This is a genomic window from Enterococcus hirae ATCC 9790 (assembly GCF_000271405.2).
Classification (GTDB): Bacteria; Bacillota; Bacilli; order Lactobacillales; family Enterococcaceae; genus Enterococcus_B; species Enterococcus_B hirae.
In genome coordinates, this window is sequence record NC_018081.1 from 702,844 (window position 1) to 760,514 (window position 57,671).

Here is a 57,671-nt window from a genome sequence, read left to right on the forward strand (position 1 = left end):
GCTTGGAGTGTATTTTCTAAATACAAGCTTCCGTTATAGATTGGAACAATCACGCTAATTCTCTTCAATTTTCTTACTCCTTTCCACTGAAGATCCGATCGAGCCAAGTGGATAATTGATAGTTTTTGTAAAGTTGATCATTTAGTAAATGGTAGTCTGTCTCAATAAAACGTTGTGGAATAACTGGCTTTTTTCGGTCAACTACGCAAATGTTATCAGGATGGTAAAAATCATAATTTTTCACTTCTGGATTTGTTGTAATCAGTTTTCTTCTCATTCCATGTGTCTCAATCGTACGCATCGTGAGACCTGATTGATTTGCTAGCTCTAGATCCAAAATAATTTTGCTCTCTTTAACCACTTCATTAACGATTGTTTGCGGAAGTGGTTGATAGATGAATTCTTCTTTTTTGGCTGTTGCGAGTGTCTTAGTTCCATATTTGTAATAATAAAAATGCCAGATAGAAGGAAGATATAGTTTGAAATAGTAGCTATATTGTTTTTTCTCACAAAGTTCTTTTACTTGATTGATAAATGAGTAACGCATGCTATGACCGAATCCCACAAAAGAAAAAAGATAGGTTGGCTCTTTTTTGTTTTTCTCATCGGAATTTATGTAGAATAATGGCAAAAAATTTAATTCTGCGTATTTCTTGCAGTCTTTCGCATCAAAACTATATAAATAATTAAAATAATCAAAGTATCTAGTCACTTGTGAAAATGTAGCAATTGAATCCCACAAATAGGCTAATTTAGGGATCGGTCCAACAATATCGGTCACCTCTTTGATGAACTTTTCAGGAAACAGTACTGGATTGATAACGAAAAAGTAATCATAATTTTCTTGTCCTATCGCTAATAAAATTTGCTTCAGATAACTCTCTCTTAAGGTATTGAACTTTGTAGAAAGTTTCATTTTTAGGTGTGAGTCCGAAGGGATCGCATTATAATACGTCACTTTTGCGCCTTTTCTTTCTAATTCTTCGATGATCAGCTGTGGATAATCGTAAAATTTCCATGCAATAAACAATATTTTTTATCCTTTAAGCGTTTGTCCATACTATGCCTTCTCTCAATTTTCTCCGTTGTACTGTTTTGTAATCTCTCGAATCATTTGATTTAATGAATAATTTTTTTGATAGATCGCTATTATTTGTTGTTTGTCACAGCTATGCTCTGCATTTAGGATTGCTCGTGCAAATGAGTGAGGACTATCTGTATTTAATAAGCAACCACCTGTTTGTTCAATAATTTCTTCTACTCCTGTCACCTTTTTGCCAATAATCGGAACACCAGCGCGAATCGCTTCGATCAAAGAATAAGGCAACCCTTCATATCTCGAAGTGATCAAATAATGATCATACCCTGCAACGATTCGTTCACTATCCGTTCTTTCTCCTAATAAATGGACATTTCCCGTCAAATCGTGCTTGATTAAAAATGCTTTGACTTCTTTGAATAGTGGTCCATCCCCTGCCCAGACAAAATGATAATTAGGGTCTTGTTGAATGACTTCTTTTGCTACTTCCATAAATAAAAAAGGGTCTTTTTGAAAAGAAAGACGTGCGTTGTTACCAATAACAATATTCGATTCCTTCAACCCTAGAGATTCTTTGATCGTTTTTTTAGAAGGAAAGTCGATTGCAGGCAATCCATTGCGGATGACTATAAATTTGGATGGGTTATCAAGGTGTAATTTTATACCTGCCATTCGTTCTTCTTCAGATACATTAAACGTCTTCTTCGTTGCATACCTACTTAGCATCTTCTCTATCCAAATAAATAGTGTCTTCTTAGATTGCTTAAATTCCGAAGATAAGAAAGAATACGCATGTGGTGTATAAAAAACTTGCTCAATACGATTTCTTTTAGCAGCTATTCGCCCTAGCGCACCGGCTTTCGAACTATGACAATGCACAATATCCGGTTGAATTTCTTTCATTTGTTGTTTCAAGAAGCGGTAAGTAACATAATCATTTTTCACATCGACATTTCTAGTAAAGGTAGGACAGGGAATAAAGGTAGCTCGATCTTTTAACTGCATATATTGATCAGAAAAACAGTGATCCATTTTTTTTGTTCCATGAATAAAGTAAAGATCAAATTCTTCTTGGTCTAATTGTTCAATCAATTGAACGATATGTTTTCTTAAGCCGCCTTCCATTGATTCACTCAAGAGCAAAACTTTTTTTTTCATTTCCCTATCAACACGCTCCTTCAGGACGCAAAATAACAAAAAATGTACGATAGATGATTTTGAAATCAATATAAATACTTCGCTTTTCGATATATTCTAAATCTAGCATCACCATTTCAGAAAAACCGATATTGCTACGCCCGTTAATTTGCCATAAACCGGTACAACCTGGTTTGACCAATAGTCTTTGCTCATCATATTTCGTATATTGCGAAACCTCTCTTTGTAAAGATGGACGAGGACCAACTAAACTCATTTCACCTTTCAAAACATTCCATAGTTGTGGTAATTCATCTAAGCTTGTTTTACGAATGAATCGTCCAAATTTTGTTACACGTGGGTCATCTTTCATCTTGAACATCGCCCCTTCTACTTCATTCTTGCTCAGTAGCGTTGGGAGCTTTTTTTCTGCATCGACACACATCGAACGAAATTTATACATTTTGAATAACTGCTTATTTTTGCCTACTCGGTATTGGGAAAAAATGATTGGTTTTCCCGGCTCTTCCAGATATATCCTAAGAGCAATCCAAAGTAAGAGAGGTGATAAAACCACAAGGCCAATAAAGCTAAAAACAATATCAATGATTCTTTTAGAAAGTTCATATAATTTTTTGCGTTTCAGCTTCACACGATAAAATTGGACTCTCGAGCCAAAGCCCTCTTGAAATTTTTTCGTAACCTCGATATTTTCACTCATCCCATTGCCACCTTTCTTTATCGAATGGATCAAATCAACGAAAGAAACTAAATCGACGATGTTTCACTCTTTGATAAGTAAACGGCTCAATTTTGTTTTCGTATAGGATATCCATCGGCATTTTCTTTAATGATTTAACTTTTTCATTACCATAATCTTTTTGAATAATGTGATATGCTTCTTTTAAATAAAAATTCCTTTTTTCTAAACTATGGGCATCGGAAGCAATCATTTGAACCATATTTAATTGAATCATTGTTTTGGCAGTCTTTTGGATTTTTCGTCCAAACAAACCGACGATACTTGGTGCCGTTCCTTGAGCTAGCGCCCCCATATCTAAGAAAGGCAACAGTTTATTCGGATCATTAATGAATATCCTATTTCTTTCTGGGTGGACGATGATTGGTATATAGCCTTTAGCAATTAATTCAAAAAAGAGCTTTGTTGCATAAAGGGGAACGTCATTCGTCGGGAACTCTATTAGTAGAAACTGTTTTTGCTGCCCAAAACCAATAATTTCTCTTTTTTCTAAATCTTCTATCAACGTACCAGTAATACGATTTTCTTGACCTACGAGCAATTTCAGCTCAATATTGTTACGATCAAATTCAGTTTGTAATTTTGCTACTTCATTGGCTACATTCGTAGCGGGATTCAAAAATCGCCCATTCTTATGATGGGGGGTACACATCAAATGTGTGATTCCTTGTTCTCTGGCTTTCAACGCCATTTTGAGACTTTCATCGATGGTTTTCGGCCCATCGTCAACTCCTGGTAAAATATGACAATGTAAATCGATCATTTTTGAGCCCTACCTTTATTGATAACGACCTTTCTTTTTATCTCACTGATTACATACATTCCAATAGCCATAACCACAGCAAGTATCCCTGCATATATAAATGTTTGGACGAAAGACAATAAGTACCCCCGTACAAAGTAATAAACACTTTCCGTTAAAATACCGATACGATCAATCACACCACTAAAATAGATCCATGTGGGTAATAATAGGAGTGTTCCGCCAGCGCCTAAAAACATCAAGGCGACAAATCGGAATTTTTGATGTGACCAATGAATGGTATGGAGTAATAGCAGAAGTAGGCAAACCAAGATCACACCATTTCCAATAATCAATTGATTCAGCAACGGCTTAAATTGCTTCACTTTATTCACATAGTTAGCTAAAAATGGAATTTCTAACGATTTTTCGGTTGCTTCGATCGAAGAATCCACTAGCCTATTGATTACTTGTTCTTTGTCTTTCGTTACTTGTATGTTTTTTGTTTGAATATAGTGATTTAAATGTTGTTGGATTTTCTCTTTGATTTCTTCTTCTCCAGATAAATCGTATGTTTTCCTCATATAAAGGCTAGTTACATACTTTTTGACATTAGTTTGGACAAATGATAACGAGACAATCTCTTTTAACTGATTCGCCGGGACATTGCTACCTCTTCCAATATCTTGAATTTTCTCGTTAATTTCTTGTTGAACTAATTTTGTATATCGAGAATTTTCCATTTGCTTGCTCATGAAATTAGGATTTGCTAAGGTTACTCTGATACAAAGCAAAGACAAAAAGCAAAGACATGCAACCGAGCAAATATAGGTCAAAAATAAGCGTGCTGTTTTCTTTCTTAAACCTTTCTTCATGCCGACTATCCTTTGTTTATTTATTTTCATTGATCATCGGTCCTGCATGTAATTTTGCAGTTACAAATAATCGTTGATCCGTTAAGCCAATGCTGTCGATCGGATAACAGGTATATAGTATTAATTTGGCATTATTTCTTTGACGAATCTCCTGCTTTATCTGAGTATCATGTTTATTGGCTACTCTTACTTCTTCTACCTCATATTGATAGCTACCGTAATTCGTTTGGATTGTTATAATCTCTTGCGCTTTGATGTTAATTAACTTGCCAAATGAATCACTATTATGCCCAGCAATCAATGTAGTTCCTATTTCTCCTGGAAAAGTGGAACCCATATATTGTCCCGCGCCTTTTCTTAAAATAGTTGCTGAATCGCCAAAATATAATGGTGTTTTTAATTGGATCGAAGGGACAGATATCTCTCCATACAATTGACCATAATGAGGAAATTGAATTTTACTAGAAGAAATCTCGCTTTCTCCATTCGTAGAAAGTTGTTTGATAGCTTCTTTATGATTGTTCTCTTTAAATGTGGGTGCCTCTGCAAGTAACAATGTCTGGATAGAGGAGGTGACAAAGTGAATGACTGGTTTGCCAATCACATAAATCAAAGAATAATTGATGACCAAAAAAAGAAACGCCAACAGACATCCGTTAACTATTCGATTTAGCCCTCCCTTGATTCCTCTCTTACTCACTTCTACGTGCCACCCAATATGCGCCTCCAGCCAACATCAATACAGCACCTAAAGCCACATAGCTCGTGGTATAATCTGCACCGGTTTGTTTGATTTCATCTTCTGTAGAATAAATAGGAGTACCTGAAGGATCGACAACCGAAACGCCATCTCGATAAAAAGTCACTCTCAGATTTAAAATTTCTCCAATTTTTAAGACAATCGTTTTTAATTGCTCAATCACTGGACGTGGTAAAGCTTTGATCAGATTTTTTAGTGAATGGATCGAACGAACATCGACATTTTGTGAATTATCTAAGATCAATTGACGTGCTTCTCTTAAGTAATTTGCTACCTTTAACGCATTTTCATCTGACACCTGATGGACCTTCAGATAATTTTCTGCTTTTGTGATATCTGTAATATCAAAATCATATTTTTTCCCTTTCACCGTTACACCGGTATAAAGCTCATTTAAAATATCTCTTTCTGCGTTGGTGATTGCCCCTTGTGTTTCAGCATGAACTGCTGTCGGCAACAATAAGCAGATAACTGACACCAATGTAAACAATATCCCTTTAAAATTTTTCATGATCTCTCCGCCTTTCATTAATAAATCCTGTAAATTTAGGATTAACTATGTCTTTTATTCTACTGAGAACCCTCACTTGATTTTTTTTGTTTTTTAGCCTTCAAACGAATTACTTAAAAAATAAAAAATGATTTGTATACATAAAAAGAGTTTGAGACAAAAAATTTTTGTCTCAAACTCTTTCATAATTATAAAAGGAAATAAATGAGAGACCTCAGTGACAGCCTCTTACGACAAATGATTTTTTTTCAAAACTTAGGGTCTTCTTTGAAAAAGTTCTTTTGTTTTGTCATTCGTGTACTTTGATGCTTTTCTCTTTAGCAAAGAGTTTCATTTGGAACATGATAGCAGATCACGATCCATAGTAGTAATAGCCTTGATTTTCATCCTCTTTAGAAGCATTGTAAACTACTCCTAAAATATTGGCATTTACTAATTCCAGTAGATGTTTAGCTATTCGAAAATTCGCTTTTTTTGTTAACTTTTCACTGACTACCATAATCGTTCCATCCACTTTTGAAGACAATATTTGTGCATCTGTCACGGCAGTCAAGGGAGGGGTATCGAATATGATCATGTCATAGGTTGCTTCCAACTCCTCAATCACTTCTTCTAAGCGAGAAGAACCTAACAATTCAGCCGGATTAGGAGGTTTCGGTCCACTTGTCATAACAGAAAGATTTTTTTCAAAACTTTCTTGTATACATTCTTTAGCCTTGATGTTTGTACCTAATAATGTGCTAAGACCTACATGTTTCTCTAAAGAAAAAATTTTGTCTAGGGTTGGCTTCCGCATATCTGCATCTATGATCAATACTTTTTGCCCTAGATTTGCGTAAACCACTGCTAAATTAGCTGCTGTAGTTGATTTACCTTCACCTACACCTGGCGAAGTAACCACTAATGTTTGCACTTTTTTACCATAAGGAAAACTATATTGGATATTGGTCCGAATCGTTCGATAGCGTTCTGTAATCGGTGAAGTTTTATCCATGATTGTAATTAAATTTTTTCTGACTGTGGCATTTCTTCCTCTTCTTGTCTTTCTCATTGATTACACCCTTACTTCTTTTTTCGATTTTTTTTCTCATTGTCATCCATATAAGGGATACTTCCCAGTACCACCATATTAAATTCATTTTGAATCGTCTCACTATCACTGATTGTTCGATCCATGAATTCTAATATCATAATGATCATCAAACCAATAAATAAACCAATAAGCAATCCTTTGGCCAAAACTATTTTTTTATGTGGCTCTGTTGGTGTTGCACTAAGCGTAGCTTTTGAAATAATCGAAATGCGATCTACATTGAGTAATTTTTTTGCATTCTTCTGAAATTTTTCGGCTGTAACGTTAGCAATGTATTGGGCAAGTTTTGGATCAGGATCCGTTGCGACAATCGAAAACATTTGAGAATTTTCCTTTTGTTTGATACTTATAAGGTTTCGTAATTGCTCAATTGTTAAATGGACACCAAAATTTTTCGCTAAGTCTTGAGACACCTCATCCATTATCAAGTCTCCAGTAATAATGTCTTTATAGGTGGTAATCATTTGCAAGTTGCTGTTGACATCATTAATGTCTGCCGTTTCGTTTTTAGGTAAAGTAACGATTAATTGGGCTTGTGATTCATACTTTGGGACTAAGACAAATGCAATCAAAAGCATGGACATAATTAAACCTAATAAAGCAGAAATCACAATCGCAAATTTTCTTTTTTTTATGATACGCCAAAATTTCTCTATGTTTACTGTTTGCTCCATCCTTATCTCTGATTCTCCTAAATAAAATTATTTATAAACTATTTTTGCTCGTTAATTGACGATGTTCACTTTGAAAGAAAATAATACTTTTTTTATCTTTCTTAGTTGCTATCAATTATCTAAGGGATACTACAGTCAACTATTGACTTAATCAATCTTACTGAAATTAGTTTTTTCATTATCCGTTACATATTTGATGACTGTATATTGATTGAATGAATCTGGTTTTTCAAATGAAATCACTAGATCAAAATCAGACTCTTTACCTTCATAACTATATTTCCCATAAATTTCTTTGACATTTTTATATTCTTGGCCTTTTCCTTTAACTGTCTTTAAATCAGCTGTTGATAATGTTTCTTTAATAAACTTCAATTTTTTTGGGTCCAATTTATTATTTTGGGTAATCGTTTTTTCAGCAATTTTTGTTAATTGCTTTACTTCTATATCTTGCTTATCGGCCCATGTCATTTCACTACTTGTCTGCGTTGGTTGACTGGAAGAAGCTGTACTATCAGTGCTAGTTGTATTAGTAGTTTTAGTTGATTTACCTGCCGAGCAGCCTGCCAATGCGAAGACAACCATACTTGCTAAAATTATTTTTTTCATTTGTTCATCTCTCCTTAAAATCATTTATCTCATTCTTCCTAAATTAGTACAAAAAAATTTAGTTGCTATATTAGTATAGTATTTTCGTTCATAATACTTTCCTAATTTTTTTATAGAACCCCACAAAAAAATTAATAATAAAAAAAATCCCTTTTAAAATTGCTTATAGAATAACTATAGTTACCTTTATTTATATTGGTTCCCCCAAAATTTAACGAACAAAAAATGGATATTTTGCGTTATAAAGTGATATTTACCAAGCGAAGGAAACTTCAAATGGAAGAGAATCAAATCTGTTTAGGAGAATTTAAAATGATTGAAGATTATATAGAAAAAGACATTATTAGAAAAGTAAAGTTAGTTGAATTTTTATTTGAATTAAAAGAACTGAACGTAAGCGAAACTGCAGAAAGATTGGGTGTGACATTCAACACAATCAAAGCGGATTTCCAAAAATTAGTCATTCGACTCGAAGATGATATCGACTATTATAAAATGACTAGTAGTCATCTACTGATATTTTTCAAACCATCTATTAGGCGCTATGATCTCATCAAACAAATTTACCAAGATTCTAATTTTTTAAGAGTTTGTTCCCGATATATCATGGGAGAAAATGATTATTTAACACTTGTGGATGAAGAGTTTTTATCTGTGACAAAAGTATTCAAAATAAAAAAAGATGTAGAGAACTATTTTGCAGAAGCACTCACCCCACTTACGAAGGAACCCGAAGAATCGCATGAGTTACAGTATCGCTTTTTGATCCTTTCAGTTTGGATGCGGTGTGACTATTTAGATACACAAATTGATCCCATAACAATGGAAAAAGCTGAAAAATATGCAGACAAACTACTTCATATCCTGTCTAATCGTTTAAATAAAACTCAATATACTTTCTTCAAATCCGCCATCTATCTTTCATTGGAACGGCGAAAAAGCAATCCAATTGTCTTTCCAAACGACACTATGAACATTTTTAAAGATGGTATCATTTTCAATATGTTTAGAGAGATTTTCATACAAATCGAGGAACCTTTAACAGATGAAGAGATAGCCTATCTAGCCCTTATTTACCGTACACTTCCTTACAATTCACCAAATTATTTCATGATCGAGATCGATTATCATTATGTAAGAAATCGCTTGATCACCAAGTTTAAAGAAATCGATTTATTGATCGAAATGTTTGAAAAAGAATTTGGTGTGAATTTATTTGGCAATATTTTGTTTGAAGTCCCCCTCTTTAACCTGCTATACACGTGTGCTTTGAACGTTGGTAATTTCTTAGTTACCAAACATATTTTCTTAAGTGCAGAGCAACTAGATTTATTAAATAAAGTCAAGTTTATTTTAAATAAATGGATTGAAGAACTTGATACTCCTATTCATCATATTCCTTATTTTCATCTGCAAGAATTTTGTCAGTTGACCTTTTTCATCTTGACCCATGGGAACCAATCAAAAATAGGTGTGGTCATCGTAGCAGAAAGTGAAACTTCGCATATCGTATTTCGGAATTCATTAGAAAAGAAAATGTCTACAAGTGATTTATTGATTGACACTACCCTTTATTATTCCATGGACGATGTGCCTAAATATATCAAAAAAACCGGTCATCTAATTATTTGTGAGCGAACGCTTTTGAATAAGGAAACCTTTAACACCGAGAATATTTTCCCAATCTCATTGAATTCCATCTCTAAGGATATCAATAAGATTGCGACACGTATCATGAACTTTGATTGATCTTCACTTGATACTGAAAAGAATTAGCAAGCAAGATCCAATTTGCTTGCTAATTCTTTTTTCTTTTCTATCACTAATAAAAAAGCTAGTTCAGTACCAATGATTTCACTCTGTTTGTTCGAATAAGCAATATTTCTTTTTTCCACTCAGTAAACTAGTTTGAACAAACTAAGAGCAAGGATGGGACAAAGATTATTTCTCTTCAAATCGCTACTATATAATCTTTATAATCTTTTGCTAATTCTTCTTCTGGCTCTTCGATGATATATCCTTGTTCCTTCAGCACTTTCTTAGTAACAACATAGTGTTTGACACCTGCTTCTACAATAACGACATTCGTTAAAATATTACTAATCTTCCCTGTAGCTAATTCCCCAGAGACAGCACAGGCCGAAACAGTGATTCCACGTTCTAATTTCATGATCATTTCTCCTAACTTCCTAAAATTACTTACTGTTATCATTATAAAAATTTACTTCTGCTCATTTTACAATTATTTTGGTAAAAATTTCTTCTAAGTTACTAAAAATGAAAAACATTCGTTCAAAGACCTTAAAGAATACTTTTTGCAATGAACTAGCAGAAAAAGAGAGCCGCTTTCCTCTTTTCTTAATTTATATTTTAGCAAAACATACAGATAACATTTTTTTATCTATTTCACCTCAGCCTATTTTTTTATCAATAAAATTAACTATCCATTCTTTTTCATTTTTAAACATACTGCTATATTCATACTAAAAACTTAAATGAATCTAGTTGAAAGATAGGATAGAAATAATACATTTCTTTAGCTTCCTTCGGTCAATGACTCTATTTAGTTGCACAAAGTATTAATTTTAACTATTTCTTCCTTTTTTTAGAACAGCCTCAATAATTGAAAAAAAATCAAAGTCAGTTGGAATTTTTTACTTTTATATCAAAAAGACGAACTTTAACAAAAAAACGCTCAAAGCGTTCTCTATGCTTTGAGCGTCTTTCATACCTTTTATTTAACAGGTACATTTACAGAAACAAGTTGTTTTCCATCGAAACTTAGACTTTCAATTGTAAAACTATTTGCTGAAGCTGGAATCTTATTACCAATATAAACTTCAAATTGGTTGCCTTCTTTTAATTTAAAGCCTGGTTTGTATTCCTTATTATCAACAGTTAATTTGATAGAACGGATATCTCCTTTGTAAGTCCCTGTTAGATACTCTGAATTACGTGTATATTCATTTGGAACTAATTCTGGTTGGGAAACTGAAACTTCTTGACTTACTAAGACATTTCCAGATTTATCTAGACCTTCTAATTTTATAGATTTTGAATCAGCCGTGATTTTATTACCAATATAAACTTCAAATTGGTTTTCACCAGTGATTTTAAAACCAGGATTGCTTTCTTGTCCATCTACTACTAATTTGAATTTCTTAATGCCGTCACCGTTGAATGTACCTCTCATATATTCATCGCCACGGACATATTCATTGATACTTAAAGTTGGGGATTGCACAGTGATTTCTTTTGAAGTCAATTGTTGTCCTGATTTATCTAATCCAATCAGCGTAAATGTCGTTGTTCCTACTGGTACTTTGTTACCAATATATACTTCAAATTTATTACCTTCAGTGATTTTAAATCCTGGGTAATTTTCTTGTCCATTAACTACTAATTTGAATTTTTTAATTGCTTGACCTGTGAACGTCCCTGTTAAATACTCATTGCCAGCTAGGTATTCATTTGGTTGTAACTCAGGATTTTGTACATTCACATCTTGAGAAACAATTTCTTGACCTGTTTTATCTATTCCCACTACTTTAATAGAATTAACATTTGCTGGTACTTTATTACCAACGTAAATCTCAAATTTACCGTCAGTTAATTTGAATCCTGGGAAGCTTTCTTGTCCATTAATAATCAATTTGAATTTTTTAACGCCTTCCCCTGCAACAGTACCTGTTAAGTATTCATTACCACGAATGTACTCATTAATTGTCAATTGCGGTGCTTCTACTGTTACATTTTGTTCGACAATTGTTTTGCCGGCTTTATCTAATGCTTCAAGCTTAATAACTTTTGAACTTCCAGTAATTTTACTTCCGATATAAACTTCAAATTTACCATTTTCTAATTTAAAGCCTGGTTCATATACTTTACCATCAACAGTTAGTCGGAATTTATTAATGCTGTTGCCTTGGTAAGAGCCTGTCATGTATTCACTACCTAAAACAAATTTATCGACAGACAATGATGGTGCTTGAACTTGTACTGTTTGAGAAGCAACTTGTGTGCCTGCTGGGTTAAATGCTTTTAATGTAAACTCAGTTGTTCCTTCTGGGACACGATTTCCTACATATACTTCAAGTTTTCCATTTTTTAATTTAAAACCAGGTTCATAGGTTTGTCCATTGACAATCAATTGGAATTTTTTGATGTTCCCAGTAATTGTACCCGTTACATATTGATCTCCTAATGTATATGGATTAAGTGTTAATGTTTGTTTCGATTTTTCTTCAAGTGCTTCTTGTGCTTTTTGGATTTTGGCTAATAATTCTGTTTTTGTTTCGCTTGCTTTTAAAGCATCCACTTTTGCTTTGGCTGCATTGATTTGCTCTTGCGTATTTTCTGGTTTTGGTGTATCTCCATTGAATAACGCATTTACTGCTTCTGTGGCTGCTTGTACTTTCGCAGCTTCTTCAGTTGCTTCATCCAATGCTTGTTGTGCAGCAGTGATTTTTGCTAGTAAAGCTGTTTTTACTGTCTCATTTGTTAATGCATCTACTTTTGCTTTGGCTGCGTTAATTTGTTCTTGTGTATTTTCTGGTTTTGGTGTATCACCATTAAATAACGCATTTACTGCTTCTGTGGCTGCATTTTCTTTTTCTACTTCTGCATTTAAAGCATTTTGAGCTGTCGTAATTTTTGCTAATAAAGCTGTTTTTGCATCACTATTTGCTAATGCATCCACTTTAGCTTTAGCTGCATCAATTTGTTCTTGTGTATTTTCTGGTTTTGGTGTATCTCCATTGAATAACGCATTTACTGCTTCTGTGGCTGCATTTACTTGTATTTCGTCTAAAGCATTCTGAGCTTTTGCAACCTTTGCAAGCAAGTCTTCTTTTGCTTGACTATATGGCAGAGCATTTACTAATGCTTTGGCAGCGTTAACCTGTTCACTTGTATTATTAGGTTTAGGTACTTGATTATCATTGAATAAGTTATTCACTGCTACCGTAGCTTTATTTATTTGATCTACTTCAGCGGATGCTTTATCTAGAAACGGTGTAAGGAAATTAGCCCAGTATGCTGAGATATAGCTACTACTAATATCTCTTGGAATATAATTATTCATTTCTTGACGAACATTATCAATTCTACTTTGAGTAACACCTGGAGCTAAGACACCACTCGTTGAATAAATTGAGTCAAGCAATGTACTGATTCTGTTTCTACTTGTGATTGCACTTTGTGGGACATCGGTGAATTTACGATAGTTACTTGTATTCCAACGAGCAATATCTCCCTTACCAGTAGCCACATTAATAGAAAAATTAGTTGATGTTCCTTCAGCTTGGAATGTCACTTGAACATTTATTGTATTTGAATATTGCGAAGTAGAAAACTTCACATTTTTCCCTTGAACATTAACCTTTATGTCATTCGCTGTTAATGTGGAACTAGGTTGTTTGAAGATTGAAAAAGTAATTTGAAAAGTAGCTCCTCGCACAGTATTTGGTAGTGTCCCAGAATAATTATTCGTCGGTGTTGATGGTAATACTTCTCCAATATTCCAATCAAAATTGGAAGGATTCACTGTTTTTCTTTCTGTAGCTGTTTGATTTTGTTTTTGAGTCAACGTGTTCTCGTTTGAAATAGCCTCCGAATTTTTTGTATTTTTTTCAGCAGTAGTTGCTGTTTGATTTTTTTCTGCTGCATAAACCAATGAGGTTCCTGCACTAGCTGCACTTGAAACAAGCACTAAGCCTGCAGCTGACGCAGCAAGTAGTTGTTTTCTAAGTTTTTTGCTTTTTGATAGATTTTTCTTTCCCATTTTACATTAAAACCTCCTATTAAATTGTCAATAAATTTTTATTGATAGACAAATTATAGGCGACCTCCAAAAAAATTTTTTTCACGTTTTTTCAATTTCAAGAATACTTATGTTAAAAAATAAAAATCTCCAATCGAATAAACGTCTATCCTTTTTCCTATAAAAAATGATTGCTCTCCTAAAGTTATCCACATCAAATATTGTTACATCAATGTCTTAACTCATTCCTAGCAAAATAAATTTCTTCTATCTTTTTTGAAATATAAAAAAAAATATCTGAGCCACTAATAATATGCTTAGGTCCTAAACAGAAATCTTTATTTGGATAGGAGAAAGGATGAAATACAATGAAAAAGAAAATAATTGTTACTTCAGCTACTGGTATCATGCTATTTTCAAATTTACTTTTACCAAGTGCCCAAGTACTAGCTACCCAAGAAAATCTCTCATCAACTAATACTCAAGTTATTCCTAAAGCCTCAACGCAAAGTTTTACATTAAAAGGCTACGATAATACAACTTTTGCTCAAATCAGTGTTGCTAACAGTAACCTTCACTTGCAAACCTTCGCTGTTCAACCACATTGGGGCTTCTATGGAGATACTTACGCAAGTTTACAAATTAAGCGTGGAACACAAGACGTCTACAAAAAAAGCTTTGTCGGCAACCAAAAATTGACAGCTGAACAAAAAGATATTCCTTTGCAGGATGGAGATATCGTAACAATCACTCATCGTGAAGCGAATGATACTCGTTTTGCTGTCAATGACCCATCATTAAAAGGTAATACTTCTGGCGATTACACTTATGTCGTTAAAAATGGCAAATTAAGCAATATTACTTTACAACTAGCAGAAGCGACAAAAGCAGTCAATGATTTATTCAATGGCGACACACCTAAACTGGGCATCACCCAAGAACAAGCAGATGCAGCAGCGGCTAAACTTAACGCACTACCAAATTATCTGCCCCAACTTGGGCAATTATGGAATAAGCTAGAAAAAGCTTACAATGCTATCAGTGTCCATGCTGAGACACAAGGTTTCACCCTAAAAGGTTACTATGATCGAACATTTGCTCAAATTAGTGTAGTGAATAGTACTCTTCACTTACAAACAATGGCCGTTGAACCACACTCAAGATTTTATAGTGATATTTACGCAAGTTTACAAGTTAAACGTAGAACACAAGTGGTTTATCAAAAGGACTTTGTCGGCAATCAAAAATTGACAGCTGAACAAAAAGATATTCCTTTGCAGGATGGAGATATCGTAACGATCACTCATCGTGAAGCGAATGATACTCGTTTTGTTGCTACAGATCCTTCTTTAAAGGGCAATACTGCCGGCAATTACACCTATTTTGTTAAAAATGGCAAATTAGAAAACATCACTTTGCAACTGGCAGAAGCAACGAAAGCTGTCAACGAGTTGTTCAATGGCGACACACCTAAACTGGGCATTACCCAAGAGCAAGCAGATGCAGCAGCAGCTAAACTTAATGCACTACCAGATTATCTAACTCAACGCGATCAGTTATGGAATAAGCTGGAAAAGGCCTACAATGCCATCAGTGTTCAAGCTGAAACACAAGGATTTACCTTAAAAGGTTATGATAATACAACCTTTGCTCAAATCAGTGTTGCTAGAAGTAACCTCCACTTACAAACCCTCGCTGTCCAACCACATTGGGGCTTCTATGGAGATACTTACGCAAGTTTACAAATTAAACGTGGGACACAAGTGGTTTATCAAAAAAACTTTGTCGGCAACCAAAAATTGACAGCCGAACAAAAAGATATTCCTTTACAAAATGGGGATATCGTAACGATCACACATCGTGAAGCGAATGATACTCGTTTTGTTGCTACAGATCCTTCTTTAAAGGGCAATACTGCCGGCAATTACACCTATCTTGTTAAAAATGGCAAATTAGAAAACCTCACTTCGCAACTGGCAGAAGCGACGAAAGCCGTCAATGATTTATTCGATGGCGAAACACCTAAAGCTGAAAATACACAAGAACAATTAAACACAGCTTTAGAAAAAATCAATGCTTTACCTAACGGATTAGCTGAACGAACAGCTTTACAAAAAAATATGACCAAGCTTATCTTGCATTAAAAACCTATAAAAAAACGATGTTCACCACAGCATATCCAGGAAATACTGCTGCTGCAGGAATTTTAATGGGGAAAGATCATGATCGTCAAGATTTAGGTATCCAATTAACAAAAGGTGCAAAAATTACCATTAGACAAACGAATCCAAAATTCACTTCAAAAATGACGTTGCGTTTATTAACCAATAATTCAAGTACTGAATCTGCTATTGATTTCACAACAAACAATGTCACACTAACTGCTAAAGCTTTAGCAGTACCATTTGTTTATACGCCATATAATCAAGAAAATGGGGAAAAACCACAATTAGAATTTACTGTAGAAGGACAAAAAATCCTATTACCTGTCTTTAGTAAAAATGGGGATATCGAAGCATTTAAAGATACTTGGAATCAAACAAAAGGTTATGGATTGATCAAAGGAAAGAGATTTCAAACTTTCTTACCTGAACAAAATCGCAATCAAGCTTTAAAAGTGGACCTCAACCGTCTAATTGATAAATATGATAATGATATTATCGGATCCTATAATGAATTATTAGGTTTATCTGACAATGACCCAAATCCATTGAACCGTTCTTCAGAACGTAGATATTTCTATAAAGCAGATGCTTCAGGTGCGGGTGCTCTTTATTATGGTGGCCTTTGGGCAGCACAAACTAGTACGTCTGGCGACGCTTGGTTAGGCGATGGTTGGGGAGTGCTTCATGAAACTGGTCACGGCTATCAAGGAAGCTTTATGAACAAAGGAATGGATGTCGGTGAAGTTTGGAATAATCTATATGGTGTAATTTATAATTACAAACACATGGGTAAAACTGCTGCCGATAAAAATTCTTGGCTTTATGATTATGGACACAAACAATCCATTGAAAATGCATTAAAGAATACAATCAATAGTGCTGATCCAAAATTCAATAGTCAAGATTTACGTAAAAAATTAGTCATTCTTTCAAACATCGTTGATAAAGCAGGAAATGAAGGCTTTACAAATTTCTATACAAACTACCGAAAATTTGCTAGTCAGTCAGGATTCAATGCCAATAACTATCCATTACCAGATTTGATCACAACTGAAATGGGTGCACCGAAGAAAGTGGACTTTTCTGCTGTCTTAAACGCTTGGGGCTTATCAGTATCAGAAAAAGCGAAAAAAGCAGCCGCAGATAATGGCTACCAACAAGTGGCTCATTTGGCACAAGTGGTTCCTGATAATCGATTAGATGCAGCGATTCAACAATTGACACAAAATAATCGTCTAAGTTCCGTTTTATCTTTAGTTACAAATGAAGAATTAAAACCATTGAATCTAACAAGCAACGTTACATTGAAGTTTAAAGACGGCAACTTGTTCGAAGGTATGAAATTGCGTATTTTAGATGGAAATAAACTTTATAAAGAAATTACTTTAGGTAGCGATCCAGTTACGATCAACAACATGCCAAATGGTGTATACTCTCTTGAATTGGGAACAGACACTGGTTATATCCAAAAACCATATCTTTTTGTGAAAGACAATGGTACAGTAACTATTTCATTAAATAACTATCTCAAAGAAGCCACAGAAGCTGTTGACCACTTATTCCAAGACAATGATCATTCGAAAATCAAGACAAATCTGATGCAAAAAGATATTGATCAAGCCAAGAAAAAAGTAACGGCTTTACCAAACAGTAGCCAAAAAGATAACTTATTGACACGATTAAATAATGCTTTTGATCAATTGCAAGAGTTTACTTTCAAAGGATTAGGAAACTTCCATTTTGCTTCCTTTGACGTAGCAAATGGCGTAGCAACCGTACGTACAATAGCTGGTACTCCGCATAGTTACTTCAATGATCGCTATGCAAGTATCACTATTTCACGTAATAATGAAACGCTCTATCAAAAAGAATACATTGGAGATCGTCATTATGATGCTAAAACGGATACGATCAATTTGAAGGAGGGCGACACAGTTACTGTGACACACCGAGAAGCAAATGCAACTCGTTTAGCCATCAATCATGAGAACTTGAAACACAATACAAGAGGAACATACCATTACGATGTACGTAACGGACAATTAGTTCTAAGAAAGTAAAAAATGTTATTAAAAATTCTATACTAACTATTTAACTGAAGCTGGAGCAACGATTGCGGCTCTTTGTCAATCATGAAGAGACTGGGACAAAACTTGTCTCAGTCTCTTCTAGTATTTCTAAATACGAATAAACGGTGAGATAAAACTAGTATCTTCGGAAAATTTGAGGAGCACCAAGCAGGTAACAATCAACATCAAAAACTAGTGTTTGTATTTCTTGTCAATTTTCGGAAATTCTTTCTTATTTCTTGATACTGAATAATTTTGTCTCAACCTCAAATTATAGAGTCACTATTGCCCCAGCCACTTTATTAAGGATGATTATTTTATGAAACGATCACGCAATCAAAAAATTGATCACTTGAGAGCATTAGCAATTTTGTGTATCATTCTTGCTCATACAGGATTACAAGGAATCCTGTTCAATTTGCGTTGTTTTGATGTGCCATTAATGGCCTTTTGTTTAGCTATTTCTTATTACTATAGCAGCAAGAATCTCTCCTATATTTCCTATGTCAAAAAAAGATTCACTCGTTTAATGGTTCCAACTTATATATTTCTGGCGTTATTATTTACATCACTTTTTTTCATTGCTCAGATTACCGATACTCCTTATCAATTTAATATTTTTTATATTTTGCACGCTTTTTTCATGGATACAGGTTATGGTTATGCTTGGATTATGCGAACGTTTTTTCTTGTATCTTTACTCATGCCCTTCCTGTATAAATTGAGCAAAAAATATCAGCACTTTGTGGAAATACTTGGTATTTTCACTTTATTATTAATCCTCCAAATCTTTTTAGTTTATTTGATTCCTTATGTTCCAAGCTCATGGCAAATCCTTTATACTCAACTCGTTCCTTTAGCTTTTGGCTATTGTCCGATTGCTTTACTAGGATTACTTGTTTTTCAATTAGACCGAAAAAAACTATTACACTTATCAATTGTTATCTTATGTTACTTAAGCATTAGTTTCTATCTCTACGGACTCCATGGATTAACTTACTTTAAATACCCACCACAGTTGCCTTTTATTTTATATGGCTGTTTCTGTGGCTGTTTCTTATGGTATATGTTAGCTAAATATGAAGGGAATTTCTTCGCCCCTATCAGTAATTATCTTTCTCTTCATTCACAAGAACTTTATTTTATTCATATTTTCTATATTTATATTTATGAGTTTTATTTACCAAAGGAAGGAAGTCTGTTAAACAATTGGTTCTTTAATTTTATCTATTTACTTTCTATGTCATTACTTACGTTGTTTTTGATCAATCAAGGCAAAAAGAAAGTAAAACAAATTAAGAACAAAACACGCCAAGTAGAATGTGACGAGTAACCGCAGAAGCAGGAAAGAAAAATCTCTCGCATCAACTTTCCCTACTGAAAGTCAGCTGTTTAAACGTCTTTTAGCCATTTTTTACATGCGAAAGAGCTTGGGCTGTTCGTTTTTGTCCCAAGCTCTTTTGATTTATTCTTCTTCTGCTTCAGGCAATTGATGAAATTTGATCAACTCATTCACAGCCACAGGTACGACTGATAAAAAGCCTACTAACAACCAATGGTTTAAGCTAACATGCACTAAGCCAAAGAGTTCTTGGGTAAACGGTAAAAGTGCAATGACCGTAGTGATGACCAATGAAAGTACCGCCATTTCCAATAACGATTTATTCGTTGCTAAGTTCACTTTGAAAATTGACTGACTGCTACGCACATTGAATACATGGAGGATTGACGAGTATGCTAACACTAAAAAGGCAACTGTCTGTCCAACTTCTTGTCCTGCATCGACCCAAGGGCTAATAGTATCGACATAGCTTCCCAAATAATAACCAAACAAAGTCACGATCGTAAATATAGTCGCATTGATCGCAATTTTTTGTAGTAATCCTCGAGCAAAAATCCCTTCATTCTTAGGAATCGGTGCTTCGTCCATGATCCCTTTTTCTGCTGGTTCACGCCCCAAAGCAAATCCAGGCAACCCATCAGCAACCACGTTGACAAACAACAATTGAACTGCTGTAAACGGTGCTCCCCAGCCCACTAGCATCGCAATCAACACAATAAAAATTTCTGAGACATTACAACTCAACAAAAAGTTGATCGCTTTACGAATGTTTTGATAGACGGAACGTCCTTGACTAACCGCATCGACGATCGTTGCAAAGTTGTCATCGGTCAAGATCATATCTGATGCACTCTGTGCCACGTCAGTTCCAGTGATTCCCATTGCACACCCTACGTCACTTGCCTTCAAGGCGGGAGCATCGTTGACGCCATCTCCAGTCATAGCCACCACGGCACCAGTTCGTTGCCATGATTTAACGATCCGGATCTTGTCTTCCGGCGTAACACGAGCATAAACAGAAAGGTCTTTGACACGCTCGTCTAATTCATCATCAGATAGTGCTTGTAGTTCTGAGCCCGACAGTGCTTCGGCTGGATTTGATAAAATCCCTAATTCTTTGGCTATGGCACTAGCCGTAACAACATGATCTCCTGTGATCATCACTGTTTTGATTCCTGCTTTTTTTGCTCGTTTGATTGCTCCTTTACTTTCAGGACGAGGCGGATCAATCATACCGATCAAACCAATCAAACGTAAATCTTTTTCTAATGCTTCTGAAGTGATTTCTTGCGGTTCTTCTTTATAGGTAGCATAACCTACCGCAATGACCCTTAAAGCTTTTTTCCCAAAGCTATCATTGACGATCGTGGCCTGTTCAATGTCTCCTGAAGTAAAACGCGAAGCTAGGACGTCAAAAGCGCCTTTCGTAATTGAAATGTATTTTTCACCCATTTGATGAACCGTTGTCATCATCTTACGGTCTGAATCAAAGGATAGTTCTGCCACTCTCGGGTACTTTTCTTCTAATTCCTCTTTTGTGTGATAATTTTCTTCAACCGCTCGTACGATCGCGGCTTCTGTAGGGTTTCCTTTGACAATCAATTCATCATTTTCTTTTTCGACCGTCACATCGGTACAAAGAGCAGCCATCTTCAAGATTTCCATCGCACTGTTGGTCATTGAGTCCTCTACATCAGTCACTTCATCTTCTTTGCTCCAAACTCGGCGGACACGCATTTTATTTTGTGTCAGCGTTCCCGTTTTATCTGAACAAATCACATTGGCTGTTCCTAAAGTCTCAACTGCGGGGAGCTGACGAATAATGGCATGTTTCTTCGCCATTTTTTGGACACCATATGCTAAAGTCAATGTAACGATAACTGTCAATGTTTCTGGCACCGCAGCGACGGCTAAAGAAATGGATGTCATAAACATTTCCAGTAAGGGTTCTCCTTGGAGTTCACCAATAATAAACACTAACGCTGCAGCAGCTAATGCGATAAAACTGATGCGTTTGCCTAGTTGATTCAATCGAATTTGTAATGGTGTTTTTTGAGCAGTGTTGTCATTTAAAAGTCCAGCAATCTTACCCATTTCGGTTTTCATCCCGATAGCGGTCACAATCGCTTTCCCACGACCAGCTGCGACTGTACACCCTTTAAACACCATATTGATTTGATCACCTAAGGCATCATCTTCTTGACTCACATAATCTGCATCTTTTTCGACCGCTTCACTTTCACCAGTCAGTGCCGATTCCTCTACTCTTAATTGCGAGGTTTCAACTAATCGAGCATCCGCCGCAATGGCTGAGCCAGATTCCAAGACCAGAACATCTCCCACAACTAGGTGTTCAGCATCCACTTTTTCAACTTTGCCATCTCGGATGACTGTGGCAGTTTGCTTGTTCATATCCTGAAGAGATTCCAACGCTTTTTCGGCATTTCCTTCTTGTACGATAGCTAATACTGAATTAATGATTACGATCGCAATGATCAACAGTCCTTCAAATAAATCCCCATGTTCGGTGGCAAAGGCAGTATAAAAAGAAATGACTGCTGCTACAAGTAAAATAATCGTAGTAAAATCAGATAAACTTCGTAAAAACTTTTTTGCCAATGACTCTTTAGGCGCTTCCTCAAATTTGTTTTTCCCTTGTTCTTGACTTCTTTTTTCTGCTTCTTGGGTCGTTAACCCCTGTTCAATTGTTGTTTTTGTTTCACTCTCCAATTCTTTCACTGTTTTCTTAAAATCATCCATCCTATTCCTCCTTTATTTTAAGCACACAAAAAAGGTACTTATTTTACTATACCACTGTTAAATTGCCTTATTCAACTATACCGCTTGTTGCTTCTCTAAAATAAGCATATCTCGTGAGCTTCTTTTTTGCAACCGCTAACAAAGTGTGCTATATTATAAGTGTAAGGAAGGAGGATACCATCAAATAAACAAAAGAATTTCTCGATAGATTAGTATAAGCAAACAAAGTTGTTAAAAGGTACAGGTTTCACCAATGAGGTCATGTGAAGTATAATCTTTTACAAATAGTGAATGCGTATGAGGCGTTAGATCATGCAGTATCTAAACCAGAAGTAACATGATACGTAAAAAAGAAGAACATGAATATCTGAAAACTGAATAGAATCAAGAGATGTTTCAACTGTTGAAGATGTAACAAAAACAAGATTTTTTGTTTATCAAGAAGAAATTCAACACGGTACTTTGCATGGGTCATGGAAAGTTACACTTATTTTGTTTATTTGATTCCTTCCGCATACGAAGAGCTGGGCTTATCGAGAGCCCAGCTTTTTTTGTCGCCTGAGTTTATTTATCTTCTGCAAGAAACGAATCCATGTCTCCTACACTTTTTAATTCCAACTAAAACAAAGAATAGAAAAAAATCAGTCAAAGAACCCATTTTTCTAGTTGAGGATTCTTTGACTGATAATTTATAATGGGCAATTACTGCCATTTTGTTTAATCGTATTGAAACAGCTTTTTTATCTTTATTTGACAAACATTGCATCGCCGAAACTAAAGAAGCGATAACGTTCATCAATAGCATGTTGGTAAGCTGCTAATGTTAATTCTCGTCCAGCAAAGGCACTCACTAACATGACTAATGTTGATTTTGGTAAATGGAAATTTGTTGAAAATGCCTCTACCACTTTAAACTGATAACCTGGTGTGATGAAAATATCTGTCCAACCACTATCTGCTTTGATTTCACCATCAAATTTGGTTCCAATCGTTTCAAGTGTACGGATCGAAGTCGTTCCTACGGCGATGATCTTGCCACCATTTTGACGGACTTGATTTAAGCGACTTGCTGCTTCTTCTGTTAGACGATAAAATTCACTGTGCATATGGTGTTCTTCAATCTTGTCCACACTGACCGGCCGGAATGTTCCTAAGCCTACGTGAAGTGTCAAATAGACGAGTTCTACCCCTTTTGCTTCGATTTCTGCTAACAATTCTTTGGTAAAATGTAATCCAGCTGTAGGAGCTGCTGCTGACCCGTTTTCTTTTGCATAAACAGTTTGGTAACGATCTGGATCCTCTAAACGTTCTTTGATATAAGGAGGTAAAGGCATTTCGCCCAATGATTCCAACGTTTCAAGAAAAATACCTTCGTATTCAAATTCAATGATTCTTCCGCCATGTTCTAATTCTTCTTTGACAACTGCTTGTAAGCGACCATCACCAAATGTAATTCGTGTACCTACTTTCGCTCGTTTTGCCGGTTTGATCAACGTTTCCCAAGTATCTCCTTCTGTATTTGTCAAAAGTAATACTTCCAGGTGTGCACCTGTTTCAGTTTTTTCACCATATAAACGAGCTGGCAACACACGTGTATTATTCATCACTAACGCATCTCCTGGATGCAATTCTTCTAAGATGTCATGGAAATGTTTATCCGACATTTCCCCAGTTGTACGATCTAAAACTAGTAACCGAGAATGGTCACGGTCTTTTAGTGGTGTTTGAGCGATCAACTCTTCTGGTAAATCAAAGTCAAAATCTTCTGTTGTTAACATATCGTCACTCACTTTCTATCTTCTGCCTTGTCATTCTAACATTTTTACTGTTACCTTGGCAAAACCCGCACTCGAAAAAAGAAGAAAGAGAAACGAACGAACAAACCGATTTCTTGCAAATAATCGTTTTATTTTTTTATAGATTTGATTGCATCATTGATATGATTGAGTTCAAAACGTTCAATTGTGCCTCCAAATTCCGTAGTGATTAAGTCATTCAATTTCTTTGCATCCATTTCTTTGACAATCGCTAAGACCCCTTCTTGTCCTTCTGGGATACAGTTAGCAATATAATGAAAAACATTTTTAGATTTTTTCTCTGCATGATGCGCTTGCCCAAAACCAATGACATCGCCAATCGCCCAGCCAAAGATCGCCCCTAATGGACCACCGAGAAAGCCAATGATAATACCTAAAATACTATCACGCCACTCATTCTTTTCGCCTGAAAGATTCTCAAAATCCATCACTGTAAATCCTCTTTCGTCAAACGCGCGTTGAGCTAACATCACTTGTTGAACCTCAACATCTGGCTTTAGATCATTTCTTTTAAGTTTATTGAACACTTCTAAGCAGTGAACATCTTCCGCCATGTTGATCACTATTAGTGTATTTTCCGGCTCTACTTCGATGTTTGGATCTAGAGCTAGATCTTCCATTTCATAAAAAGAAGAATAATCATTTAGATCACCTGAAGCAATTTTAGCCATCAACATTTCTGACTTATTGAGTTGATCGTCAGATACTTTTTGAAAGTTGCCCATTTGATCCTTGATTTCTTTATATTGATCTTCCGTCAAGACTTTTCCATTTTCAGTATTTCTATAATATTGTGCCATTGTCTTTTCAGCTCCTTCAAATAAATTGGATAAACATGTTCTACTAAAAAAATACATCAATTAAGTGACACTTTTTTATTTATTTTTTTTGTAATTATAAAATAAATAAATAAAAAAATGCCTGAGTTTCTCACTCAAGCATTTTTTGGTCTTTAACATTTATTTCTTCAAATGATAACTATACGTACTTATCACGATATTTTCTCGCCAAGATAAACGAAGTCTTAATCGTAAACTTGTTTGATTGTGTAAGATATTTTGCCAACGACGGTTTGGTACAAACTGTGGAATCAATACTGTCGTCGTATAGTTTTGTTTTGCGGCATTTTTACTTACCAGATCAACGTAGCGGATAATTGGATTTTCAATGGAACGATAAGAAGAATGAACAACTGAAAAACGGACATCAGGAAAATGTTTCTTGAAGTCTGCTTCAATTTCTTTTTCTTTTGCTATATCTTCATCCAATGACACGTGCATGGCCACCACATAATCCCCGATCGAACGAGCATAATTGATCGCACCGATGTTAACACGTGTGACATTTCCTACTAAAACCAGCACGGTATTTCCATCATAGTCATGTAACTTGGCGTCCGTTTCAAGTCGCAACTGTTCTGCTACCTTTTTGTAGTGATCATGAATGCGATAGAAAATATACATCACAATTGGCATGATGATAAAGAATGGCCAAATATCACCTAAGCGGTAAACGAACAAAATCGCAATGATCGCATAAGAGATAAACGCACCTGTGATATTTGCAATAGATTTTCCTAACCAGTTCTTTCCTTCTTTTTTCCATTTAACGACCATTCCTGTTTGTGATAGCGCAAAAGGAATAAATACACCGATCGAGTATAACGGAATCAAACGTTCCGTTGAACCATGGAAAATAAATAAGAGAATGATCGAACCAAAAGCTAATGTCATGATCCCATTTGAGTATCCTAAACGATCGCCACGATCTTGATACATATGTGGCATGAACTTATCTTTTGCCAAATTGTATGCTAATACTGGGAATGCAGAGAATCCAGTATTGGCAGCAACCGCCAAGATCAAAGCGGTAGCAAATTGTAATACATAATACAATGCGCCATGGCCAAAGACAGCTTTCCCAATCTGAGACAATACAGTAACTTCTTTTTCAGGCACGATCCCATACCAATAGTTGATGAACGTGATACCGACAAAGAAGAAGCCTAAGATCAAAGCCATCATTGTTAAAGTTGCTGCTGCATTTTTTGCTCGAGGTTTCTTGAAAAATGGTACGGCATTACTAATTGCTTCAACCCCTGTTAAAGAAGAAGAACCAGAAGAGAATGCTCGCAAAATCAATGCGATCGACACCCCTGGGATTGCAGCTCCAGGTAAGGCTGTTGCATGTAATGGTACGGCACCAGTAATGATATTAAACAGTCCGACCGCAATTAGCAACGTAATCACAATGATGAACGTGTAAACAGGGAATAGCAAGAAAGAAGCCGATTCCCTTAACCCGCGTAAATTCAGCATCATCAAGAGCAATACGATTGCAACTGAGATTGCTACTTGGTGACCATACAATGCGGGAATTGCCGAGGTAATCGCTTCGGCACCAGCTGACACGGAAACAGCTACCGTCAACATATAGTCGATCAACAAGGAACCTCCAGCGATCAACCCGGCATTTTTCCCAAGGTTTTCACTGCTGACGACGTAAGCCCCTCCGCCTTGAGGATACGCGTGAATGATTTGACGGTAAGAGAGAGTTAATGAAATCAATAGAATAATAACAAATGCTGCAATTGGCAGTGAATACCAAATGGCTGCAGTTGACAAGGCAACTAAAACAACCACAATCTGCTCTGTACCGTAAGCAATGGATGATAGGGCATCCGATGACAGCAATGCTAACGCGGCAAAACGAGTTAATTTATGCTCGTCGTTTTCAGCAGATTTCAACGGCTTACCTACTAACAACCTTTTTAAGTAGTCCAATTTTTTTACTCCTTTACACACATATTTACTTCAAAATTATTATTGTCAAAATTAAAAAAATTTATCTTAAACAAGATGTTATAGTACGCTCCCATAATATAAAAGTCAATAAACTTTCATAAAATTAATTGAAAAAAATTAGAAAAAAACAGTATTTTTTTCAATCGTACGTTAAATTAGCAAATGCCTTACATTTCAACGACTTTTTTCCTTTTCTGTCAAAAAATGTAACATCTCACTCATCGAGATTTTTCTTTCCTATTCAATAAAAACTTTTACTTTTCGTAGAACTTGAACAACCAGCACTTTCCAAAAAATAAGTAAACGGACTGTGATTTTTTCTAGCAATAATCAATCATTGTGGAATCAGCCATAACAAACTTTACTTTTCTATTTTCAATTTTTTCAATTAAACTCGTTGTTTCTACAAAAAGAAAAAAATAGCTCCTCTGATCACCTAAGCTCTGTTAATAAAATAAAGGCCTTGTCAGACGAAAATACATGACTATTTCTGTCTAACAAGGTCTTCTTTTTTCAAACTGGTTATTGCTTTAACTACTAGTGGAAAATATGACTCTGATGTGCTGCTTCTTTGAATTTGACCATTTTTTCTTGGACATAAGGCGCAACAGCCGTTCCAATAACACCAAAGCTAACGAATAGACCAATCATGATCCAAATCGCATTTGCAGCATTTGGCCAATAGATTCCTCCTGCTGATTCTCGTAATAGATTAACCGCATGAGTGAATGGCAAGAATGGATTGATCATTTGGAAGAACTTCCCTGATACTTGGATAGGATAGTTTCCACCTCCACCAGAAATCGATAGCACGAGGATAATGATCGCAAGTCCCTTTCCAACATTATCAAATAGCGCCGCTAAAACATACACGATCATCATAAAGGCTAGCGAGATCAAAACGGCAAAGGACACGCTGTAAACTGAATTATGGACATCTACACCTAATAAAAAGATATTTCCTAAAGTAACGATCAAACTTTGTGCGATAGCCATCGTTAAGAACGTGAGCATTCGAGCAACAAATTGTTCTCGTTTTGTAAAATTGTTTCTTTCTTTTTTACCGAGATAATAATCGGTTGTCGCTACACTTGAGAGTAAGACAGCTCCCACCCACAAGCAAAGTGCTGTATAAAATGGCGTACTTGCCGATCCGTTGTTTGCAATTGGATACATCGTATTGGTTTTTAATTCTACTGGTTGCGTAAAGAAGTCACTCTCTTTCGTGGCATCTAGTTTCAATAATTTGATCACTTCTCCTAGATCAACTTCTTTTTCTCCTTTACGAATAGCATCTGCTGCTTTTTGGATACCTGTCTTGATGTTTGGCCAATCGTTATTGATCAAATCAGCTGCTGCATTTACTGCCGTTTCGACTTGTGGCATTTTTTCATTTGCTGTCGTCATCGTACTTGTGATTTCATTTTTGATCGTTGGCCAGTCATTTTGGATAAAGTTAGCAGCTGTACTCAATTTGTTGGCTAACACTGGCAAATCATTATTATACAGATCGGCTCCTTTATTGATCCCATTGACGATCGTTTCCATATTACCATTCAACATGGTGTTTGCATCATGGATCTCTTGTCCGATCGCTGGCATTTCTTTTTGGTACTTCTCTAATATCGCCACTGCATTGGTCACTGTTGCTTTTGTTGAATTTAACAGCGAATCAAAATCGATTTGGTCAGCCTTGCTTAACGCACCTTGAGCTGTTTCAATCGTACTGATGACTTGATTTAATAGTGAATCAACGGTTGAACTGACTTGGTTCACATCGATTCCAGAAATCAAGTTATTGACATTTTTAGCAGCAGTTTGAATTTGCCCTAAGATATTTCTTACGTTATCGATATTTCCTTCTTGAATGGCTTGTTTCAACGCTGGTAGGCGATTTTGTAAGCCGCTTAAAACTGGTTTGATACTATTTAATGTATCAATTATTTTTTGAAGTTTGGTATTACCCGTTTGATTCTGTAACTGTGTCAAAAAGGTAATCAACTGATCAATCGCTTGTTGCTGTGCTGGTAAACTATTGTAGAGATTATCCAATAATTTGAGTAAGTTTCCCTTCTCTTCTTCCGTCAATTGATTATCTGCAATTGCCTGATCGACACTCGCTGTGAATGAATCAATAGACGTTGCTACCTGACTAATCGATTGTATCGTTGTATTCACACTTGTTGTGATACCTGGTAATGCGTCTTTTAATTGCTCTGCACCTGATTTTGTTTGAGTAGCTAGATCTTTTGCTTGTGTTTCTAATTTCTTCACGTCAGGTAAGATTTCTTGGACTTGTTGAATGATCGACAACCCTTGTTTCGCTTCAGTGATTCCTTGATCCATCGTTTCTTGGATCGATGAAAAATCCTGATCGATCTCAGCAATTTGTCGACCTGCATTTTGGATTTCCGGTATTTTTTGTTGTAAATCTAAAATGATTTTCGCTTGCTCTTGGAGCTGTGGCATTTTATCATTCAGTGCAACCACTTTTTGTCCCATTTCATCGACTTGTGGGAGATAGTCCACAAATTCATTGGCTTTGTTTAACTTTTCTTTAATAGAAGGTAGTTGTTTTTGTAAATCGAGTACTTGTTGCGTATAGCCATCGATCGTATCAAGGTTCTCATCCGTTGAAAGTATCATTGATTTGACCTTATTGATACTTACTAGATTCGAATCAATGTCATAACCGATCTCGTTAAAGACCTTCAATAACGTTGAACTAGCTGTCTTAATAAATTCATCCGTAATCTGTGTTTGGATCGCAGAAGCTCCTTTATCGGTGATCTTAGGAGCGATCGCATTGATTTTCTCATTCACCGTGTATTCGATTTTTGGCTTTCTGATCTCTCCACTCGTAAAACTTAACAAGTCTTCTGAGAAATCCTTCGGTAAGTAGATTCCTGCATAATATTTCCCAGAACGAACCCCTTGTTCCAGTTCTGCTTTTGAGTCAACGAATTGCCATCCGAGTTGTTTATTGTCATGAAGTGATTTGATCACTTCTTTCCCAATTGCGACTTCTTTCCCTCGAAATTCTGCCGGTTGATCTGCACTGTAAACCGCAATAGGCAATTCACCGGTATTTCCGTAAGGATCCCATAACGCTTTGATGTTGAACCACGCATACAATGAAGGGATAATCATAATTGCAATGATCAAAAGTGTAGCAATTGGATTTTTAAAAATTCTTTTCCAGTCAAGTAGATATAATTTTAATGTGTTTTTGATTGACCGCATAAATATCCCCTTCTTCTTTTTTCAGCTGCATTACTTTACCATGTAAATCATGTAATTTTCAATTCCCTTTTTTCAAAAAGCTCGATAATTTAGACATAATAGTCAAACTGTCCGATTGTCTGACCATAGAATTGAAGAAATAGTTAAATTTTACATGTACCACTTTACCATTAAATAAAGCAGAAAGAAATTTTCATGCTAAAAATCAGAAGAAGAAAACGCATCCAGAAAAAGTTTGCTCCTTTTACCAGCCCAGCTCTAATCATAAGTTAATACGATTTTACCTGCAGAGGGGTGTCCTTCAAGTTGATGGTGCGCCCAGATTAAATGATCAAGAGTTGCAGCTAATTCTTCTGCTACAAAAATATGGTAATTTCCTGTTTTATATGCGGCAATTAAATGAGTCAAAGCTTCTTGATCTGAGTATTCTTTTCTAGGAACAAAAGTCTCATAAAACCCATTTTTTTTCTGACGAGATGCAAGGGAAGGCAATTCGTTCAACGCAACATAATGACCTTCTTCTTTCATAATTTTGATAGCCATGTCTCCCGCGATGCTTCCTTTCGTCGCATCGATCACAATATCTGCTTGATTACTGAATACTTCTTCAGGATTTTCTTGATCATAAGAAGAAAAATGAGTAACGCCTAAACTTCGGACTAATTCTTCATTTGTCTTTGATGCACTAGCTAACGTCCGAATCCCTTTTTGATGAAGTAATTGGATCAAACTAGTTCCTACGCCTCCTGAAGCTCCGGTCACCATTACCGTGTCAGTTGGTTGGATCGTTAGCAGATGATTAATCACATTGTAAGCAGTGATCCCCGTCGTTACCATTGCAGCCGCTTCTACCCAACTCATTTCATCTGGTATTTTAGCCACTTTACTTGCTGGTAAGACGATTTCTTCACCGTAAGCACCTGACACAGGATGAACGACTACACGGTCCCCCACAGCAAATGAATCGACGTCACTTGCTACTTCCGTCACGATTCCAGCACCATCATTCCCTAATACGTAAGGGAATGTTAAGGTTCGAACTTCCTTCATCTTTCCTGAACGCAAAGCGACATCATAAGGATTGATACTAAACGCTTTCAATTCCACACGAAGATGATTTGGCGTGACCTCCCTTGGTGTGTCTACTATTTCTTGAAACACCTTTTCAGCTGGTCCATAACCACTAATAGCAAACCTACGCATCTCTACCCCCTCCTTTTCTTCTAGTTTACGTGTAACACCACTATTTGACAAAAAAACTGTTTTAATCGCATCGGTGGCCTTTCTCTTTCATAGAGAATAAGAGAAGGACTAAACATTTTTAGAAACAAAATAATTGTTTTATTTCTCACACTATGTTAAGGTATCTGCACTAAAACGTAATTTTTACGATTTGAAAAATTAAAGAGATTATTGGAGGAAAATATGGCAAAAAAATCAAAAATTGCAAAAGCTAGAAAACAACAAGAAATGATTGCCCGCTATGCTGATTTACGACAAGAGTTAAAAGCGAATAAAGATTATGAAGCCTTACGTCAATTACCTTTAGATGCACGCCCTGAGCGTTTGAAAAACCGTGACTTGATCGATGGACGTCCTCGCGGATATATGCGAAAATTCGGCATGTCTCGTGTGAAATTTCGCGAACTAGCTCATCAAGGACTGATCCCTGGTGTCAAAAAAGCTAGTTGGTAATTAGTATTAGACAGACGAAAGATATTCTGGCAAAATAGCAGTCACTCTCTGAATAAGATAAACTAATCAAACACATATAAAAAAAGCCGTAAGGACTAAAGATAGGAAAACTATTTTTGGTCCTTACGGCTTTTTTATAAGTTGAACAATGCTGACTCAACTTTTTTCTTATCATTATCCAGCATTTTTTATTAAGAGTCAGAAACGACCGTATAGCGATTGACATCATTAACGCTCAGATCCAACGATTTCTCTTATAACCTTTGTTGATTGACATTCAAGATAATTAGCTTGTTCCTTTTATATGTAAAGGCATAATGTGCTTATTTAGCGACAGGGGTCAATGCTTCGATACCTACACTGATTTTAAGTGCATGATCGACTTCTGACATAATTCCTCGATCTAAATGACAAACTTTTTCTTTTAATCTTGATTTATCAATTGTTCTGATCTGTTCAAGTAAAATGACAGAGTCACGTTCGATTCCAGTACCAGTTGCTTTTATTCCAATATGCGTAGGCAATTTAGGTTTGGCCATTTTGGCAGTAATGGCCGCCACAATAATCGTTGGACTAAAATGATTCCCTAAATTATTTTGAATAACTAAGACAGGTCGTGTCCCGCCTTGTTCTGAACCCACGACTGGAGAAAGGTCAGCAAAATAAATGTCTCCTCTTTTTACCATAGGATTCTCCTTACTCTTCATATTCTCTAGGAATGCGCGTTCCTAGTACACAGGCTACCTCATAGTGGATCGTACCTAATTGATCCGCTACTGCTTGCATCGATATCTCTTTTTCCTGATTTTTACCAATCAAAGTAACCTTTGTTCCCAGTGGAACTTCCTGAGGTAAACGGATCATAATTTGATCCATACACACACGTCCGACAATTTCACATAAATTTCCATCCACTAGGACGGAAAAGCCTTGCATGTTTCGTAACCAGCCATCCGCATAGCCAATCGGGATCGTCCCGATCCACTCTGGTTGATCGGTAATATAGGTTTCCCCGTAGCCGATGCCTTCACCTTTAGCCAAACGTTTCACTTGGATCAACTCGGAAACTAACTCTAGTGCGGGTTCCAATGGATACGGTTCTGGCAGTGCATGCCCTGAAGGATTTAACCCATACATTGCTACACCAAAACGAATCATGTTACCAATTTTTTCATCATGCCATAAAGCAGTAGCACTATTACTTACATGAACATACTTAGGTAAAGCAGGCAATGCATCGATTGTCTCTATAAAACGTTGATGTTGCTGTTGCCAATACGTTTCATCCGCTTGATCAGCCGTTGAGAAATGGGTGAAAATCCCTTCCCATTCCAATACAGCACTTTCTTGAATAAATGAAACTGCCTCTACGACTTCTTCAGGTGTCAAAAAACCAATCCGTCCCATGCCGGTATCAACTTTCAAATGAAGTGCTAACGCATGTTTCAGCTTTCTTTCTTGCAGATATTCAACAGCCTGTTCTAACCATTCTTTGTTTCCTACAGTGATCGATAAATCATGGACAACCGCTAAAGTCAATGCGTCAATGGGAATCATATTCAACACTAAAATAGGTTGTGTGAATCCCGCTTCCCGCAATTCAATCCCTTCGTCTAGATTAGACACACAAAATCCAGTAGCACCTCCAGCCAGTGCAGCTTCTGCTGTCTGGACTGCTCCGTGCCCGTAACCATTTGCTTTGACTACAGCAAATAGCTCTTTTCCTTTTGGTAATCTAGCTAATTCTTTTTTGACATTTTCAGTAATAGCTTTTGTATGTATAATGACTCTTGTAGGTCGGTGCCAAGCGACAACCATGATTTTTCCTTCTTTCTAATCTTCTAAAATAATTTGTGCAAACGCTAATTCATCCGTATGCGTGATACTAACAAAACAAGTACCTGAATGAGGTGATTTTGTGACTACAGGTTGTCCTGCATCATTTTTTAAAATTTCAATTTCTTGAAACGTCACCTTACCAATACCAGTTCCCCACGCTTTTGAAAAAGCTTCTTTGCAAGCGTAACGCCCTCCGAGAAATTCTACTTGTCGGTGAAAAGGCAGGATTTGAAATTGCTCGATTTCATTTGGCGTCAACACTCGGTCGATAAAATTTTGTTTTTCTTTGATGATCTTTGCAATCCTTGGTAACTCAACTGCATCAATCCCAATTCCTTTAATCATAGACTCTACTCTTTTCAAAAATTTTAGAACACTCTCATTCTACCAAATTCTCGGTATTTTACCACCAATATGTCCATAAATAACTAAAAAGAAAGCTCCTCTTAAAAAAGAGAAGCTTATCATTTATTATTAATCGTTATTTGTACGGATCAATCGTTATTTGTACGGATCACAAATCCACGTTTTTTATCGTTTTGACGCTTACCGCCATCTTTTTGATGGTTATTATTTTTACTGTAGCCACCTTTTGATTTGTTGCCACGGTAGTTGTTATTATCGCGTCGATTACGGTTATTTCCGCCGCCACGTTTGCCATTTTTATTATAGCCTTTTTTCTGCATTGGCAATGGACGTTCTGGAGTGATTTTAACTGGTATTGCATCAGAAGGATCCTTTGCAGTCGTTTTTAGTAACAAAGCTACTAAATCTTGTGCAGAATACTCTTCAAGCAATTTATCTGCTGTTTGCAAATACTTGTCTAAGCCGTTTTCTTCAAGCTTAGCTTCAATTTGTTCCACTGCAGCACCTAGTTGTCCCTTGAATGCTTCTTTTTCAGTTGGCGGACGTAGAGTAGCCATCCGTTTTTTCGTTAAGTTCTCAATAACATGTAGGTAGCTCATTTCGTTTGGCGTAACGAATGTCACTGACATCCCGCCTTTACCCGCACGACCTGTACGTCCGATACGGTGAACATAACTTTCTGGATCTTGTGGAATGTCATAGTTGTAGACGTGAGTCACGCCTGAAATATCCAAACCACGTGCAGCTACATCCGTAGCAACTAAAATATCTAAATGACCATTTTTAAATGAACGTAAAACACTCATTCGTTTTTGTTGTGAAAGGTCCCCATGGATTCCTTCTGCACGATAACCGCGAGCTTCTAATCCACGTGCCAATTCATCAACACGTCGTTTTGTACGACCAAAAACAATCGTAAGTTCTGGTGTTTGGACATCGAACAAACGTGTCATGATATCGAATTTTTCGTATTCTTTTGCTCGAACATAATATTGATCGATTAAGTCAGCTGTCATTTCTTTCGCTTTGATCTTCACGTGTGTTGGTGATTTCATGAATTTCACGCCGATATTTTTGATTGCAGGTGGCATTGTTGCTGAGAATAATAATGTTTGGCGTTCTTCAGGTACTTTTGAAATAATATTTTCAATATCTTCCAAAAAGCCCATGTTCAACATTTCATCTGCTTCATCTAGAACTAATGTTTCCACTGTTCCTAATTTCAATGTGTGGCGGTTGATGTGATCCAGCATACGTCCAGGTGTTCCTACGACAATATGTGGACGATCTTTCAATCCACGGATTTGGCGACCGATATCAGCGCCTCCGTAAACAGCTTGTACACGTACTCTTTTATCACGACCAAGACGATAAAGCTCTTCTTGTGTTTGGATCGCTAATTCACGTGTCGGTGCAATGACTAACCCTTGCAATTCGTGGCGATTAGTGTCGATTTTTTCTAACATCGGCAAACCAAAAGCAGCCGTCTTACCAGTCCCTGTTTGTGCTTGTCCAATCACATCTTTTCCAGACAATGCTAAAGGGATTGTTTCTGACTGGATCGGTGTTGCTTCTTCAAAACCAGCACGCTCTACTGATTTCAATAATTCTGGTGATAATTCTAATTCTTTAAATTTCAAATGAATCCTCCTATATGGTTGTTAACTGAGGATGTAGCTTAATTTTTGCTACCCCGTCGATTGTTCGGTCAAAGTGTTTGGTTCTTTTTGACAGTGGCCACGTACGTTTTTACTCATTCTTAGCCCCTGTGGCACCACCGAAAAATCACTTTGCGAAGTTTAGGCATTAGAAAAGCCAAACGGGTCGCGTTCAGCTTTATCATTGTTATGACATCTGGCTCTAGCAATTTACATAAACGAAAGAACCAGTCCAATTTCTCTTCATCTTTCGGCAATAGGTTATTCTAGCATAATTTCTTATTTTCTGCAAGTTTGCAGTTTATTATTTCATTCCTTGCAATTGTTTAACGACATCAATCAATCCCATTCCATTGCTTCCTTTTAAAACGATGCTATCTTCCGGACGTATTTCTTCTTTCACCGTTGCAATGAGTTGTTCTTTATCTGTTTCAAAATATTGTACGTATAAATCTGGATACTTTTCGTTCAACTTTTCATATAATGCTTTCATTTGGGGCCCATATAAATAGACTCCCGCAAAATCAGCTGGATCAAGATGTTCAGCCATACTTGCGTGCATCTTCAAAGCATCTGGTCCTAATTCCAGCATGTCCGCAAGTACAGCAAGTCTTCTCCCTTTTGTTGGTAAGTTGGCAAAAGTATCTAAGACCAATCCCATTGCTGTAGGATTCGCATTATAGACATCACTTAGAATCCCCGCACCATTTCCAGCACTTAGCCACTCCGTACGATTTTGCGTCACTGTGACACTTGCTAAACCTAGACGGATGGCTTCCGTTGGCAGACCAAAAAATTGCCCAACAGCATAAGCAATCAACGCATTGGTGACATTATAACTTCCAGGAAGAGGAATCATGAACGATTCATCATTGACGATAAAATGTGTGGCTGTTTTCTCTTCACTCGTTACCTCCGCCTGTAGCTCCCCTGTATTTAATCCAAACGTTTCAATTTTTTGAGTCAAACTTTCAGTCAAAGGTTTCAATAATGGTTCTTCTTCTGGGATAATCAACAGCCCATCTTCTCTCAAACCATCAACAATCTCCATTTTTGCTTGCGCGATTCCTGCTCGTGAGCCAAGGTTTTCAATATGTGCTTCACCAATCATCGTAATAGCCGCTACTTTAGGTCGGGCAATCAAAGAAAGCTCAGTGATCTCTCTGGCATGATCCATCCCCATTTCTAAAACGATTTTTTCGGTATCCATCGGCATGTGCAAAATCGTATAAGGCAAGCCAATATTATTGTTGTAATTTCCTTGTGTTTTATAGGTTTTGTACTTTTGAGCTAAAACTGAAGCAGTCAAATCTTTTGTCGTTGTTTTCCCATTACTTCCCGTAATTGCCACCACTTCAGCCCCAACTTTCGCTAGGTAGTACTTCGCCAGATCTTGCATTGCTTTTAGTGGATCATCCACAAGAATCACTCGAATCCCACTAGGTGCTTTGGTCGCTTCCAGACTCCAAAAAGTAGCAACCGCTCCATTATCCATGGCTTGTTGAATAAATTCGTGTCCATCTCTTGCTCCTTTTAGCGGCACGAACAACCCACCTTTTTCAATCTTGCGACTATCGAACTCCACACCTGTGATTTCCGTTAAATCATTCATTACGCTTCCTACAGCTTGAGCGATTTCTTGTACTGTTAGTTTCATAAAAAACCCGCCTTTTCGCATTTAGAAGCCGGAACAAATGTGAATGACATTCGCTCCAGCTTCTATTTTTAATTGTCTATTCGTTTGCTTCAAAAAAACCTTGTCGTTGATTAAAACGATTGATTCCTAATTGAATCAATTCTTCGATCAAATCGCCATACTTCAAGCCCATGTTTTCCCACAATAATGGATACATGCTAAATTGCGTGAATCCAGGCATTGTATTTAACTCATTTAGGAATAGTTCATTTTTATTCGTCAAGAAGAAATCACAACGGCTCAAGCCACTCCCACCTAGCATTGTATACGCAATTTTTGCATATTCCTGCGCTTTTTGATAGACCTCTTCCGGTACTTCAGCTGGGATTTGCATTTCAATCTTATTGTTGATGTATTTCGCATCATAATCATAGAATGCAACATCTTTGACTACTTCACCAGGTAATGTGGTACGCACGTCTTCATTCCCTAAAACAGCTACTTCAATTTCACGTGCTTCGATCCCTTGCTCAACGATCGCACGAGAATCATATTGATAAGCTAATGCAAGCGCATTTTGCAGTTCTTCACGGTTCTCCGCTTTAGAGATCCCTACACTTGAACCCATATTTGCTGGTTTGACAAACATTGGGTAAAGCAAAGACCCTTCACATTGATCAAAGATTTTTTTAGGATTTTCTTTCCATTGATTTTTCAAAACAGGGACATAAGGAACTTGTGGCACCCCTGCCGCTTGCAAAATGTATTTGGTCATGATCTTATCCATTGCACAAGCACTTGTTAAAACGCCAGCGCCGACATATGGCAAGTTCAATGTTTCCAAAAATCCTTGAATCGTTCCATCTTCACCATTAGGTCCGTGTAAGACAGGGAAAACAATCGTTCCTTCTTCTTTGATTTCTCCAGGATTGATCACTCTTCCCGTAAAGCCATCTGTCACTTTTCCGCTTGGGTCCCATGTCAAATGTAAGTCTTCTTTGCTCGTTGGTTTCTCTGTTAACAAAGGGCCTTTCACCCATTGACCTTCTTTGCTGATAAATATCAGTTGAACTTGATAGTACGTATAATAAATAGCATTTAAGACTGAAAACGCTGAAAGAACTGAAACATCATGTTCTGCACTGCGTCCACCATATAGTAAAGTAATCTTCAAAAGATTGTCCTCCCGTATCCAATATCTTTCACTTTTACTTCATATTTTAGCACAAAATCAAAAGAATCAAACAGCTTATTTTTCAAAAAGTCGATAAACTTATTTGTTAAATCAAGAAAAAAGGCACGGCATCGCTGCCTGCGCCTCTTTTTCGATTGTTGTTTTTCATCTATTCCATCTTTCGTTCATCAGGGACAATCCCTTGATTTAATAACCATTTATGGAAGAACCATTCTCCTATGCCAATTAATAAAGCAGGAATCAAAACTCTCATCCAGATGTTCGTCATATCATTCATAAAATAAAGATATACCCACAAAATGACTGCGGAAGAACCGGCATCTGCGATCGTCGCCGCAATATTCCCCACCTTTCGCAAAATGAGTAAATCACCTAATACATAAATCATCACGACGATAATGACCCCAACAATTGTCGAATCCATGAAGCTAACTCCGTATAATCCTGGTAATACGATCCATAAAATCGCCCAAATCATGATTGCTTTTACAATTAATGCTTTTACATGTTTCATTTTCTACTCTCTCCCCTCAGATTAGAAAAAAATTAGATAATAAAATATCTTTAATTATTTTATCATTTTAAAAACAATACAAGCAAAGATATCGTACTAATTGAGGGGAGAACAAACCTATTGTCGCTACTCATTGTTTGAAGATAACTTGACTTGTTCAAGTGCTTGAATTAATGCCTGTCTAAAGTTTTGATGATCTTGAGTGGTAAAAGGTTTAGGTCCTCTAGTCCGCAGACCTGCTTTGCGCAACCTTCCACTTTGGTAACGTTGTTCTAACAAGGAGTCAATCGTTGTTGCACTAAATTCTTTACCCGTTTGATGAAACACTCGTACCCTCTTTGGTAAAACTAAAGAAGCTAACCCATAATCTTGTGTGATTAGAATATCTCCTTTGCGAATCAAGCCCACAATGCGGTAATCTGCGCTATCTGCGCCTTGGTCAACGTACACAAAATGAACATACGCTGGATATTCTTTATGGGTGTAATGAGCCACGCTCGTCACGATCATGACTTCCACTTGATACAAACCAGCAATTTCAATTACATCCTCCTTAACCGGCGAACCATCTCCATCAATCATTATTCGCATGATGCCGCACCTCTCGTTTCCATAATAGATAAACACCCAGCACACCAAGGAGTAACCAGCTGATGTTCCCCCACTTAGCGTATTCCATTAATTGCACACTGATCGTAGGAATTCTTAACTTGTCAGTTAACTGCAACAACACTGCAACAGGTAGTTCTAGCCAACGGGTAAGAACTAGTAACAGCCCCATCAAGAGAAATTGATGGACCACACTCCCTTTGTTTTGTGTCGTAAATTTAATGATGACTCGTTGATCCATGGGAATATCCGTATCAGTGTCATAACACACACGATTTAACCAACCGCTGATCACAGCATGACAAAAACTTAAGAAAAACAATCCAATCACAAACGCAGTCGGGATCAATAAAATCAATAAAGAGAGAGATAGTCCGATCAACTGGACGATCACTGGAGGAGAGGGGAAACTACGTAAGATACGATTACCAATCAGCTTAGCGACGACCATTCCAGCTATATAAGGTAGATACATATAAGTGGCTAAATGATCAAATCCATACAAAACTCCTACATAAAATGTACTAAACAAAAAGAGAAAGTTCCCCACCATTCCACTCAAAAAATTCATGAGATTGAGCCAACTTGGAAACTGCCAATTTTTTTTGCCTCGCCCTAAATAAAAAGCGGCTAAAACAAATAAAAAGAGAAAAACATAAATTGTAAGATCAAACAGTTCTGGCTCAACGAGCAAGCGTGCATTTCGAAGCAAAAACAATAAGACAAAAAACACAATAAACAGCACAAATTCTTTCGTGACAAAAATCGTCGTTTTCATCTCTTTAAAATCCAATTCATACCTAGGATAATGGCTGATGGTGTGATAAGCCATGATATAAAACAATGTATACAGCCCTAACGTCACAACGATTTGGGTCGTACCTGACAACTCGATCGAGCGAAAAAGCAAAACCAATAATAGTAGCGCAAAGATATATTTTTTGCCTGTCATATTCGTAAAACCCTGTCGCTTTTCATGGTAATTAACAGTCACATTTGCTGGAAGTAGCCAAGCTGCACTAAATCCCAATAAAATACTAGACAAATAAAACAAGGGGAAATAGAGCACGCCAAAGATCCCTAATAACGAACCCGCCCCTCCCATCAAAAGAGCAATCATCAGTAATGTATAACTATCTAGACCTAAACGAATACTGCGGATCAAAAACAATCCCGTCATACGGAAAGTATAAAATAAGGTAAACGGTAAAATCGAAGCCCAGTTAGCCCCATCGCTCAAATTCAGAAATAAAAGATACGGAATAAATATAACCGTATTAGCTAAAATAAAAGGTGTTGATTGCGTAAAATTACGACCAAATTGTTTGATTTTCTCGAACATAAAAAAACTCCTTAGCGAGTAATTACAAAACTTATTTTTCATTCATTCTAGCATTAATCATAAGTAGAAACCAATTTTAGCCGATACTATCAACTAAGAATTTCGACTTATAACGAGCGATAACCTATTGCGACACGTCTTCTTGTCAGTAATAGTAACGCTCAAGCCAAACAAACCACGAAAGATTACCCATAAAAAATAGGACATTACCCAGAATCTCTTCTGACTAATGTCCTATCTTACTGGTACTTGAGTTTTTGTGAACTCAAGCAGACAAGCCCTTCTCCACAAAAGTCTTGCCCGACACCCTTGCATTCCGGCAAGTGATCACATCATGATCTTGTGTCTCCAAAATCAATTAGGCGCATCTGTAAACCAGAGGCCTTCTCGACCCGTCGCATGTCGTTACTTTAACACATATCCCAAAGTTATGCGAGTCTTTTTTTCATTTGATAATCGACCATTTGAAATCCTTGACCAATATCCGAGATCAGTTCACCAGCCATTTCAAAACCTTGATGAAGGTAAACGGCGATGGCTTGAGCATTGCCTTGATTGACACGTAGAAAAATCTCTTTGATTCCTTGTTCTCTAGCGATAGTTTCGTACCACTGAAAAAGAGCCGACGTCAATCCCTTCCCTCTGAATTGATTCATTAAGTATAACTTACTCAAATATATTTTGGATGCTATTACCTCATAGGCGGTATATCCGACCGTTTGCCCTTGCTCTTTTAAGAGAAAATACTGCACACCTTCCGCCACTTCTTTTTCAATCTGTTGTTTTGATTGATAGGTAGCCAGCATATAGTCCACTTGTGCTTGCCCAATGATCGGAACAAATGCTTCTGGCCAAACTTCCTTGATCACTGATACCAACTCGTCAATTTCAGTTGAGGTTACCTTGACTTTTTCTAACATTCTTTTTCTTTCCTCTCTTACTGCTAAAAATTTCCTTGTGCTTTCTGGAACAGATACAACATAATCAAACTATACGCACCGACAGACCAAGGTTTCAATAATAGGACAATTTGGATATATTCCTTAAAAGATATTTTAGTTAACCCTGCGACCAGACAAACCAAGTCATCAGGCGCAAAAGGAATCAACATGGTCAAACACAGTACTTTTTTGATATCCTTCGTTTTCTGTGTCAGTAATTGGTCGAATTTTTGGTACTTTTTGGGCGATAAAATAAGTTGTACAAAACTAACGCCATAATAACGAACCAATAAAAAACCAATGGCTTCACCGATAATCAATCCAATACAGCTATAAAGTAATCCCCAGCCATTCCCAAACATCAACAAGCCTGCCACTGAAGAAATTCCTCCAGGTAGTATTGGGATGATCACTTGAATAATCTGCAGGAGAATAAAAATCACTACTGCATACTCCCCAAATTGTTGGATGAAGCGTTGCAAAGAAGTGGTTGATCGAAAGATCCCATGTTGATAAGCATAAATGATTAACACCAAAAAGAACAATAAGCCAATAATCGGGATTATTCGGATATATTTATGTAAATGATTGTGATTGTTCATTTTCAGTCTCTCCACCTTTTAGCGCTACTTTTCATTAAGAATCGTTGCAAAAGTAAACGTTTCACTTGATAAATAAGTCGAAGAATCGAAAATAGCTTCTCCTATTTTCATGATTCTTCGACTTATCCTATTGGTTTCTTTGTTTTATTTATGATCCAAAAAACTAGCAACTTTCGTCGTAATCAAATCGATCGCTACGTGATTTTCGCCACCTTCTGGCACGATGATATCGGCGTAACGCTTAGTTGGTTCGATGAATTGATGATACATCGGTTTAACCACAGTCAAATATTGTTCGATCACGGAATCCAACGTTCTGCCACGTTCTTCCATATCTCGTTTGATTCTGCGGATGATACGGATATCATCGTCTGTATCTACATATACTTTGATATCCATCAAGTCACGTAGATTTTCATCTTCTAGAATCAAAATGCCTTCTAATATAATTACTTCTTTAGGCTCTTGGATGATTGTTGCTTGACTTCTTGTATGTGCAACATAATCATAAACTGGTTTTTCAATGGCGTTATAGTTCAGTAGTTCTTTCACGTGCTGAATCAGCAGATCATTATCAAAGGCAAAGGGATGATCATAATTCGTATTCAATCGTTCTTCAAAGCTCAAATGGCTTTGATCTTTATAATAAGAATCTTGTTCAAGCATCATGATGGAATGGTCTGGGAAATTATTGAAAATGGCACGACTTACGCTTGTTTTACCGCTTCCTGATCCACCCGTCACACCAATGATAATTGGCTTGCTTTTTGTCATTGACTAAAACCTCTTTCATATCCGTTTTTACATTCTTATCTATTATAGCGAAAATACACGAAAATGCTATATTTTTCTGAAAATTAATGCTTCTCGATTTCCAAAAGAGGATAAAGTTCTGCTAACGAATCAATCCGATAAGTCGGTACGATTTCTGGAATTTCCGGCAACCGATTTTTGTTAAACCAAATCGTATCAATTCCTGCCAAGTTCCCTCCTTTAATATCTGAGGTCAATGAATCGCCAATAATAACTGTTTTTTCTTTTTCAAATTGAGGAATCTGTGAAAAGACATGATCAAAAAATTCTTTCATTGGTTTTTGGGCGCCCACATCTTCTGAAACAAAAATTTTTTTGAAATAGCCCAACATTTTCGCATCAGTCAAACGTTGATATTGCGTTTTCGATACCCCGTTTGTCACAATATAAAGATCCGCTTGTGAAGATAACGTCTGAAGCAGTTCATGACTTCCCTCAATCAAATCATGCCCCTGATTCAAGTAATGTCTGTATCTTTTCTCCATAGCTAAACTATCAACTGTTTTACCAAATTGTTGAAATAGTAGTCCAAAACGACTCCCGGTAACCTCTTCTCTCGTCATATTCCCTTTTTCAAATTCACGCCATAAGTGATGATTTAATGCCTTATAACTTGTTTTCACTTCTGGTGTCAATTCAATTCCTTGCTCTGCAAATAATTCATTTAATGCTTTTGCTTCTGTCATCTGAAAATCAAGTAACGTATCGTCTACATCGAATAATAAAGTATGATAATTCATTTTTTTCTCTCCTATTTAAAATATATTTTCAATTGCTTTAATTCGGTTAATGTCAGTGAACGATAGGCACCTTCAGCAAGTTGCTCATCTAACTGCAAAGGTCCCATCATTAGTCGCTTTAGCTTTGTCACTTTTTTACCACGTGCAAGGAACATCTTTTTTACCTGATGAAATTTTCCTTCTTGTATCGTTACTCGTACTCGACTGCTGTTTTTGGATGTTTCCATGATTGTTAATTGTGCAGGTAAACAACGATAGCCACCCTCAAAAACAATTCCTGCTTGAAAAGCTTCGATATCTGAAGCTGTCACTTGTTCATTGATCTGCGCCTCATAAGTTTTGAAGACTTTTTTATCAGGCAGCAACATTTCATATCCCAACTGACCATTTGATGTCAGTAATAGTAGTCCTGTGGTATCACGATCCAAGCGTCCGACAGGATAGAGCGGCTTCGTTCGATCCGCTGAAGCAATCAAGTCTAACACGGTCATTTTTGTTTGGTCTTTAACTGCAGTCACAGAACCACTCGGTTTATTCAATAAATAATAGACTTCGTTTGTCGTTAAACGCTTACCTGAGACTTCGATCTCATGGATCAAACTATCCACATTTCGGTTTTGGCAAAATTCGACACAACCATCAATTTTAACTTGTTTTGATGCAAATAAACGCTTCATCTCTTTTCGAGTCGTTTGTAAAGTTTCTTCAATTAATTTATCTAAACGCATGGTGCTTTCCTTTCTTAGCCTAACAAGCATTATAACCCGAAAGAGAGTAGATGCAAATAAGAAAGCCATTGTTATTCCTTGACTTAAATTCAGATTCGCGCTACGGTTAAAGAGTAAAGTGAATTGGATTTCTCATACACAGCGTAATGACCTGGTGGAGAAAAGTTGAATCCTGACTTTCTAAAGGTAGATGCGCGCATCTACCTTTTTGCGTTTTTTAAGCGTCCTAGCCAATAATGTGCACGAGAATAGCCGTCGAAAGTTCACTTAAATAAAATCTGTTGGTCTACGTTGCCGACAGTCACATTTTAAGGAGGAATTTTGGTTATGTCAGTATCATTAGAAGTAAGTAAGAGAGAAGTACGTCCCCGTTCATTGAGAAATAAATTGCGTCATGAAGGTAAAGTTCCAGCTATTGTTTATGGGTACAATGTTGAAAGTACTCCGATTGCTATTGATGGACAAATATTCAGTAAATTATTACGTGAAAATGGCGCAAATACAGTAATCACAATGACGATTGATGGAAAAAAAGTCAACACGTTGGTTCATAAAGTCCAAACGAATACCTTTACCAACCATTTTGAACATGTGGAATTTCTATCTGTGAACATGTCAGAAGAAACTGAAGTCGAAACTGAAATCGTTCTTGTTGGCGAAGCTGCAGGTGTAAAAGCTGGTGGTGTCTTAGCACAAAACCTTTACACCGTGATCGTCTCTGCTACACCAAGCAACTTACCAGAACGTATCGAAGTTGATGTAACAAACCTAAATCTAGGCGATGCAATCACAGTAGCCGATCTACCTGAAAACAACGATTATAAAGTCGTTTCTGATGGTGAAGAACAAATTGCTGCAGTAGCAGCTCCAACTGAGGAAGCTGAAACTACTGATGAAGAAAGCGAACCAGAAGTTATTGGTTCAACGGAAGAATAACAAGTGACTTGTTCGTGTCAAAAGCGTTGGTAACCTTCGCTTTTGGCACGTTTTTTTCTCTCCTTAAAAAAAACTTATACTTTGAAAAAAAGTACACGATTTTTGTTGCATTTTTAAAAAAAGTCTATTAGAATGAACCATCGTTACAGTAAATCGTTTATCCTAAATGAAGAAATAAAACATGTCTATTCGATAAAACGAAGGAGGTTAAACAGATGTTTGAAAGTTTTGACAGTAGTCGTAACCGGTATGCCTCTGTAGGTGTTGTATCAAGTTTACCAGATGAACTGATTGATAGTATCTGGTTTATTATTGACCTAGACCTTAAGGGAGTCATCCCCTTAGATAATATGTTAGCCTTTGATTTAATCGACAATAATGGAAAAGTAACTATGCATTTTTCGCAAGCTGGTAGTGATGTTGAGATGGGAATCGATTTACCGTTTCACTATTCATCAAGTTTCCCAAGCCAAGTATATGCTTATGATGATGGTACTAGAGAAACCATTCTTTTACCCAGCGAGATAAGACAGTATTAAGGTTCACAACCATTCGTTGTCCCTTTTGATTTGTACGCCCAGGCCAAGTAGTTGATCCTTTGAATTTATTCTTTGCGTTTCATTCTTTGAATTTATTCAGCGATTCAATTCTTGGCTTGTTTTATGATGCACATCATTGAAAATATCTTTGAAAATGAATCTGCAATACATTGAAAGTTATCAAAATTATTTCATTTTTACCTAGTAATCTCAGGATAAACACTATATACTACTAACTAAATTTTATAGACAATAAGGAGTTTAAAAAATGCGCGATTTAACAAAAGGAAGTCCAGCTAAACTAATCTTAATGTTCACCGTTCCTTTACTTATTGGTAATGTCTTTCAGCAATTTTACAACATGGTCGACATGATCATCGTTGGTCAAACATTAGGGAAAAATGCGCTGGCTGCTGTTGGTGCAACCGGAAGCTTGACCTTTTTAATCCTTGGCTTCGCTCAAGGTCTTACTGCTGGATTAGCGATCATCACAGCTCAGCGTTATGGTGCAAAAGATTATCGTGGTCTTAAGAAAAGTTTTGCTGCAAGTGTTGTTATCAGTTTGGTTGTCACTATTGCATTAACCGTCCTTAGTTTAGTATTTATTCGTCCGATGCTGCAATTGATGCAAACGCCCGTTGAGATTATTGACCAAGCACAAACGTTCATTTCAATCATCTTACTAGGGATTTTCGCATCTATGAGTTTTAACTTGCTTTCAAATGTTATTCGCGCGCTTGGAGATAGCCGGACACCACTTTTCTTTTTGATTATTGCAGTGGTTGTCAACGTTGTGCTTGATTTGATTTTCATCATTTCTTTTGGAATGGGTGTCGAAGGCGCAGCAATTGCAACGGTTATTGCCCAAGTTTGCTCAAGCCTACTATGTTTAGTTTATATCAAGAAAAAAATTCCTTTGTTGCAATTACGTAAAAAAGATTTTCACTTTGATAAAGAAGAGATTCGTGTTCATTTGAACGCTGCTCTTCCAATGGCTTTTCAATCATCCATCATCGCCATTGGCGCCATCGTCCTTCAAGCTGCGTTGAACAGTTTAGGAACAGATGTCGTAGCCGCTCAAGCAGCAGCCAGCAGAATTGACCAATTTGCTAACCAACCAATGATGTCCTTTGGGATTGCTATTGCAACATTTACTGCTCAAAATTATGGTGCAAAAGAATATGGTCGAATTTTAAAAGGTGTTAAGCAAACACTTATGATGAGTATTGGCTTTAGTATTGTTGCAGGTGCGATCGTGATTTTCTTCGGTCATTCACTTATGCAGTTGTTTGTTTCACCGACAGAGACTCGTGTCTTTGAATTAGCTCAAACTTACTTCAATATCAATGGTTCCTTATATTGGATCTTAGCGATTTTATTTATCTTACGTTACACACTACAAGGACTTGGTCAAAGTAAGATTCCGACACTCGCAGGAATGATGGAATTAGTCATGCGTTCATTTGCAGCAATCATTTTAACTGGTTTACTTGGTTATACGGGTGCTGCAGCTGCTTCACCACTTGCTTGGGCAGGATCTGTCGCTGTTCTACTATACTCTTACTTGCGTTCAATGAAACAACTTAAATCTTTCGAGAATGAACAACAATACGCTATGGATGATCCTGAAATCCAATACAATAGTATCCAATAAAAGAAAAAAGACATTTCTCTCATCGATCAGATAAGCAGAAATGTCTTTTTTATTAGCAATTTACATGATGTTCCGTTCAAAAAACGAAGGAGTCTGGTTAGATGATTTTAGCGATCAATTATTATATATGATCATTTTTACGAGTATTTTCATCCGTATCTTCTACTCGAACGTCTCCTTTTGTATCAATATCCAACTCTTCACGACTTACTTCTTCCGTCACTTGTTTCATATCTTCATGCTCTTTTTTGTGAATACCTACCTCTTCACGTACTACAGTATGTTTATTGACATCAATTTGTTCTTCTTTAAGAGGAATTGTAATCGTTTCGTCTTCCAAAGAATCATCTGAAATATTATCGCTTGCTTCAGCATTTACTGGTTTTCTTTCGATAACGATTTCTTCACGCTTCACAGGGACTTCCACTGTTTTAGTATCATTAACAACGTGTTTATGGATATCAACTTCCCCAGTTGTCACGTCATGGGTATTGACATCTAACTGTTCTTCTTTGAGTTGAATATTTTCATTATCTGTATTTAATGTATCCGTTGGATCGGGCATACTTTGAGTCCGATCGTTTTCAACAACTGCTTCATTTGGCGCTTTGTAATCTTTAACCGTAATCACTATTTTCCCAGCGGCAATATCCTCTTTGTATGAATACAATGGATCATCGTTAACAGAATCATCCGCTTTTTCTGTATACGAATCTTCCTCATAGGTGTTAGAAGTGAACGTATCTTTGATCCGTTCCCATAGCGAGCGTTCTTCATGCGTGCCTTCAACCTCATCCACATTCGTTTCTACATCAATTCCTGATAAACCAGAAAAACCAAAATTTTGAGCAGCATCTTTTGTCGTATAGATAATGATATCGTCTCGATCGTATCCTTCATCACGCAATTGTTCGATCACTGATAAAGCTTCTTCCCTCGTACTGTAACTACCAATAACTGTTAGATTTCTTTCATTCATGTGAATCCCTCCTGTTAATAGTATGTCTGTATTTAGTGATTCCGCTTACAGATCTATTCTATCGGATATTTTTTTTAGAACAAATATATGGTTTACAAAGTAAAAAAGATGCCAATCCATTCAGCTAAGTCGAATAGATTGGCATCAGTTCTATCGTTTAAAATCTTATGATCAAGAGATCCGTCCACCAAAATGAGTAGGAAGCTTCCGACTAAGGGACAAAAAGAAAGTATAAACATCGGTTTATTCGTTTTTGGTAGTGGTTAGAATGTTTTGTCTTACTTCTCTCATTTTTTTTGATCGTGAAATGTAGGATTTTGTTTATCCCAGATTCTTCATTCTGTTTTATTCGAATCGATACTGTTTTCTGCTATTTCTTGTTTTTTGATTTTAAAATAGTCCACATGTGTATGGTTATATTCTAACACCGTAAATTGAAAAGAATCAATTTGGATCACTGTACCTGTCTTGATGTTTTTTTCATGGTTCGACATAAATCCAGATAGTGTGATAAAAGTAGACTCTTCAAATTCAGGGATCGTAACGTGGAAATAACGACCAAAATCATCTAACGTCAATTTTCCTGAAACAATATAGCTCCCATCTGCTTGTTTCGCTATCAATGCTTCATCCAAATCCGTTTCATCCCGAATTTCCCCCACGATTTCTTCTAAAATATCTTCAATCGTCACTAAACCACTCGTTCCTCCGTACTCATCTTTTAAAATAGCAATATGTTTTCCTTTTTTACGCATGATCGTCAATAATTTTTTGATGGGGATCGTTTCTGAAGTAACGATTGGTTCTTCCACCAACTCATCCACTGTTAATTGATCGTCTTTAAACGACTGCTTAATCAAATCTGGTAAAGTAACATAACCAAGGACGTGATCCTTTGACCCAGAAATAACGGGGTAGCGGGTATGACCTCTTTGAATAGAAGCTTGAATCGCATCTTTCACTGTCTCACCAGCTTCAAAAACCTGCATAGAGGTTCGATCCACTTGGATATCTTTTGCCAACGTATCATCAAATTCAAAGACATTTTCTAAATAATAGTACTCTTCTTTCGTCAACTCTCCTTTTTCATAAGAATTCATAGCCACTAACGTCAATTCTTCTTGAGATAATGTCTCTTCTCCTTCTGAAACTAATTTCACACCTAATACTTTTCCTAAAGCCGCAGCAGAATGATTCAATACCCAAATAAAAGGAAACATTGCTTTATAAAAATAATGCAACGGACGTACAACAAATAAGACCACTTGCTCTGTATTCACGATACTATAACTTTTAGGTAAAAGTTCTCCGATCACCACATCGATATATGTCACCAAGATAAACCCTAATGCGACAGAAATCGTTCCGCTCAATGCTGAGCTAAACGGCAATCGACCGATCCAAGGCTCTAGTAACGCCGCCACTGAGCCTTCGCCAACCCAACCAATGATCAACCCAGTCAAGGTAATTCCTAATTGACTAGCCGACAAGTAGTTATCTAAATGATGCGTGACATGTAATGCTAATTTGGCATTCTTTACATTTTCTCTTTCTAATTGTTCTAAACGTGAACGTCTGATTTTAACTAATGCAAATTCACTAGCTACAAAAAAAGAAGTCACCGCAATCATTAAAAATAATATGGCAAAATTAAGTACCATAACTTCCCACCTCTCTTTTCATGTCCATTGTACCTCTTTTTGAATTTTTTTTGGGAAAATAGGTTAAAAAACAACTCCTTCGTCTTCTTAAACGACCGATTTTCTTCACATAAGGTCTCCTACTTTTGATTTTTCTTTTCATTTTTGCGATAACTATCTGATAAATACGATTGATAAATCAGTGATTAAATGTCATTTTTTTCTTTTACTTTCGCAATATTTGTCATTCTTAAATAAGAAGAGGCAACTTTTACTAGACTTTAGGAACATCTTGCATACTCTTGTTAAAAAACCAAAAAATTCTTATTAAAGAAAAAAAAATCTCCTATATCCGAATCATTACTTTACAATGAATTTAATAAAAAATAATTTGAGGGAGATCATTTTTATGCCAAATAATGTGAATAAATCAAATGAAACGACCGATTTTTCATCCAACCAGGAATTACTAAACACAATTAACGCATGGAAGGCAATGCTTAAAGTTTACGGAAAAAACGAAACTTTAGAGACTTTAACTGCATTCAACTATAAAAATTCGGACATCAAATTGATTGCGGATAAGCTTCGGTTACCAAAACCAAGTAATCGAACATCTAGGAAAAAGCTAGTTCTTCCTTCAAACAAAAACACTACCGCCGAGGTGTTCATATCCAAAGATAGGTTACTAGATACTATCAACATATGGAATGCGATGCTTAAAGTTCATGGACCAACAGAAACTTTAGCTGCTCTAGCTACATTCGGCTATGGAAAAGCGGTCACCAAAATGATCACGACTAACCTTCAGTTACCAAAATCAATCAATCGAATAGCTGAAACAGAAAAAATAATTAACGCTTCTAAATCAAAGAAGTCAACCGATTTTTCATCCAACCAGGAGTTACTGAAAACTATTGACAATTTCAAAGAAATGCTTAACACAGGTGAATTAAGCAAAACCTTGGAATGTTTAGCTGAATTAAGCTATACGCCCATAAGTATCAAACTTATCATGGCTAACCTTGACTCGCCAGAAATAAAGGATCGAGAAACTATAACAAAAAAGATAATTGAAGCAAATCAAACAAATATTATAGCGAATTCCGACAAAAATAGAGACAAACTATCAAGTACCCAAAATAATCCACAAACACGAAACAATATGAAAGATTATATCTATAATACTTACATAAAACCAAATACAGTGGAAAATGACTTACATAATAAATCTTGCATAAAAAACTTGACAGAAAAAGCCATAAATAGTGTCCCTAGCGAGCCTTTAAGTAATACGGAAAAAGATAAAACCTCTCCACAACGTTAATCACTAAAAATAGTGAGACTAGGACATAAAGTTTACTCTTCGCTCTAAAAATGAATAAACGGTGTTCTAGAAGTAGCTCTATCGGAAATAAGCCGAAGAATTCCAAAAATATGAGAAACTATTTTCGGATTCTTCGGCTTATTTCTCAAAGCTAGACACTTCTGTCACAACCTCACGTAAATACTTTATTCGCTAAAGTTTAATTTTTCCTTTCTTTTAACCACGTTTTTCTTGTTACACCAATTAGTAACGGTACTGTTTCATGCTTTACTTCACTATACTCTAAACCAAACCAAGTTTCTGGCGTGGTCGCAATTTTTTTAATTGCAAGTTTTGCTTGCATGATTTGTCGTTCCCATTTGCTGAGAGTCGTCACATTTGAGATCACTTCATCAATCAAGATAAATTGGAAATCACCGACTTCTCTTCCCGGAGTTAACGAATAAGTCTGCGGTTGTTTTGGTAATCTTCCTTGTTTCATCAAATCATGAATGATTTGACGAACATAGACATTGATTTCTTGTTGTACTCTGAATCCTAAGAAGAGATTCACTTGTACGACAAAATCAGTATCCATCATATCGATTTGGTATTCTTTCGTATAAGGTTCATCCGTCACTTCCACATGTACGAACCAATATACACGTGCTCTTTTTGGTCGTTTGTCCAGAATCGAGTAGACAAATTGTCTACCAACTTTTCCTTCGGCCATATCTGGTACTAAGAACACCACATTAGTTTGATAAAGTGGCAATGAGTGATCATCTCTTAATTCCGCTAATTGTGGAATGTAATCTTTTAATGCCACATCTTCCGCAGCAGACTCACGGATGATATTTCCTTGTTCCCAAATAAACATGACAGCTAAAATAATGATCGCCATCAACACCGCAACAAACCCTCCGTGGAAAAACTTCACGATACTTGAGATGAAAAAGATGATCTCGATCGCACCAAAAAAGAAAGACACAATCCAGGCGAACCATTTGGAATAGTTGCTTTGGATCAAATAGAAATAAAGAAGTACCGTCGTCATCAACATCGTGACAGTAATTGAAAGTCCATAGGCTGCTTCCATATGATGTGATGTTCGGAAAGTAACCACGATCAACGAACAAGCCAACCATAAAATCAAATTAACCGCGGGAATATACATCTGACCGATACTGTTTCCTGGATACATGATTTTCAAGCGTGGTAAGAGTTTTAACTTAATCGCCTCTGATACCAATGTAAATGATCCAGTAATCAAAGCCTGTGAAGCAATGACCGCAGCGATCGTAGCAAACCCAACGCCAATAATCAACCAACCTTTAGGTAACATTTGGAAAAATGGATTGAGATTATTGATTTGTTGCACCTCTTGATTTTGATAAATATTCAGTAACCAAGCCGCTTGTCCGAAGTAATTCAATACTAAGCAAAGTTTAACGTAAGGCCAACTTAAACGGATATTTAATTTCCCCACATGCCCCAAGTCAGAATACAATGCTTCCGCCCCTGTCGTAGCCAGAAAGATGTTTCCTAAAATAAAGAGACCTAATCGATTGTCTGGACTAAAAAGTAGGCGAATCGCGTAGTAGGGGTTCAACGCTCGGATCACCGTCCAGTCTTGGCTGAAATTTATTAAACCCATCACACCTAAAAAAGTAAACCATAAAAACATGATCGGACCAAACGCTTTTCCTACTATCTCGGTACCGAATCGTTGAACCATAAATAATACGAAAATGATGACTAATGTAATAATGACAATAATATTTTGATTGTTACCGAATCGATCAAAAAATTGTGGGATACCTCTTAACCCCTCGATTGCTGTCGTGACAGTCACCGCTGGGGTCAATACTCCATCAGCAAGTAGAGCAGCTCCACCGATCATTGCTGGTACGATCAAGTATTTACTCCCTTTCCTGACTAGTGTATATAAAGAAAAAATCCCACCCTCACCGTGGTTATCGGCATTTAACGCAATCACCACATACTTGATTGTGGTAAGTAATGTTAGTGTCCAAAAAATCAATGACACCGAACCAAGGACAAATTCAGGATTGATACCTCGTAGTCCTCCGTTATCTTCTACGATGGCCTTCATTACATATAGTGGACTCGTTCCAATATCTCCGTAAACTACACCCATCGCAACTAATAGACCAGCCATTGAAATTTTTTTAGTGTTGTGTTTTGTTGTCAATTGTCCCCCTCTTTTCTACTTTCGTTCACTATCGTATTTTCTTCACAAATCATTGATCTTTTATTTCATGTGATTTACTTAACTAGAGACCCCTACGAAGTGTCAAATCATTATACAAGATTTCATTTAGTAATGTCGACGGATATAGTCTGCTAAAAATGAATACACACCGAGACAAAAAAGAGCTCCTAGCAATGAAGGGATGAGGTAGAATCCTTTGATCGAGGGACCTAATTCACCAAGAACAAATTCTCCTAACCAACTTCCTAAAAAGCCGATCACTACATTTCCAGTGACACCGCCAGGTACATCCTCATTTAAGATCAATCCAGCGAACAGACCTAAAACGCCACCAACGATCAAAGTCAGAAAAAAATAAAGCATCTCGTTCCCTCATTAAAAAATACACCTTTATTTTACGTTATTTTGAAAATTAGACCAAAGATTATGAATAGCTTTTATCCAAGTAAACTTTCCAGAGGGATTTTAGCTATAAAAAGAAGGAGTAAGACATTGTCTCACTCCTTCTTTTTCAATGTAGCAAAAACAAGTATTTTTCACTGGCGTAGGCGTTTCACCCTTCAGATTACTCTTTTTGCTATTTTATCGTTTGAACGATTATTTTGTTTCTTTTTCAGAACCATCTTCTGTTAACATCGCTTTTCTAGAAAGATTTACGCGACCTTGTTTGTCAATCTCAGTTACTTTGACAAGGACTTCATCACCCAATTTGACTACATCTTCTACTTTATTGACACGGTCATTTGAAAGTTGAGAGATGTGAACCAATCCGTCTTTTCCTTTGATCAAGTTAACGAAAGCACCAAATTTTTCAATACGAACTACTTTTCCTAGATAAACCTCACCGACTTTTACTTCTTTAGTTAAGTCTTCAATGATCTTGATTGCTTTTTGGATCATTTCTTTATCAGATGAAGCAATACTTACTTTGCCATCTTGATCGATATCGATTTTCACACCAGTTTCTTCAATGATACCATTGATTGTGTCGCCACCTTTACCGATCACATCTTTGATCTTCGCAGGGTCGATTTGGATCATTTCGATTTTCGGTGCATATGGGCTTAATTCTTCACGAGGTGCTGCAATCGTTGAAGTCAATTCTTCTAAGATTTCCATACGTGCTTGTTTTGCTTGGGCTAGCGCTTCTTTTAGGATTTGTTCCGTAATTCCTTGGATCTTAATATCCATTTGTAGAGCAGTTATCCCATCTTTAGTTCCAGCCACTTTAAAGTCCATATCTCCCAGATGATCTTCTAATCCTTGGATATCTGTTAAAATCGTATAGTTTTCGCCATCTGAAACAAGTCCCATTGCAATCCCTGCAACTGGTGCTTTGATTGGCACACCGGCATCCATCAATGCTAATGTCCCAGCACAGATACTTGCTTGTGAAGAAGAACCATTCGATTCTAAAACTTCTGCCACTAAACGGATTGTATAAGGGAAATCTTCTTCTGAAGGAATCACTTGTGCTAGCGCACGTTCACCTAAAGCACCATGTCCGATTTCACGACGACCAGGTGATCCCGCACGCCCTGTTGAACCAACAGAAAATTGTGGGAAGTTGTAATGGTGGATGAATCGTTTGCTAACTTCTACTCCCAGTCCATCAATAATTTGATGTTCACCTAGTGGCGCAAGCGTACAAGCAGATAATGCTTGAGTTTGTCCTCGAGTAAACAAACCTGAACCATGAACCCGTGGCAACAAGCTTACTTCTGAAGCTAGTGGACGGATTTCGTCCAATTTACGCCCATCAGGACGAATCTTGTCGATCGTGATCAATTCACGAACTACATCTTTTTCTAAGTCCTCAGTAATTTGTTTTACTTCTTTTAGTAATTGATCTTCCTCTGCATGCCCGATAAATTTTTCGGCATAAGCTTCACGAATATCGATTTTTACTTGTTCGATATTGTCTTCACGAGCTAGTTTTTCTTCTGTCATAACAGCCGTTTTCATCGTAGCATAAGAAGCATCAAAGATTTCTTTTTTCAAATCTGCATCTACTTGTAACAAAGAAACTTCCATTTTCTCTTTGCCGACAGCTTGGACGATTTCTTCTTGGAAAGCAACTAATTCTTTGATTGCATCAAAACCAAATAGTAATGCTCCAAGCATATCTTCTTCAGAAACTTCTTTCGCACCACTTTCAACCATGTTGATTGCTTGTTTTGTACCTGCAACACTTAGTTCAATATCTGTTTGTTCCGCTTGTTCAACTGTTGGATTCAAGACATATTCGCCATTCACACGGCCGACTTCGACACCAGCAATTGGTCCATCAAATGGAATATCTGAAATTGATAATGCTAAAGAAGAACCTAGCATTGCAGCCATCGCAGGTGAACAATCTGTTTCAACACTCATCACGATGTTGGTTACTTGAACTTCGTTACGGAAGCCATCCGCAAACATTGGGCGGATCGGACGGTCGATCAAGCGAGCCGTTAAAGTTGCTTCTGTACTTGGACGACCTTCACGCTTGATAAATCCTCCAGGAATTTTACCGGCAGCATACATCTTTTCTTCATAGTTGATCGTCAACGGGAAGAAGTCAGTATCTTTTGCTTCTTTTGAAGCAACTGCCGCACTTAAAACTACAGTATCTCCATAGCGAACTAAAACTGCTCCGTTCGCTTGTTTTGCTAATTGACCGACTTCGATTTGTAAGGGACGGCCTCCCCATGTCGTTTTGAATATTTGTTTTTCTGACATAATTACTCCTTTTCTTTCTCGTGAAAGCAAGACGCTACTAAACAAATGAAAACCGCCAAACGTCGCTTATCCAGCTTTCATTTGGTTAGTAGGAGTCTATCATGCTTTTTTCGAGAATGGTTGTATTAGGTATTACAGTAAAAAAAGTGAGATTCATTTGAACCCCACTCTTTTTGTCAAAATTAACGGCGTAGACCTAAGCGTTTGATCAATTCGCGGTAACGTTGTACATCAGTCTTACGTAGGTAAGCTAACAAGTTACGACGGTGACCAACTTTTTTCATTAGGCCACGGTATGAATGATGATCTTTTTTATGCATACGTGCATGTTCATTCAAGTGGTTGATTTCTTCCGTTAATACAGCGATTTGTACTTCTGGAGAACCAGTATCCCCTTCATGGCGTGCATAGTCTTTGATGATTTCATTTTTACGTTCTTTTGAAATTGCCATTTCTTTCACCTCTTTCGATTATTCCCCTGTGACTGAGTAAAACGTTGGTGATTCGCTTAACCAAGTAACAGGCGATATGCCTTACGCATACAGCTATACTTTACCTGAATATACTGGAGAAATCAAGTGAAGAATCATTAAGAAAATTTAGTTTTTAAACAAACTTTCTCCTACTTTTTAAATTTTATGTTAAACTATAATGCGAAAATAGACGTATAACTGTCTAAAAAGAAAGGGGTACATATTCCATGATCACAATGGATAATATCATCCGTGAAGGAAATCCTACTTTGCGGGAAGTAGCGGAAGAAGTTGCTCTCCCATTAAGCAAAGAAAATATCGACCTAGGAAAAGAAATGCTCGAATTCC

General features: G+C 36.7%; 49 protein-coding genes (2 of these 49 only partly in view). 10 read left to right on the forward strand and 39 right to left on the reverse strand.

Annotated features, from left to right (window positions below; all coding sequences use genetic code 11):
• From EHR_RS14420 to EHR_RS03480, 11 genes are all read right to left on the reverse strand, one after another.
• On the reverse strand, positions 1-68 hold the beginning of the coding sequence (locus EHR_RS14420) for a glycosyltransferase family 2 protein (RefSeq protein WP_014834340.1). It extends 445 nt beyond the left edge of the window; 68 of the gene's 513 nt are visible here — the first part of the coding sequence; it begins with the start codon at positions 66-68; its stop codon lies beyond the left edge, outside the window.
• Between the two features lie 5 nt (positions 69-73).
• Positions 74-1,030 (reverse strand): WaaS/CpsH family glycosyltransferase, encoded by a 957-nt coding sequence (locus tag EHR_RS03435; protein ID WP_014834341.1) that lies wholly within the window; start codon positions 1,028-1,030, stop codon positions 74-76.
• A 42-nt stretch (positions 1,031-1,072) separates the two neighbouring features.
• Positions 1,073-2,197, reverse strand: coding sequence for a glycosyltransferase (locus tag EHR_RS03440; RefSeq protein ID WP_010720307.1), 1,125 nt, complete (start codon positions 2,195-2,197; stop codon positions 1,073-1,075).
• A gap of 7 nt (positions 2,198-2,204) precedes the next feature.
• Positions 2,205-2,897: a sugar transferase gene (locus EHR_RS03445; protein WP_010720308.1), complete on the reverse strand. Its 693-nt coding sequence runs from the start codon at positions 2,895-2,897 to the stop codon at positions 2,205-2,207.
• 34 nt (positions 2,898-2,931) lie between these two features.
• A complete protein-coding gene (locus EHR_RS03450; protein ID WP_010720309.1) occupies positions 2,932-3,699 on the reverse strand; it encodes a tyrosine-protein phosphatase in 768 nt (255 codons plus the stop codon).
• On the reverse strand, positions 3,696-4,421 hold the full coding sequence (locus EHR_RS03455) for a hypothetical protein (RefSeq protein WP_223603459.1): 726 nt from the start codon (positions 4,419-4,421) through the stop codon (positions 3,696-3,698). Before EHR_RS03455 ends, EHR_RS03450 begins: the two co-directional genes overlap by 4 nt.
• 148 nt (positions 4,422-4,569) lie before the next feature.
• Positions 4,570-5,253, reverse strand: coding sequence for a class D sortase (locus EHR_RS03460; protein ID WP_010736874.1), 684 nt, complete (start codon positions 5,251-5,253; stop codon positions 4,570-4,572).
• Positions 5,246-5,824 carry an LPXTG cell wall anchor domain-containing protein gene (locus EHR_RS03465; protein WP_223603460.1) on the reverse strand — a complete coding sequence of 193 codons (579 nt, stop codon included), beginning with the start codon at positions 5,822-5,824 and terminating at the stop codon, positions 5,246-5,248. The genes EHR_RS03460 and EHR_RS03465 overlap by 8 nt, the downstream gene beginning before the upstream one ends.
• Before the next feature lie 352 nt (positions 5,825-6,176).
• A complete protein-coding gene (locus EHR_RS03470; protein WP_010720313.1) occupies positions 6,177-6,875 on the reverse strand; it encodes a CpsD/CapB family tyrosine-protein kinase in 699 nt (232 codons plus the stop codon).
• Positions 6,876-6,886: 11 nt separating this feature from the next.
• Positions 6,887-7,591: a YveK family protein gene (locus tag EHR_RS03475; RefSeq protein WP_010720314.1), complete on the reverse strand. Its 705-nt coding sequence runs from the start codon at positions 7,589-7,591 to the stop codon at positions 6,887-6,889.
• 147 nt (positions 7,592-7,738) lie between these two features.
• The gene (locus EHR_RS03480; RefSeq protein ID WP_010736873.1) at positions 7,739-8,200 is read right to left on the reverse strand and encodes a hypothetical protein; all 462 of its coding nucleotides are present in this window, start codon (positions 8,198-8,200) and stop codon (positions 7,739-7,741) included.
• Positions 8,201-8,512: 312 nt separating this feature from the next.
• Here EHR_RS03480 and EHR_RS03485 point away from each other — a divergent pair, with 312 nt between their 5' ends.
• Complete coding sequence (locus EHR_RS03485; RefSeq protein WP_223603461.1) at positions 8,513-9,949, forward strand: helix-turn-helix domain-containing protein; 1,437 nt, start codon at positions 8,513-8,515, stop codon at positions 9,947-9,949.
• A gap of 202 nt (positions 9,950-10,151) precedes the next feature.
• Here the strand turns inward: EHR_RS03485 and EHR_RS03490 are convergent, their stop codons facing one another.
• Both EHR_RS03490 and EHR_RS03495 read right to left on the reverse strand, forming a co-directional pair.
• Positions 10,152-10,370 (reverse strand): hypothetical protein, encoded by a 219-nt coding sequence (locus EHR_RS03490; protein ID WP_010720317.1) that lies wholly within the window; start codon positions 10,368-10,370, stop codon positions 10,152-10,154.
• Positions 10,371-10,934: 564 nt separating this feature from the next.
• Positions 10,935-13,982, reverse strand: a complete 3,048-nt coding sequence (locus EHR_RS03495; RefSeq protein ID WP_010736871.1) for an immunoglobulin-like domain-containing protein — start codon at positions 13,980-13,982, stop codon at positions 10,935-10,937.
• A gap of 347 nt (positions 13,983-14,329) precedes the next feature.
• Between EHR_RS03495 and EHR_RS14425 the strand changes: the two genes are divergently transcribed.
• From EHR_RS14425 to EHR_RS03505, 3 genes are all read left to right on the forward strand, one after another.
• Complete coding sequence (locus EHR_RS14425; RefSeq protein ID WP_014834344.1) at positions 14,330-16,105, forward strand: putative mucin/carbohydrate-binding domain-containing protein; 1,776 nt, start codon at positions 14,330-14,332, stop codon at positions 16,103-16,105.
• A 17-nt stretch (positions 16,106-16,122) separates the two neighbouring features.
• The gene (locus EHR_RS14430; protein WP_243464878.1) at positions 16,123-18,186 is read left to right on the forward strand and encodes a putative mucin/carbohydrate-binding domain-containing protein; all 2,064 of its coding nucleotides are present in this window, start codon (positions 16,123-16,125) and stop codon (positions 18,184-18,186) included.
• A 328-nt stretch (positions 18,187-18,514) separates the two neighbouring features.
• A complete protein-coding gene (locus tag EHR_RS03505) occupies positions 18,515-19,528 on the forward strand; it encodes an acyltransferase family protein (RefSeq protein WP_010736869.1) in 1,014 nt (337 codons plus the stop codon).
• Between the two features lie 132 nt (positions 19,529-19,660).
• Here EHR_RS03505 and EHR_RS03510 read toward each other — a convergent pair whose 3' ends face one another.
• From EHR_RS03510 to EHR_RS03535, 6 genes are all read right to left on the reverse strand, one after another.
• The gene (locus EHR_RS03510; RefSeq protein ID WP_010736868.1) at positions 19,661-22,297 is read right to left on the reverse strand and encodes a cation-translocating P-type ATPase; all 2,637 of its coding nucleotides are present in this window, start codon (positions 22,295-22,297) and stop codon (positions 19,661-19,663) included.
• A gap of 746 nt (positions 22,298-23,043) precedes the next feature.
• The gene (gene queA, locus EHR_RS03515; RefSeq protein WP_010736867.1) at positions 23,044-24,075 is read right to left on the reverse strand and encodes a tRNA preQ1(34) S-adenosylmethionine ribosyltransferase-isomerase QueA; all 1,032 of its coding nucleotides are present in this window, start codon (positions 24,073-24,075) and stop codon (positions 23,044-23,046) included.
• Positions 24,076-24,203: 128 nt separating this feature from the next.
• A complete protein-coding gene (locus tag EHR_RS03520; RefSeq protein WP_010736866.1) occupies positions 24,204-24,914 on the reverse strand; it encodes a hypothetical protein in 711 nt (236 codons plus the stop codon).
• Between the two features lie 159 nt (positions 24,915-25,073).
• Positions 25,074-26,897: an amino acid permease gene (locus tag EHR_RS03525; RefSeq protein WP_010736865.1), complete on the reverse strand. Its 1,824-nt coding sequence runs from the start codon at positions 26,895-26,897 to the stop codon at positions 25,074-25,076.
• Positions 26,898-27,455: 558 nt separating this feature from the next.
• A complete protein-coding gene (locus EHR_RS03530; protein WP_010736864.1) occupies positions 27,456-30,161 on the reverse strand; it encodes a YhgE/Pip domain-containing protein in 2,706 nt (901 codons plus the stop codon).
• 258 nt (positions 30,162-30,419) lie between these two features.
• The gene (locus EHR_RS03535) at positions 30,420-31,364 is read right to left on the reverse strand and encodes an NADP-dependent oxidoreductase (RefSeq protein WP_010736863.1); all 945 of its coding nucleotides are present in this window, start codon (positions 31,362-31,364) and stop codon (positions 30,420-30,422) included.
• Positions 31,365-31,586: 222 nt separating this feature from the next.
• On the opposite strand from EHR_RS03535, the gene rpsN reads away from it, so the two are divergent.
• Entirely contained in the window at positions 31,587-31,856 is a 270-nt protein-coding gene (gene rpsN, locus EHR_RS03540) for a 30S ribosomal protein S14 (protein WP_010736862.1), read from the forward strand.
• Between the two features lie 323 nt (positions 31,857-32,179).
• On the opposite strand, the gene EHR_RS03545 is transcribed toward rpsN, so the two are convergent.
• From EHR_RS03545 to EHR_RS03610, 14 genes are all read right to left on the reverse strand, one after another.
• Entirely contained in the window at positions 32,180-32,542 is a 363-nt protein-coding gene (locus EHR_RS03545) for a type II toxin-antitoxin system PemK/MazF family toxin (protein WP_010720330.1), read from the reverse strand.
• A 10-nt stretch (positions 32,543-32,552) separates the two neighbouring features.
• On the reverse strand, positions 32,553-33,674 hold the full coding sequence (gene alr, locus EHR_RS03550; protein ID WP_010720331.1) for an alanine racemase: 1,122 nt from the start codon (positions 33,672-33,674) through the stop codon (positions 32,553-32,555).
• Positions 33,675-33,689: 15 nt separating this feature from the next.
• On the reverse strand, positions 33,690-34,040 hold the full coding sequence (gene acpS, locus EHR_RS03555) for a holo-ACP synthase (RefSeq protein WP_010720332.1): 351 nt from the start codon (positions 34,038-34,040) through the stop codon (positions 33,690-33,692).
• A 149-nt stretch (positions 34,041-34,189) separates the two neighbouring features.
• A complete protein-coding gene (cshA, locus tag EHR_RS03560; RefSeq protein ID WP_010736861.1) occupies positions 34,190-35,701 on the reverse strand; it encodes a degradosome RNA helicase CshA in 1,512 nt (503 codons plus the stop codon).
• 322 nt (positions 35,702-36,023) lie between these two features.
• Entirely contained in the window at positions 36,024-37,376 is a 1,353-nt protein-coding gene (locus EHR_RS03565) for a UDP-N-acetylmuramoyl-tripeptide--D-alanyl-D-alanine ligase (RefSeq protein ID WP_010736860.1), read from the reverse strand.
• 76 nt (positions 37,377-37,452) lie between these two features.
• Positions 37,453-38,529 (reverse strand): D-alanine--D-alanine ligase, encoded by a 1,077-nt coding sequence (locus EHR_RS03570; RefSeq protein WP_010736859.1) that lies wholly within the window; start codon positions 38,527-38,529, stop codon positions 37,453-37,455.
• Positions 38,530-38,698: 169 nt separating this feature from the next.
• Positions 38,699-39,064, reverse strand: coding sequence for a DUF2512 family protein (locus EHR_RS03575; protein ID WP_010736858.1), 366 nt, complete (start codon positions 39,062-39,064; stop codon positions 38,699-38,701).
• 126 nt (positions 39,065-39,190) lie between these two features.
• On the reverse strand, positions 39,191-39,655 hold the full coding sequence (locus EHR_RS03580; RefSeq protein WP_010720337.1) for a YaiI/YqxD family protein: 465 nt from the start codon (positions 39,653-39,655) through the stop codon (positions 39,191-39,193).
• Complete coding sequence (locus EHR_RS03585) at positions 39,639-41,015, reverse strand: hypothetical protein (protein WP_010736857.1); 1,377 nt, start codon at positions 41,013-41,015, stop codon at positions 39,639-39,641. The genes EHR_RS03580 and EHR_RS03585 overlap by 17 nt, the downstream gene beginning before the upstream one ends.
• A 428-nt stretch (positions 41,016-41,443) precedes the next feature.
• Complete coding sequence (locus EHR_RS03590) at positions 41,444-41,935, reverse strand: GNAT family N-acetyltransferase (RefSeq protein WP_010736856.1); 492 nt, start codon at positions 41,933-41,935, stop codon at positions 41,444-41,446.
• Between the two features lie 23 nt (positions 41,936-41,958).
• Entirely contained in the window at positions 41,959-42,558 is a 600-nt protein-coding gene (locus tag EHR_RS03595) for a TVP38/TMEM64 family protein (RefSeq protein ID WP_010736855.1), read from the reverse strand.
• A 144-nt stretch (positions 42,559-42,702) separates the two neighbouring features.
• Positions 42,703-43,332 carry a uridine kinase gene (gene udk, locus EHR_RS03600; RefSeq protein ID WP_010720341.1) on the reverse strand — a complete coding sequence of 210 codons (630 nt, stop codon included), beginning with the start codon at positions 43,330-43,332 and terminating at the stop codon, positions 42,703-42,705.
• Positions 43,333-43,415: 83 nt separating this feature from the next.
• Positions 43,416-44,111, reverse strand: a complete 696-nt coding sequence (locus tag EHR_RS03605) for a YjjG family noncanonical pyrimidine nucleotidase (RefSeq protein WP_010720342.1) — start codon at positions 44,109-44,111, stop codon at positions 43,416-43,418.
• Between the two features lie 11 nt (positions 44,112-44,122).
• Positions 44,123-44,839, reverse strand: a complete 717-nt coding sequence (locus EHR_RS03610; RefSeq protein WP_014834347.1) for a 16S rRNA pseudouridine(516) synthase — start codon at positions 44,837-44,839, stop codon at positions 44,123-44,125.
• Between the two features lie 327 nt (positions 44,840-45,166).
• On the opposite strand from EHR_RS03610, the gene EHR_RS03615 reads away from it, so the two are divergent.
• The 3 genes from EHR_RS03615 (at position 45,167) to EHR_RS03625 (ending at position 47,968) form a co-directional block, all read left to right on the forward strand.
• Positions 45,167-45,775 carry a 50S ribosomal protein L25/general stress protein Ctc gene (locus tag EHR_RS03615; protein WP_010736853.1) on the forward strand — a complete coding sequence of 203 codons (609 nt, stop codon included), beginning with the start codon at positions 45,167-45,169 and terminating at the stop codon, positions 45,773-45,775.
• A gap of 215 nt (positions 45,776-45,990) precedes the next feature.
• On the forward strand, positions 45,991-46,314 hold the full coding sequence (locus tag EHR_RS03620) for a DUF960 domain-containing protein (protein WP_010720345.1): 324 nt from the start codon (positions 45,991-45,993) through the stop codon (positions 46,312-46,314).
• 268 nt (positions 46,315-46,582) lie between these two features.
• On the forward strand, positions 46,583-47,968 hold the full coding sequence (locus EHR_RS03625) for an MATE family efflux transporter (protein WP_010736852.1): 1,386 nt from the start codon (positions 46,583-46,585) through the stop codon (positions 47,966-47,968).
• A gap of 121 nt (positions 47,969-48,089) precedes the next feature.
• Here the strand turns inward: EHR_RS03625 and EHR_RS03630 are convergent, their stop codons facing one another.
• Complete coding sequence (locus tag EHR_RS03630) at positions 48,090-48,947, reverse strand: DUF2382 domain-containing protein (protein WP_010736851.1); 858 nt, start codon at positions 48,945-48,947, stop codon at positions 48,090-48,092.
• A gap of 335 nt (positions 48,948-49,282) precedes the next feature.
• A complete protein-coding gene (locus tag EHR_RS03635) occupies positions 49,283-50,608 on the reverse strand; it encodes a hemolysin family protein (protein ID WP_010736850.1) in 1,326 nt (441 codons plus the stop codon).
• Positions 50,609-50,996: 388 nt separating this feature from the next.
• On the opposite strand from EHR_RS03635, the gene EHR_RS03640 reads away from it, so the two are divergent.
• The gene (locus EHR_RS03640; protein WP_010736849.1) at positions 50,997-51,914 is read left to right on the forward strand and encodes a hypothetical protein; all 918 of its coding nucleotides are present in this window, start codon (positions 50,997-50,999) and stop codon (positions 51,912-51,914) included.
• A gap of 199 nt (positions 51,915-52,113) precedes the next feature.
• Here the strand turns inward: EHR_RS03640 and EHR_RS03645 are convergent, their stop codons facing one another.
• From EHR_RS03645 to rpsO, 4 genes are all read right to left on the reverse strand, one after another.
• Positions 52,114-54,108 (reverse strand): KUP/HAK/KT family potassium transporter, encoded by a 1,995-nt coding sequence (locus tag EHR_RS03645; RefSeq protein WP_010736848.1) that lies wholly within the window; start codon positions 54,106-54,108, stop codon positions 52,114-52,116.
• Between the two features lie 126 nt (positions 54,109-54,234).
• Positions 54,235-54,492 (reverse strand): GlsB/YeaQ/YmgE family stress response membrane protein, encoded by a 258-nt coding sequence (locus EHR_RS03650; RefSeq protein WP_010720351.1) that lies wholly within the window; start codon positions 54,490-54,492, stop codon positions 54,235-54,237.
• Between the two features lie 234 nt (positions 54,493-54,726).
• Positions 54,727-56,850, reverse strand: a complete 2,124-nt coding sequence (pnp, locus tag EHR_RS03655) for a polyribonucleotide nucleotidyltransferase (protein ID WP_010736847.1) — start codon at positions 56,848-56,850, stop codon at positions 54,727-54,729.
• Positions 56,851-57,032: 182 nt separating this feature from the next.
• Positions 57,033-57,302, reverse strand: a complete 270-nt coding sequence (rpsO, locus tag EHR_RS03660) for a 30S ribosomal protein S15 (RefSeq protein ID WP_010720353.1) — start codon at positions 57,300-57,302, stop codon at positions 57,033-57,035.
• A 248-nt stretch (positions 57,303-57,550) separates the two neighbouring features.
• Between rpsO and def the strand changes: the two genes are divergently transcribed.
• A protein-coding gene (def, locus tag EHR_RS03665) for a peptide deformylase (RefSeq protein ID WP_010720354.1) crosses the window boundary here: on the forward strand, positions 57,551-57,671 show its beginning. The gene runs 443 nt beyond the window's last position; only the first 121 of its 564 coding nucleotides appear in the window; it begins with the start codon at positions 57,551-57,553; its stop codon lies beyond the right edge, outside the window.

Excerpts from the sequence above, each read along its gene's own strand:
- EHR_RS03440 (WP_010720307.1), bottom strand. The coding sequence starts at position 2,197 with ATGAAAAAAAAAGTTTTGCTCTTGAGTGAATCAATGGAAGGCGGCTTA.
- EHR_RS03445 (WP_010720308.1), bottom strand. The coding sequence starts at position 2,897 with ATGAGTGAAAATATCGAGGTTACGAAAAAATTTCAAGAGGGCTTTGGC.
- EHR_RS03450 (WP_010720309.1), bottom strand. The coding sequence starts at position 3,699 with ATGATCGATTTACATTGTCATATTTTACCAGGAGTTGACGATGGGCCG.
- EHR_RS03455 (WP_223603459.1), bottom strand. The coding sequence starts at position 4,421 with ATGGAAAATTCTCGATATACAAAATTAGTTCAACAAGAAATTAACGAG.
- EHR_RS03465 (WP_223603460.1), bottom strand. The coding sequence starts at position 5,824 with ATGAAAAATTTTAAAGGGATATTGTTTACATTGGTGTCAGTTATCTGC.
- EHR_RS03470 (WP_010720313.1), bottom strand. The coding sequence starts at position 6,875 with ATGAGAAAGACAAGAAGAGGAAGAAATGCCACAGTCAGAAAAAATTTA.
- EHR_RS03475 (WP_010720314.1), bottom strand. The coding sequence starts at position 7,591 with ATGGAGCAAACAGTAAACATAGAGAAATTTTGGCGTATCATAAAAAAA.
- EHR_RS03480 (WP_010736873.1), bottom strand. The coding sequence starts at position 8,200 with ATGAAAAAAATAATTTTAGCAAGTATGGTTGTCTTCGCATTGGCAGGC.
- EHR_RS03485 (WP_223603461.1), top strand. The coding sequence starts at position 8,513 with ATGATTGAAGATTATATAGAAAAAGACATTATTAGAAAAGTAAAGTTA.
- EHR_RS03490 (WP_010720317.1), bottom strand. The coding sequence starts at position 10,370 with ATGAAATTAGAACGTGGAATCACTGTTTCGGCCTGTGCTGTCTCTGGG.
- EHR_RS03495 (WP_010736871.1), bottom strand. The coding sequence starts at position 13,982 with ATGGGAAAGAAAAATCTATCAAAAAGCAAAAAACTTAGAAAACAACTA.
- EHR_RS14425 (WP_014834344.1), top strand. The coding sequence starts at position 14,330 with ATGAAAAAGAAAATAATTGTTACTTCAGCTACTGGTATCATGCTATTT.
- EHR_RS14430 (WP_243464878.1), top strand. The coding sequence starts at position 16,123 with ATGTTCACCACAGCATATCCAGGAAATACTGCTGCTGCAGGAATTTTA.
- EHR_RS03505 (WP_010736869.1), top strand. The coding sequence starts at position 18,515 with ATGAAACGATCACGCAATCAAAAAATTGATCACTTGAGAGCATTAGCA.
- EHR_RS03510 (WP_010736868.1), bottom strand. The coding sequence starts at position 22,297 with ATGGATGATTTTAAGAAAACAGTGAAAGAATTGGAGAGTGAAACAAAA.
- queA (WP_010736867.1), bottom strand. The coding sequence starts at position 24,075 with ATGTTAACAACAGAAGATTTTGACTTTGATTTACCAGAAGAGTTGATC.
- EHR_RS03520 (WP_010736866.1), bottom strand. The coding sequence starts at position 24,914 with ATGGCACAATATTATAGAAATACTGAAAATGGAAAAGTCTTGACGGAA.
- EHR_RS03530 (WP_010736864.1), bottom strand. The coding sequence starts at position 30,161 with ATGCGGTCAATCAAAAACACATTAAAATTATATCTACTTGACTGGAAA.
- EHR_RS03535 (WP_010736863.1), bottom strand. The coding sequence starts at position 31,364 with ATGCGTAGGTTTGCTATTAGTGGTTATGGACCAGCTGAAAAGGTGTTT.
- rpsN (WP_010736862.1), top strand. The coding sequence starts at position 31,587 with ATGGCAAAAAAATCAAAAATTGCAAAAGCTAGAAAACAACAAGAAATG.
- EHR_RS03545 (WP_010720330.1), bottom strand. The coding sequence starts at position 32,542 with ATGGTAAAAAGAGGAGACATTTATTTTGCTGACCTTTCTCCAGTCGTG.
- alr (WP_010720331.1), bottom strand. The coding sequence starts at position 33,674 with ATGGTTGTCGCTTGGCACCGACCTACAAGAGTCATTATACATACAAAA.
- acpS (WP_010720332.1), bottom strand. The coding sequence starts at position 34,040 with ATGATTAAAGGAATTGGGATTGATGCAGTTGAGTTACCAAGGATTGCA.
- EHR_RS03565 (WP_010736860.1), bottom strand. The coding sequence starts at position 37,376 with ATGAAACTAACAGTACAAGAAATCGCTCAAGCTGTAGGAAGCGTAATG.
- EHR_RS03575 (WP_010736858.1), bottom strand. The coding sequence starts at position 39,064 with ATGAAACATGTAAAAGCATTAATTGTAAAAGCAATCATGATTTGGGCG.
- EHR_RS03580 (WP_010720337.1), bottom strand. The coding sequence starts at position 39,655 with ATGCGAATAATGATTGATGGAGATGGTTCGCCGGTTAAGGAGGATGTA.
- EHR_RS03585 (WP_010736857.1), bottom strand. The coding sequence starts at position 41,015 with ATGTTCGAGAAAATCAAACAATTTGGTCGTAATTTTACGCAATCAACA.
- EHR_RS03590 (WP_010736856.1), bottom strand. The coding sequence starts at position 41,935 with ATGTTAGAAAAAGTCAAGGTAACCTCAACTGAAATTGACGAGTTGGTA.
- EHR_RS03595 (WP_010736855.1), bottom strand. The coding sequence starts at position 42,558 with ATGAACAATCACAATCATTTACATAAATATATCCGAATAATCCCGATT.
- udk (WP_010720341.1), bottom strand. The coding sequence starts at position 43,332 with ATGACAAAAAGCAAGCCAATTATCATTGGTGTGACGGGTGGATCAGGA.
- EHR_RS03605 (WP_010720342.1), bottom strand. The coding sequence starts at position 44,111 with ATGAATTATCATACTTTATTATTCGATGTAGACGATACGTTACTTGAT.
- EHR_RS03610 (WP_014834347.1), bottom strand. The coding sequence starts at position 44,839 with ATGCGTTTAGATAAATTAATTGAAGAAACTTTACAAACGACTCGAAAA.
- EHR_RS03615 (WP_010736853.1), top strand. The coding sequence starts at position 45,167 with ATGTCAGTATCATTAGAAGTAAGTAAGAGAGAAGTACGTCCCCGTTCA.
- EHR_RS03620 (WP_010720345.1), top strand. The coding sequence starts at position 45,991 with ATGTTTGAAAGTTTTGACAGTAGTCGTAACCGGTATGCCTCTGTAGGT.
- EHR_RS03625 (WP_010736852.1), top strand. The coding sequence starts at position 46,583 with ATGCGCGATTTAACAAAAGGAAGTCCAGCTAAACTAATCTTAATGTTC.
- EHR_RS03630 (WP_010736851.1), bottom strand. The coding sequence starts at position 48,947 with ATGAATGAAAGAAATCTAACAGTTATTGGTAGTTACAGTACGAGGGAA.
- EHR_RS03635 (WP_010736850.1), bottom strand. The coding sequence starts at position 50,608 with ATGGTACTTAATTTTGCCATATTATTTTTAATGATTGCGGTGACTTCT.
- EHR_RS03640 (WP_010736849.1), top strand. The coding sequence starts at position 50,997 with ATGCCAAATAATGTGAATAAATCAAATGAAACGACCGATTTTTCATCC.
- EHR_RS03650 (WP_010720351.1), bottom strand. The coding sequence starts at position 54,492 with ATGCTTTATTTTTTTCTGACTTTGATCGTTGGTGGCGTTTTAGGTCTG.
- pnp (WP_010736847.1), bottom strand. The coding sequence starts at position 56,850 with ATGTCAGAAAAACAAATATTCAAAACGACATGGGGAGGCCGTCCCTTA.
- rpsO (WP_010720353.1), bottom strand. The coding sequence starts at position 57,302 with ATGGCAATTTCAAAAGAACGTAAAAATGAAATCATCAAAGACTATGCA.